The following is a 54,527-nucleotide window of genomic DNA, read 5'->3' as shown; positions in this document are numbered from 1 at the left end:
GCCGGCTCCCCCGGAAACGCAAGCGCCCCCCACGCACCTGCCAGAGCCGACCTACCCTTGCTGCCTTCCGGCCCTGGGGGAGTTCAGTCAGATAGCACCGCGTGAGGGGCTCCGCCCAGCGTACCCGATCCCCAGCACCCCCCGTGCCCCTCCCTCCCTCGGTCCCACCCGCGACCCCACCCGCAATCCCACCCCGACGCCCCTCGTACCGATCACGTTCGCGAGCACCCCTCAACGTCTTGTATTGTTTGCCCCGGAGGATTCGCCTAGTGGCCTAGGGCGCACGCTTGGAAAGCGTGTTGGGGGCAACCCCTCACGAGTTCGAATCTCGTATCCTCCGCCATTGCTCTCACCGGGCAATTCGTTGAAGGGCCCCACCGTTCGCGGTGGGGCCCTTCGACGTTGCCGGGGACGGAGGCAACGCCGTCGCCGCCCAGGCGCAGAGTGACGTGCGTCTCAGTCGCCCGCAGCGCGGAAAGACGAAAGTCCGGCCGGCCTCGACCACCCTCCCCCTCCCCCTCCCCCGCCCCTCAGCCGCTACACAGGACAGGGGCGGTACTCGAGGCTCAACTCGCGGTCGACCGCGTAACTCGTCCGCATCGACGCGTCGATCACCTTCTGCCACGAGCCGTACTTGGCGTACAGCTGATCCGCCGTCGGCCCGAGCGGATTCCCGTACTTCGCGATGTTCCGCTCCTCCAGCACCCGCACCTCCTCCGGACTCATCCCAGCCCTGGTGATCTCCTTCGCCTGGTTCCGCATGTCGACCAGCTCCCGCGCGATCTCCTCATCGGTGAACCCCGCCTCCCGCATCGCCGCCTCGGTGCGGTGCATGTCCTCCAGCAGCCCGTGGTACCGCATCCGCGTCCGCTGGGCCTCCACCTTCTCGTCCATCGGCAACACCCGGATCCTGCACACCACCGGATCCGTACTAGGGCACGGATCATCCGCCGCCACCGGCCGCGCCAGCGGCGCCGTGATCACCGACCCACACGCCTCCACCGCCCCGGCCACGCTCGTCCCCGCCGTACCCAACAAGGCGACGGCAGCCGCAAACGGAACCAACGCGCGCCGCAGCCGCGCGGAAGACAGAGAGGTGAAACCCGAGCCGTAAGAGAAAAACGAAGAGTGCATGCGCGCCACCTTGGCGACGCTCCCCCACCCCTTCACGCAGGCTCACCGACGATCACCCCTACGGGCACCCGACCAGCCGCCCTGCCCACCCCCGACCCCCTCCCCGTCACGCCTGATCCCCCCGTTCACCGGATCGAGGGGTCATGAGAGGGAGGGACGTTACTGCGCGCATCCTTATGTAGTCATGCCGATACTTTCTGTGATGACCAGTCGGCGCTCGACCAAACAGGGGTTATCGATGCGGAAGTTGGCTACAGCGGTGGTGGCTGCGGGGTTGTTCTTCGGGGGGATGGGGGTGGCGGTGGCCGATTCGGCCCACGATTTGGTGATGCGGACGCCGGGGGTCGGTTTCGTCGGCACGTACCAGTGGCAGCCGACGACCAAGATCCCGAGCGGCCTGCATGTGAAGGGCACTCTGCGCGACGAGAACAACGACGACGGCCACAACGTGTACCTCCGTATCAGGGTCGAGGGCTACGCGTGGGGCCACCTCACAGGCGTCCAGAGGAGGCACATCAAGGTCGACAAGGTGTTCTCCGACGGTGCGGTCCTCAAGACCAAGCAGGTGAGGATGCACGCGTGCATCGACCGCGGATCCCTGCGGCCTGATTACTGCTCACCGGAGCGGTTGTTCTCCCGCAAGTAGTCATCGGATCTGGGGAGCCGCTTAGGCGCGGCTCCCCGCCCCCAAGGAGCGCACCACGATGGACGTCATCCTCCGCGCCGAGGGCGTGGATCTCCTCTACGGCACCGAGCAAGCCGTACGGAACGCAGATTTCACACTCGAGCGCGGTGAAGTGGCCGCCATCATGGGAAGTAGCGGATCGGGGAAATCGTCGCTGCTGTACTGCCTCGCAGGAGTTCTGCCGCCGAGCAGCGGAACCGTGACCTTCGACGGCGTGCAACTCTCTTCGCTCCCAGACGGGGAGCTGAGTGCCCTGCGACGTACACGCCTGGGGTTCGTCTTCCAGTACGGGGAGCTCCTGCCCGAGCTGACCGTGGAAGAGAACACGGCCCTTCCCCTCCGGCTCGCTGGAATCAGTAAGACGCATGCCCATGCCATGGCCGCCCAGGTGCTGGGACGGCTCGGGATGGGCGATCTATTGCGACGCAGAACCTCGAAGCTGTCAGGCGGCCAGAGCCAGCGTGTCGCGGTGGCAAGAGCTCTGGTCCATAGGCCTGACGTGGTGTTCGCGGATGAACCGACCGGCGCCCTTGACAGCGTCAATGCATCTGCCGTGCTGGAGGAGTTCCTTCAGCTGGCGCGGAGGCAGAAGACAGCCGTGGTCATCGTCACGCACGATGCCGAGGTCGCGGCGAGGGCCGACACGCAGTACACGATGTCGGACGGCCTTCTGGCCCAGAGGGTGGCGGCGTGAACCCGCTCGTCCTCGGAATGCGGTTGCTGCGCGGCAGCGGGCGTCGGGGACAGGCCCGATTCCTACTGATGACGCTTGGGTCGGCACTCGGAGTGGCGTGCCTGGCCGCCGTCCTCACGATCCCATCGATCCTCACCGCTCATGACGGGCGTACAGCTGCGCGCGAGCCCGCGATGGGAACAAGTAGCTTTCTTTACCAGGAATTCCGGGATCCTTACGGGTCGCAACCGCTCCATCGGGTCTTCGTCGCACGGAGAAGTGCTGGGCCTGCTCCCGTGCCCCCGGGCATTACACAGCTTCCTGACGCCGGCGAAGCGGTGATCTCACCGAAGCTCGCCGAGATTCTGGCTGCCAATCCGAATGCAGCCGGTCTGGTCCCCGGTCGCGTCACTGGCATCATTTCACCAGAAGGATTGGGCGACACCGAAGATCTGTACGCCTATATCGGCACCACCCCTGCTGAGCTGACTGAGGCAGGAGAGCTGGGTAGCTTCGGCACCAGTCGATCGTGGCGTCAGATCGTCGAACCATCGACCCTCAGCATCCTGCGCTTCACCCTCGGGTGCATCGTGCTGCTTCCCCTCGTCATCTTCCTCTCCGTCTGTGCGCGGCTGTCCGGAGAGTCGCGTGCGCGGCGGCTTGCTGCGCTTCGGCTGGTGGGCCTGAGTGTGAAGGACACGCTGCGGGTCAATGCGGGGGAGAACGTGGTGGCGGCCTCAGTTGGTGCCCTGCTTGGGGTCGTGGGGTATCTCGGGGTCAATGAGGTGATGGCACGGGTCGGGCTTCCTGGGTTGCATTGGTATCCGAGTGATGGGCGACCCGAGGCGTCGACGGTGGTCGTGTGTTTGTTTGGGTGTCCGGCGCTTGCGTGGGTGGTGGGGCATTTCGGTGCTCGGCGGGCTGCGTTGTCGCCGATCAGTGTGCGGAGGACGGGGGAGCGGAAGGCGCCGAGGAAGTTCGGGTTGCTGCTATTGGTGCCTGGGCTGGGGGTTGTCGCGGGGTATTGCGTGGCCAGTGCGATGGGGCGGGATCCGTCGGGAGGGACGGCGGCGTCGCTGTTGGTGCCTGGGGCTGTGTTGTTGACCGGTGCTGGGCTTGTTTTCGGGTTGCCGCCGGTGATCGCGTGGATTGCGCGGCGGGTGGCGGGGGTGGCGACGTCGCTGCCGGTGGCGTTGGCGATGCGGCGGACAGAGGTGGATCCGGGGGCGTCGTTGCGGGTGGTGACGGGGCTCGTGCTGCTGGTGTTCGGGGCGTCGCTGACGCAGGGGGTGTTGATCGAGCTGGACCAGGTGAGTCGGCGGAGCGGGCCGCTTCAGGAGTACGACATTCGGCTGAAGGATGTGTCGCCGGCACAACGGGAGGCGCTGGCCGAGGTTCCCGGGGTGCGGGACGCGACTGTGTCGTACAGCTCGTGGGATCCGCTGGACGGGAGCGACGTGGCGCACGCTGACCTGGTGGTCGGCACGTGTGCGCAGCTTGCGGCGTATGCGCGGCAGGCCCGGGGTTGTGTGGACGGCCGCGTCATGCAGTTGCGGGACGAGAGCACGCCGTACTGGTACGACCCGAAGGCGGGAGAGAAGTACCCCTTCGCGTTGGGGGACGGCCGGAAGGTTCTGGTGACCGTGCCGGCCGAGCGAGTCGCCCTGCGGACATGGGGCGTGTCCGCTTTCAAGGCGGGCGCTCTTCTCGTACCTCCTTCGCTCGCTCCGGCAGGCCTGGCGGATTCGCACGGCACCCTCACGCTTCTCAGTGATTCCGATCCCGAGACCGTGCGTTCTGTGCTGGATGGGATTGGGGCGGTGGCGCCTACGGCGGCGGTGGATCCGGTGGGGATTGTGATTGATTCGATGGCGCAGTTGAGGGTGATTCGGAGTTTGTTGGTGGTGGGGATGGTGTTGGGGCTGGTTATCGGGGTGGCGGCGTTTGTGGTGGCGGTGGCGGATAGGGGGATGGAGAGGAGGGGGGAGGTGGCGGCGTTGGTGTTGTTGGGGGCGAGGGCAGGGACGTTGAGGGTGGTGCAGGTGGTGCAGGTGGTGGTGCCGTTGGGAGTTGGGTTGGGGGCGGCGGTGGTGGCGGGGTGGTTGGCGGAGTCGAGCTATCTGATTACGGGGGGTGGGGCGGTGCATTGGGACTGGGAGGGGTTGCCGGTGTTGGTGGGGTGTGCGGTGGTGGTGATGGTCGTGGCGGGGGTGGCGTCGGTGCCGATGGTGCGGAGGCATGTGGAGCCGGAGCAGATTCGGCGGGATTGAGGGGGCGGGGGGCGATGAGTTTGGGGTGGGGTGGCGGTCTGAAGTGGTAGTTGACCGTCTGGGATGAGGAGAGCGTCGTGGCCGAGAACGTGGTGAAGGGGCCTGCCAGCTACTTTCCGTCGATCGAGAAGAAGTACGGGAGGCCGATCGGGGAGTGGAAGGAGCTGATCGGGGCGTCGCCGCTGGGGAAGCACATGGAGTTGGTGGCGTGGCTGAAGGCGGAGTACGGGATGGGCCACGGGCACGCGAACGCGCTCGTGGCCCATACGTTGGCCGAGGGGAAGTAGGGGCGGGGCGGGGTCACGCGGCGAGGGTGTGGGTGGTGCGGCGGGTGACGCGGGAGGTGAGGGCGAGGGTGGCGGCGGCGGTGGTGGTGCCGGCGAGGAGGGCGGTCCACCAGAGGGTGGTGGGGCCGAGGGTGGTGTAGGTGGCGACGCCGAGGGTGAGGGCGGCGAAGCGGGCGAGGCCCCAGGTCCAGCTGAAGGCCCCTTGGTAGCGGCCGCGGGCGTGGGCGGGGGCGAGGTTGGCGACGACGCCGGCGGCGATGCCGGCGACGACGACCTCGCCGAGCGACCAGACGACGACCGAGAGCGTGTAGCCGGCGATGCCGTCGGCGAGGCCGGTGAGGGCGACGCCCAGGGCGATGAGGGCGCTGCCCCCGCTCTGGACCGCGAGCTGCGGGAGGCGGGCCAGGCGGGCGGTGGCGAACGGCTGGAGGGCGACGACCAGGACGGCGTTGACCGCCGCCATCGCTCCGTACACGGCGGGAGAGAGGCCGCTGTCGTGGACGGCGAGCGGCAGGGCGACCTCGGTGAGCGAGTAGACGAAGAGCTGGACGCCGAAGAGCGGGAGCAGCAGCAGGGCGAGGCGGTCGCGGAGGACGACGCCGTAACCGAGGCCGTCCTGAGCCGCCGCGGCGGTGTCCGTCCGCTTCGGTTCCGGCAGGCGGACGGCGACGACCAGGGCGAAGAGGAGCATCGAGCCGGCGTCGACGGCGAAGAGGAGCCAGTAGCCCTGGGCGGCGAGGTAGCCGCCGAGGACGCCGGCGACGGCGCTGCCGATGTTCACGCCCCAGCCGAAGAGGGCGTACGCCCGCTGGCGGCGGTCGGCGTCGACGGCGTCGGCGAGGAGGGCGTACGCGGCGGGGGACACGGCACTGCCGGCCGCGCTGATCAGCAGGACCGCCGCGGCCATCGTCCAGACGCCGGGCGCGAGGAAGAGGGCGCCCTGGGCTGCCGCGGCGCCGATCAGGCCGATGAGCATCGTGGGGCGGCGGCCTAGGCGGTCGGCGAGGATGCCGCCGACGGCCGGGCCGAGGAGGTTGCCCGCGCCGAGGGCGCCGAGGACGTACGAGGTGTCGGTGCCGGTCACTCCGCGCGAGGCGAGGAAGAAGACCAGGAACGGGGTGACGAGGTAGCCGAGGCGGTTGATGATCGTGCCGGCGAAGATCGTCCAGACGACGGGCGGGAGGCCGCGGAAGGAGGAGGGCATGGGAGGAGGCTGCGCCCAGGGGCCGAGCGCCTCCAATGATTAAGCTGGAGCCGAATCCATTCGGGGCAGTAGGCCGGAATGTGTGACTTGGGGGAAGTGGACGTATGGAATCCGGGCTCAGTTTCTCCGCCGCCGACCTCGCCCAGACCCGCTTCGCCGTCTCCCCCATGTGGGAGGTCGTCACCAGTTACCGCATCCTCGTCCGGCAGCCCGACACCGCCCCGCACCGGCGGTGGGTCGCCCAGGTCCGGCCGCGGATCGCACGGGCCGGGCTCGACCGCGGGTGGCTCGACGCGCTCGTCCCCGGCCACGGGTACCTCGCCGACTTCCTCACCCCGACCCCCGCCGGCCCCTTCCCCACCCTGGAGGCCGAGCTCGACGCCATCCGCCGCACCCCGGCCGAGCAGGTGCGCGACGACCTCGACAGGCTGGGGCGGGAGGAACGGGGGGAGAACGGCTCGGGCGGGAACCTCCGGTCGCGCGTGCTTCGGGAGGCTCCGGAGGAGGCGTTGGGGAGGATCGCCGACGAGATCGAGTCGTACTGGGAGATCGCCCTCGCCCCCTACTGGGCCCGGATCCAGAAGGTCCTGGAGGCCGACGTCTTCCACCGGGCCCGGCAGGTCGCCGAGCACGGTTCGGCGCGGGTGCTGAGCGAACTCCACGAGACGGTGCGGTGGGACGACGGCACGCTGCGGCTGGTACGCCGCCACTGCGCGCTCACCCGCGACCAGGCCGGCTCCGGGCTGCTGCTCATCCCGTCCGTCTTCGCCTGGCCGCGGGTCCTCACCCGGTCCGTCCACCCCGACCCGCCCCAACTCGCCTACCCCGCACGAGGAATCGGAACGGTCTGGGAGCCCCGTACCACCGCCGCCACCGACGCCGTCGCCGCCGTCCTCGGGCGCTCGCGGACCCTGCTGCTCACCGAGCTCGACACCCCGTCCTCGACGACCCAGCTCGCCAGCCACTGCGGGCTGTCCGCCGCGGGCGTCTCCCAGCACCTCATCGCCCTGCGGAACGCCGGACTGGTCACCGCCCACCGCAGCGGGCGGTCCGTGCTGTACGCCCGCACCGCCGTGGCCGACCAACTCCTCAACCCTTAGGAGAGGATGCGGGGATGGCTTCCACTTCTTGGTCCGAGCGGGTCGTGGTGCGGGGCGGCGTACGGCTGTCCTGCCGTGACTGGGGAGGCTCCGGGCCCGACGTCCTGATGCTCCACGGGCTCGCCGGGCATGCCGGCGAGTGGGACGCGAGCGCGCGCCTGTTGCGGGATGCCGGCTACCGGGTCGTCGCCCTCGACCAGCGCGGGCACGGGGCGAGCGAGCGGCACCCCGGGGACGCCTCGCGGACCGCGTACGTCGCCGACGTCGTCGCCGTCGTCAACGAACTCGCGCTCGACCGGCCCGTGTTGGTCGGACAGTCACTCGGCGGACACACCGCCTTCCTCACCGCGGCCGCCCACCCCGGGCTGTCGCGCGCGCTCGTCCTCGTCGAGGCCGGACCCGGCCCGTCGGACCCGGGTACGCAGGAGGGGATCGGGGCGTGGCTGCGGTCGTGGCCGGTGCCGTTCACCTCGCGGGAAGCAGCCGTCGCGTACCTCGGCGGCGGGAAGGAAGCCGTGGGGGAAGGATGGGCGAGCGGGCTCGAGGAACGCGACGGAGGGCTGTGGCCGCGCTTCGATCCCGAGTTCATGGTGCGGTCCCTCGACGACAACGCCGCCGGCGGCTTCTGGGACGAGTGGACGGCCGTCGCCTGCCCCACGCTCGCCGTCCTCGGGGAGGGCGCCCAGGGCGGGATCATCGGCGGCGATGAGTACGCGCAGATGGTCGGGATCCGGCCCGGGCTGCACGGCGCGAGCGTGCCCGGCACCGGGCACGACGTCCACCTGGAGAGGGCCGGTGTGCTGCACCGGCTGATCGTCGGGTTCCTGCGGGAGGGCGGGGTGGGGGCGGCCTAGAGAGAGTCTCCAGGGAAAAGGGGAGGGCGCCTCGACGGCCCTTTTCCCTCTTGCCTTGGAGTGCACTCCAGTTCCTAGAGTGCGCGCATGCGCTATCGGGTACTCGGCGGGACCGGGATCGACGTCAGCACGTACTGCCTCGGCACCATGATGTTCGGTGCGGTGGGGAATGCGGATCACCAGGAGTCCGTACGGATCATCCATGCGGCCCTGGACCAGGGCATCAACTTCGTGGACACCGCCGACATGTACTCGGCGGGCGAGTCCGAGGAGATCGTCGGCAAGGCGCTGCGCGATCCGCGGCGGCGGGAGGAGACGGTCCTCGCCACCAAGGTGTACTTCCCGATGGGCGGTGAAGGGCCCAACAAGGGCGGCTCGTCGCGGCGTTGGATCACGCTCGCCGTCGAGAACAGCCTCAAGCGGCTCGGCACCGAGTGGATCGACCTCTATCAGGTGCACCGGCCCGACCACCGTACGGACGTCGAGGAGACCCTCGACGTCCTCGGCGACCTCGTCACCCAGGGGAAGATCCGGGCGTTCGGCTGCTCCACCTTCCCGGCCGAGGAGATCGTCGAGGCGCACGCCGTCGCCGAGCGGCGGGGGCTGCGCCGCTTCCGCTCCGAGCAGCCGCCGTACTCGCTGCTCGCGCGGGGGGTCGAGGCGTCCGTGCTGCCCGTGGCCCAGCGGTACGGGATGGGCGTCCTGACCTGGAGCCCGCTCGCGTCCGGATTCCTCACCGGCCGGTACCGGAAGGGCGCCCCCATCGACCTCACCAGCGGGCGGCCCGCGCTCACCCCGCACCGCTTCGACCCCTCCCTGCCCGTCAACGCCGCCAAGCTGGACGCCGTCGAGCAGTTCGTCGCCCTCGCCGACGAGATCGGTTGCAGCCTGCCCGAACTCGCCATCGCGTTCGTGGCCGCGCACCCGGCGGTCACCTCCGTCATCATCGGGCCGCGGACGATGGACCAGCTGGAGGGGCTGCTCAAGGGCGCGCCCGTCATCCTCACCGACGAGGTCCTGGACCGTATCGACGCGATCGTGCCGCCCGGGACGAACCTCTACCAGCCCGACGGCGCTTGGCGTGCGCCCGTCCTCACCGAACCCGGGCTGCGTCGGCGGCCGTTGGAGGAGCGGGCGGCCGGCTGACGAAAAACAGCGCTACGGGCGGTGAGCCGCTGGTGGGCAGTGGGCGGTGGGCTCTTGGTGGTCGGTGGGCTCTTGGTCGTCGGTGGGCTCTTGGTGGGCGATGGGCTCTTGGTCGTCGGTGGGCTGTTGGGGGCGGTGAGCTGTTACGGGGCCGCCGTGAACTGCTCCGTGCCCACCACCCTCAGGAGGGCCAGGCGCTCCGCCGCGTCGGTGCCCGGCGGCGGGGTGTGGAGGACGAGGCGCTGTTCGCCTTCCGGGGCGAGGAGGACCTGGCAGTCGAGGTCGACGGGGCCGATGACCGGGTGGACGACGCGCATGCGGCTGTGGCGGCGGACGGCGACCTCGTGGAGGGCCCAGAGCGCGGCGAACTCGTCGCTGACGGCGCGCAGTCGGTCCACGAGGCGGGTGGAGGCCGGGTCGTGGGAGCGGCGGCCGGCGGCGGCGCGCAGGTCGGCGACGTGGAGGCGGCTGTAGTACGCGTGCTCCTCGGGCGGGTACGCCGTACGGGCCCGCTCGTCGGCGAACCAGCGCCACACGACGTTGCGGCCGTGCTCCGACACCGTGCAGACGCCGCCGAGGAGGGCGCGGGCCATCGCGTTCTGGGCGAGGACGTCGCCCAGGTCGCTGAGGACCTGCGCGGGGGTCGAGTCCAGCTGGTCGAGGAGGTGCAGCAGGCCGGGCGAGACGTGGTCGCCGGCCGTGGGGCCGGCGGGCGGACGGTGGCCGGCGAGCAGGTGGAGGTGGTCGCGCCCGTCGGTGTCGAGCCGCAGCGCGCGGGCCAGCGCGGCGAGCATCTGCGGCGAGGGCTGCGGGCCGCGGGCCTGCTCCAGGCGGATGTAGTAGTCGGCGGACATCCCGGCGAGCTGGGCGACCTCCTCGCGGCGAAGCCCGGGGGTACGGCGCCTGGGCCCGGCCGGGAGACCCGCGTCCTGCGGGCGGACCCGGTCGCGGGAGCGGCGCAGGAAGTCGGCCAGTTCGCGGCGGTCGATCGTCGTCATGCGGATCATCCTGCCGGAGGCGCGAGGCTCCATCCAGGGACCGGCGATCCCAGGGTCGGAAGGGCTCTCCCGGGTGGTCGCGAGGGTCGGCAGAGTCCTCGGTGTCAGGCACTCACCCCCTCCACCGGGAGCAATGATCATGGCTACTGTCACCGTCGGCACCGCGCACGTCCACTACGACATCGAGGGCGCGGGCGAGGGCCCCGCGCTGGTGCTCGTCCACGGCACCGGGTCGGGCGGGGCGGTCATCAACTGGGGTCGGACCGCGCCGCGTTTCACCGGCGACCGCAGGGTCGTCACGATGGATCTGTCGGGCGCCGACCGGACGGTCGACGACGGTGGTGAGCTGACGGTCGAGACGCTGGCGGCGCAGGTGATCGGGGTGATCGAGGACGCGGGTACGGGTCCGGTGGACCTGCTCGGCTTCTCGATGGGGTCGCCGGTCTCGGCGGCGGTCGCGGCGCTGCGCCCGGACCTGGTCAACCGGCTGGTGCTGGTGGCGGGTTGGGCGTACACCGACGGCGACGAGTACCTGCGGAACCTGTTCACGCTGTGGCAGCGCCTCGGCGCGTCCGACCCGGCGGGGTTCGGGCGGAGCGTGACGATGACCGGGTTCAGCCGCGGCTTCCTCAACGCGATCGGCCGCGAGGGCGTCGAGGCCCTCATCCCCAACATGCCGCCCACCCCGGGCACCCTGCGGCACGTGGCCCTCGACCTGGGGGTCGACATCCGCGCGCTGCTGCCCCGGATCACCGCGGAGACGCTGGTCGTGGGCGCGACGCGGGACGCCACGGTCCCGGTGGAGAACAGCCGGGAGCTGCACGCGGCGATCACCGGGAGCAGGTACGCGGAGATCGACGCCGGTCACGTCGTGCTGTTCGAGAAGGAGGACGAGTTCGTGACGACGGTGACGGAGTTCCTGGACTCCGCCGCCGTAGCCCCCGCCGTAGCCACAGCCGTTGCCACCGCCGTGACCAGCACCGCGACCACCGCCTTGACCGCCACCATGACCGCCGCCGCCTGAAGCCGGGTGCGGACGCCTCTCGCGCGGTGGGCGCGGTGGTCAGTGGCGGAGTTCGAGGCCCGTGACGCCGAGGTCGTAGAGGCCGTCGAGGACGAGGTCGACGCCGACGGCGGCGAGGAGCAGGCCCAGGAGGCGGCCGAGGAGCTCGATGGTGGCGTGGTGGGTGCGGCGCAGGAGGTGGGTGAGGAGCAGGACGCAGACCAGGTCGAGGGCGATGACGGCCACGTACGCGCCGACGACCGTCGAACGCCAGCTGAAGGAATCGCGGGCCGCCGCCTCGATCAGTACGGCGGTCATGGCCAGCGGGCTCACCACGTACGGCATGAGCAGCTCGCGCACGCCGCTGACCAGGTCGGGAGCGTCCTGGTGGGGGCCGTCGGAGCCGAGGTGCATGCCGAGGACGAGCCCGACGGCGTAGAGGAAGAAGATGACGCCGCCGGCGAGCTGGAGCGCGGGCGTGCTGATGTGGAAGAGGTTCAGGATCCAGGGGGCCGTGATGCCGGTGACCAGGCCGACGAGGACGGCCGCGCCCGAGGAGATGAGGGCGATGTTCCGCAGCTGGCGGACGGGGTGGACCTGGGCGAGGCCGGCGAAGGCGAGGAGGACCTTGGGCGGGCCGACGACCGAGAAGAAGGCGATGAAGGCCGCGGAGAAGGTGAATGCGTTCACACGGGAATCATGAGGCGGTCGGGTGATTTCTCCCGTTTTTCGAGCTGACGCCCGCGCGGTGTCGAGAACCCGGATCCGGCTACGACTCTCCTGCGAGAACACGTCCCTGCGGGACGTACACGCCAACGAGGAGGACGTCATGAAGTACCTGGTGATGGTCCAGGGGTCGCAGGCCGACTACGAGGGCATGGTCGGGCGCGGCTCGGCCGGCAGCCCCGCCTGGGACAAGGCGCAGCTCCAGGCCATGTACGACCACATGAACACGATCAACAAGGAACTGGCCTCCACGGGCGAGATGCTCGACGCCCAGGGTCTCGCCGCCCCCTCCACGACCCGCTTCGTCACCGTCGACGCCAACGGCGACCCCGTCGTCACCGACGGCCCCTACGCCGAGACCAAGGAAGTCCTCGCCGGCTACTGGGTCCTCGACTGCCCCAGCCTCGACCGCGTCACCGAGATCGCCGCCCAGGTCGCCCGCTGCCCCGTCCCTCCCGGCTCCCCCGACCACCCCGTCGTCATCCGCCCCATCGACGAGTCGGGCCCGACCCAGGACTGACCCCCCGCCGACCGGCCGCGCGGCCGGTGTGCGTGAGCCCCGCCGCTGTGGTGGGGCTCGCGGGGGGGGTGGGTGGGGCGGTGCGGGTGGGAGGGGTGGGGTGGGGGTGGGGTGGGTGTCATCCTTGGTCTTCGACGGAACCCCGTGCTGGGGAGTAAATTACCCCGTGGGGTATCTGTGGAGGAGTCGCTGTGGAACTCGATCTCGCGGGCGCCGAGCTGAAGGCCGTGCTGAACCGGCTGCGCAGGGCGCAGGGGCAGATCGCCGGCGTGATCCGGATGATCGAGGAGGGGCGGGACTGCGAGGAGGTCGTGACGCAGCTCGCGGCCGCTTCCAGGGCGCTCGACCGGGCCGGGTTCGCGATCATCGCGACCGGGTTGCAGCAGTGCCTGACGGACATCGAGGGCGGCCGCAAGGACGGGGAGGACCCGCATGTGATGCGGGCGCGGCTGGAGAAGCTGTTCCTGTCGCTGGCGTAGGCGGGAAACGGAGCGACGAAGAGCACCCCTGGGGAGGCCCCGGGGGTGCTCTTCGTCGTATCGGCGGGTGAGTGGATCCGGTACGGGGATCCGGTCGGCGGCCCGGTACGGCCGATCGGGGCGGCGGATCCCGTACGGCGGTCCCGGCCGGCCGATCCCGTCCGGGCGGTCAGGCGTCCGCGAGGCCCTTCAGGCGCTTGGCGAAGCGGGTGAGGCGGGTGCCCTGGTAGCGGGCGGCGTGGAGGACGTCGTCGGAGGGGGTGCCGTGGGTGCCGGGGTGGGCGGTGCCGTAGGGGTTGCCGCCGGCGGCGTAGACGGAGGGGTCGGTGAAGCCGGGCGAGACGATGACCGAGCCCCAGTGGTGGAAGGTGTTGTAGAGGGCGAGGAGCGTGGACTCGTTGCCGCCGTGGACGTTGTGCGCGCTGGTGAAGGCGGTCGCGGGCTTGTCGGCCATGACGCCCTGCTGCCAGAGGCCGCCCGAGGTGTCGATGTACTGCTTCAGCTGCGCGGCGATGTTGCCGAAGCGGGTCGGGGAGCCGAAGGCGTACGCGTCGGCCCACTCCAGGTCGTCCAGGGTGGCGATCTCGACGTCACCGGCGGCGTCGACGTGGGCGCGCCAGGCCGGGTTCGCGTCGATGGCGGTGTCGGGGGCGAGCTCGGGCACGCGGCGCAGGCGCACCTCGGCGCCGGCCTTCTCGGCGCCTTCGGCGACGGCCTGGGCGAGCCGGTGGACGGAGCCTGTGGCCGAGTAGTAGATGACGGCGACCTTGACGGACATGGCGAACTCTCCTCGATCCAAGAAAGTGGATTACTTTCCGCTTCGATGTTCCGAGTTAAGCGGATCGCTATCCGGTTTGCAAGGGGGACGGGTATGCTCAACAACGAGCAACGACCTAGGGGGAACACGGGCGAGCCGGAAGAAAGAGCGGGAGTCGACAGATGAGCACGGAGAAACCGCAGGCCGGAGCCGGGACGGCAGCGGGGCCGGAGATCACGCCCCTGTCCGGTCCCGGACTGCTCCCCACCGTCGACTCGCCCGCCCCGGAGCGCGCCGACGCCGCCCGCAACCGGCGCAAGATCCTCGACGCCGCCGCCCGGATCGTCGCCGAGCAGGGCCCCGACGCCGTCACCATGAACCAGGTCGCCCACGCCAGCGGCATCGGCGTCGGCACCGTCTACCGCCGCTTCGGCGACGTCTCCCAGCTCCTGTGGGCCCTCCTCGACGACCGGGAGCGCCAGTTCCAGGAGGCGTACATGAGCGGGCCACCGCCCCTCGGCCCCGGCGCCCCGGCCGCCGAGCGGCTCGACGCCTTCCTCGACGCCCTCGTCGACCGGGTCGGCGAGCAGCGCGAACTACTGCTGGCGGCGCACTCCGCCGCACCCCGCGCCCGCTACCACAGCGGCGCCTACCGGGTGATGCACACGCATGTGGCCCTGCTCATCGGGCAGCTCAAACCGGGCGCCGACAGCACGCTCCTCGCGCACCTGCTGCTCGCGTCCTTCTCCCCGGACGTCATGCACCACCTCACGGTCGAGCAGGACCTCTCGAGCGACCGCCTCAAAGCGGGGGTACGGGCGCTGCTGCCCCTGCGGGACTGACGGACGCACGGGACTGACGGACGCACGGGACCGACGGACGCACGGGACCGACGGACGCACGGGACCGACGGATGCGCGGGACCGACGGACGCACGGGGCTGACAGGCCCCCGGCTGCCGTGATCAGCCCGACGCCGCTGCGCCCGCGCCCAGGGCCGCCAGGCCGTCCAGGACCCTGGCGAGGGCGAAGGCGTAGGCGTGGTCCGCGTCGTAGAGGCCGCCGTAGGCGAGGGCGGCGGCTTCGCCGACGCGGCCGGCGAGGGGGAAGCGGCGGCCGTCGAAGACGCGGGCGAGGAGCGGCTCGTGGGCGGCCCACCATTCGCCGTCGGACAGGGCGCTCTCCCGTTCCACGGCCCGCGCGTCGAGTTCGGCCCGGGCACTGGACTGTACGGAGCCGAGGACGAAGGTGAGGGCGGAGTCGCGGGCGACGTCGTCGAGGCCGAGCCCTTCGAAGGCGCCGAGCTCGTACTCGTACTTGGCCATGACGCCGGGGCCGAGCGGGGCGCGGACGATGCGCAGGTCGACGAGCCAGGGGTGGCGGAGGTGCAGGGCCCGGTTGGCGTCGGCGACGGAGGTGACGCGGGCGCGCCAGGGTTCGCCGGGGTCGAACGGCGGGCGGTCCATGCGGAGGAAGACGGTGTCCAGCATGAGGTCGAGCAGTTCGCTCTTGCCGGGGACGTACGTGTAGAGGGTCATCGGGGTGACGCCGAGGCGCTGGGCGACGGCGCGCATGGTGAGGGCGTCGAGGCCGCCGCCGTCGGCGAGGTCGAGGGCGGCGTCGACGACCGCGTCGACGGTGAGGCCCTGGCGGGGGCCGCGCCGCGCGCCGGGGGCCGGGGCGCTGTCGCGCCAGAGCAGCTCCAGGGTGCGGGCCGGGTCGCCGGCCCCGCTGCGGTTCTTCCCGCCGGTGGTCGCCATGGCACTCATTCTCGCAGGTCAGATGCGTTAAGCCGTAACTTTGTACGCCGTATAGAGTACCCTGTCCGTCCGAGCTTGGGACGACCACCGGAGGGCGCACGCATGAACCACCCCGTCGGAACGAACGAACCCGCCGCGGCGGACGGCCACCACGTCATCCAGGTCCGCGGGGCCCGCGAGAACAACCTCAAGAACGTCGACGTCGACCTGCCCAAGCGCCGCCTCACCGTCTTCACCGGGGTCTCCGGCTCAGGGAAGTCCTCGCTCGTCTTCGGCACCATCGCCGCCGAGTCGCAGCGGCTGATCAACGAGACGTACAGCGCCTTCCTCCAGTCCTTCATGCAGTCCCTGGCCCGCCCGGACGTGGACGGGCTGCACAACCTCAGCGCGGCGATCGTCGTCGACCAGGAGCGGATGGGCGCCAACTCCCGCTCCACGGTGGGCACGGCCACCGACGCGTACACGATGCTGAGGATCGTCTTCAGCCGCCTCGGCACCCCGCACGTCGGCACGTCCGGGGCGTTCAGCTTCAACCTCCCCGAGGGCATGTGCCCGCGCTGCGAGGGCGCCGGCGAGGTCTCGGACATCGACGTCGACGAGCTCGTGGACCGGGAGAAGAGCCTCGCCGAGGGCGCGATCACCGTCCCGAACTTCGCCGTGGACTCCTGGTACTGGCGGATCATGGCCGAATCCGGCTTCTACCCCGCCGACAAGAAGCTCGCGGACTTCACCGAGGAGGAGTGGGAGGCCTTCCTCCACAAGCCGACCTGCAAGGTGAAGGTCGGCAGCAACACCTTCACCTACGAGGGCCTGGTGCCGAAGGTCCAGCGGCTCTTCCTCGCCAAGGACCGGGACGCGCTCCAGGCCCACATCCGGGCCTTCGTCGACCGCGCGGTCGTCTTCCGCACCTGCCCCGAGTGCGAGGGGGCCCGACTCACCCGGGCCGCGCTGGCCTCCCGTATCGACGGGGTCAACATCGCCGAGTGCTCGGCGATGCAGATCAGCGACCTCGCCGCGTTCGTCCGCCGGATCGAGGACCCGTCCGTCGCCCCGCTCCTCGCGGGCCTGCGCGAGCTGCTCGACTCGCTCGTGGAGATCGGACTGGGATATCTGAGCCTCGACCGGTCGTCCGGCACGCTCTCCGGCGGCGAGGCCCAGCGCGTGAAGATGGTGCGCCACCTCGGCTCGCCGCTCACCGACGTCACGTACGTCTTCGACGAGCCGACCACCGGACTGCACCCGCACGACATCCGGCGCATGAACGACCTGCTGCTCCGCCTGCGCGACAAGGGCAACACCGTCCTCGTCGTCGAGCACAAGCCCGAGGTCATCGAGATCGCCGACCACGTCGTGGACCTCGGGCCGCGGGCCGGGACCGCGGGCGGCGAGATCTGCTACAGCGGGAACGTGCCGGGCCTGCGCACCTCCGGCACCCTCACCGGCGAACACCTCTCGCACCGGGCCAAGCTTCGCGAGGAGGTGCGGACCCCGACCGGCGCCCTCTCGATCACCGGCGCCACCCAGCACAACCTCAAGGACGTGAGCGTCGAGATCCCGACCGGGGTGCTGACCGTGGTCACCGGCGTGGCAGGCTCCGGCAAGTCCTCCCTGATCCACGGCAACCTGCCGGGCCGGGAGGGCGTGGTCGTCGCCGACCAGTCCCCGATCCGCGGCTCGCGGCGCTCGAACCCGGCGACGTACACGGGGCTCCTCGGCCCCATCCGCACGGCCTTCGCCAAGGCCAACGGCGTCAAGGCCGCCCTCTTCAGCGCCAACTCGGAGGGCGCCTGCGGGAACTGCAACGGCCTCGGGCTCATCTACACCGACCTGGCCATCGCGGCCGGTGTGGCCTCCGTCTGCGAGAAGTGCGAGGGCAAGCGGTTCACGCCCGAGGTCCTCACGTACCGGCTCGACGGGAAGAACATCCACGAGGTCCTGTCCCTGTCGATCGAGGAGGCGTACGACTTCTTCACGGCGAAGGGCCAGGCCCGCACCATCCTCGGCCGCCTCAAGGACGTCGGCCTCGGCTACCTCCGCCTCGGCCAGCCCCTCAACACCCTCTCCGGCGGCGAACGCCAGCGCCTCAAGCTCGCCATCCACATGGCCGAGAAGGGGGCCGTCTACGTCCTCGACGAACCGACCACCGGGCTCCACCTCGCCGACGTCGACCAGCTGCTCGCGCTCCTCGACCGGCTCGTCGACGCCGGCAACACGGTCGTCGTCATCGAGCACCACCAGGCCGTGATGGCCCACGCCGACTGGCTCGTCGACCTCGGCCCCGGCGCCGGTCACGACGGCGGCCGCGTCGTCTTCGAGGGCACCCCCGCCCAGCTGGTCGAGAAGGGGGACACCCTGACCGCCCGCCACCTGCGGGATTACGTGGGCGGCTGACCGCCCGCCACCTGCGGGAGTACGTCGGCCGCCGACCGTCCCCTCCGACCCCCCTCCGGCCGTCCCCGCCGACCGTCCCCTCCGACCTCCGTCCGCCCCCTCCGGCCGACCGCTCCGTGGACCGCGGTGGACGGAGGCGGGCGGCGGACGCAGGATCGTGCCGTGACCACGTATCTGATCCTCCACGGCTTCCAGAACCACCGTCCGCCCGGCCACTGGCAGCACTGGCTCGCCGGGCAGCTCAGGGAGCGCGGCCACGAGGTCCGCTACCCGCAGCTGCCCGACGCGGACGCGCCCGTCCTCGCGGACTGGCTCGCGGCCCTGGAGGAGCACGGGCGGCGTCCGGCCGAAGGCGAGTTCGTCGTCCTCGCGCACAGTCTGTCGGTCCTGCTCTGGCTGCGGGCGGGCGAGCGGCGGCCCGACGCCGACCAGGTGCTCCTGGTCTCGCCGCCCTCGCCGCGGGTGACCGCCTCGATCCCGGCCATCGCCGCCTTCGCCGACGGACTCGACCTGGCGGAGCGGGGGCTCGCGGCCCGTCTCGTGTACGGCGACGGGGACCCGTACTGCCCCGAGGGCGCCGACGTGCACTACGGCACCCCGCTCGGCCTCGACGTGGACCACGTGCCGGGCGGCGAGCACCTCAACCCGGACTCGGGGTACGGGGACTGGGCCTCGGTCCTGGAGTGGTGCGAGGACCCGGACGTGCGCGTCAAGGGCCGGTAGGGGCCGTCGGCGTGCCGGTGGGCCCGCTCCCCGTGCCCGGCCGGTTCGCGAAGGGGTGAACCCACCGGGCGGGCGGGGGGCTCCGGCCCGATGATCGGGGCATGAGTCCCGTGCCGAAGACGCCCGACATCCATCTCGCCCAGCAGCCGGACGCGGACGCGCTGCTCGGGCGGTCCCCGCTCGCCGCGCTCGTGGGCATGCTGCTCGACCAGCAGGTGCCGATGGAGTGGGCGTTCTCCGGGCCGTACACGATCGCCTCGCGGCTCGGCGCGGACGATCTGGACGCGCACGAGATCGCGGCGCGGGACCCGGAGGAGTTCGCGGCGCTGCTGTCGGAGAAGCCGGCGGTCCACCGGTACCCGGGGTCGATGGCGGGGCGGGTGCAGCAGCTGTGCCGGTTCCTGGTGGAGGAGTACGGGGGTGACGCCTCGGCCGTGTGGGAGGGCGTGGCGACCGGGAAGGAGCTCCTCGCGCGCCTGGAGGCGCTCCCGGGGTTCGGGAAGCAGAAGGCGCAGATCTTCCTGGCGCTGCTCGGCAAGCAGTACGGGGTGCGGCCGAAGGGCTGGCGGGAGGCGGCGGGCGCGTACGGCGAGCAGGGGTCGTACCGCTCGGCCGCGGACATCACGGGGCCGGAGTCACTGGCGAAGGTGCGGGCGCACAAGCAGGAGATGAAGGCGGCGGCGAAGGCGGCGAAAGCCGCCAAGGAGGGTAAAGCGCCGGGGAATTGATAACTCCACATGTCAATCCTGCTCAATCGGACAGGAATTACGCAGAACCTGTTCACAGAATGCCCTGGATATCGCTAACTTCCCCTCAACCTCGTCCGTAACGGGAAGGACTTCTGTGAACGCAACCCAGCGCCGTGCCGCGGCCATCCTGGCCGCCGCCGCACTCGCCACCCCGCTGGTCCTCGCCTCCCCCGCCACCGCGGGGCAGGACCCCACGGCCGCACCCGCCCGCGATGCCGCCAAGCTGGCGAAGAAGCTGGTCCGCGAAACCACCGCACAGGACGCCTACAAGCACCTGCAGAAGTTCCAGGCGATAGCCGACTCGGCCGGCGGCAACCGCGCGGCCGGCACCCTCGGGCACGACGCCTCGGCCGCGTACGTGTACACGCAGCTGAAGAAGGCCGGATACGACGTCCGCTACCAGAAGTTCGACTTCCAGTACACGCAGACGCTCGCCGAGAAGGCCTCCGTCGTCGCCCCCGCGCCCCGCACGCTCGACATCAAGGCGATGACGTACACCAAGTCCACCCCGGTCGGCGGCATCACCGCGGCCCTCGCGGCCGTGCCCGTCGACGCCGACGGCACCACCGGCTGCGAGCCCGGCGACTTCGCCACCGGCACCTTCACCGGGAAGATCGCGCTGATCAAGCGCGGCGGCTGCACCTTCGCCGCCAAGCAGCAGAACGCCGCCGCGGCCGGAGCCGTCGGCGCCGTCATCTACAACAACACCGAGGGCGCGCTCTCCGGCACCCTCGGCGACCCGGCCGCCGGAAAGATCCCGACCGGCGGTCTCACCCAGGCCGAGGGCGTGGCGCTCGCCGCCGACCTCGCGAACGGCCCGGTCTCGCTCTCGCTGGAGATCCGCCAGCTCAGCGAACTCCGCTCCACCAACAACGTCATCGCGGAGACCCGCGGCGGCAACGCCGCGAACACCGTGATGCTCGGCTCCCACCTCGACTCCGTCACCGCCGGACCCGGCATCAACGACAACGGCTCCGGTTCCGCCGGCCTCCTCCAGACGGCCCTGGAGCTCGCCAAGTCGAAGGACAAGGTCCGCAACAAGGTCCGCTTCGCCTGGTGGTCCGCGGAGGAGAACGGCCTCCTCGGCTCCGAGCACTACGTGAACACCCTCACGGCGCTCGACAAGGGCGAGATCAAGCTCTACCTCAACTTCGACATGATCGCCTCGCCGAACTACGGCCTGTTCGTCTACGACGGCGACGACTCGGACGGCGTCGGCGCCGGCGCGGGCCCCGAGGGCTCCGCCCAGCTGGAGCGCGACATCACCGACTTCATGGACAAGCGCGGTCTCCCGCACGAGGGCACCGACTTCAGCGGCCGCTCCGACTACGGCCCGTTCATCGAGGTCGGCATCCCCTCCGGCGGCACCTTCACCGGCGCCGAGGGCATCAAGACCCCGGCCCAGGCCGCCCTGTTCGGCGGCACGGCGGGCGTCGCGTACGACGTGAACTACCACGCCAAGGGCGACGACCTGAAGAACATCGACATGACGGCCTTCGAAGCCAACATCAAGGTCATCGCCAACGCCGTGGGCACCTACGCCCACGACATCTCCTCGCTGCGCAAGCCGGTCGACTCCGTGCCGACCACCGGCTCGGGCACCGGCGGCGGCCTGCACGACGACCACGACGGGGTCACCGAGTAAGCACCGCAGGCGAGTAAGCACCGCAGGCGAGTAGTCACCGTCGGCGAGTAATCACCGCCGACGCGGTCATCGCCTGCGGCGGGCGGTCCCGAAGATCGAACGGCTGATCTCCCGGCCCAGCTGGGTGCCGATCGACCGGGTCAGGGACTTGAAGATCCCACTGCCCACCACCTGTTCGGCCAGCGAGGGCTCCTCCTTCTGTCGGGGGGCCCTCGCTCCGGCCTTCCCGGCCTCCTTCGCTGCCTCCTTCGCGCCCTTCTCCGCGTCCTTCTCCGCGGCCTTCTCCGCCTCCTTGGCGGCCGCCGCCTCCAGGGCCGCCGCCTCCGCCGCCCGCTGCTCGGCCGTCAGCTTCTCGTACGCCGACTCGCGGTCCACCGCCTCCGCGTACCGCCCGTACAGCGGCGAACCCTTCACCGCCGCGTCCAGGGCGGCCGCGTCGATCGGGCCCATCAGCGACTCCGGCGCCCGCAGCCGCGTCGCCGCCACCGGCGTCGGGGCCCCCTTCTCGCTCAGTACGGTGACCACCGCCTCGCCCGTACCGAGGCCGGTGAGCACCTCCTCCAGGTCGTACGGCGACTTCGGGAAGGTCCGCACGGCCGCCTTGAGCGCCTTGGCGTCGTCCGGGGTGAAGGCGCGCAGCGCGTGCTGCACCCGGTTGCCGAGCTGCGCGAGCACGTCCGCGGGGACGTCCTTCGGGGTCTGCGTCACGAAGAAGACGCCGACGCCCTTCGAGCGGATCAGCCGCACCGTCTGGGTGATCGACTCCAGGAACGCCTTCGACGCCCCGCTGAACAGCAGGTGCGCCTCGTCGAAGAAGAAGACCAGCTTCGGCTTCTCCAGGTCGCCGACCTCCGGCAGGTCGTTGAAGAGGTCCGCCAGCATCCACATCAGGAACGTCGGGAAGAGCTGCGGCTTGTCCTGCACGGCCGGCAACTCCAGGACCGAGACGACCCCGCGCCCGTCCGCCGCCGTCCGCAGGAACTCGCCCGTGTCGAACTCCGGCTCCCCGAAGAAGCCGGCCGCCCCCTGCTGCTCGAAGGCCGTGATCGCCCGCAGGATCACCCCGGCCGTGGCCGTGGAGAGCCCGCCGATCCCCTTCAGTTCGGCCTTCCCCGTGTCCGACACCAGGAAGGCCACCACCGCCCGCAGGTCCTTGAGGTCCACCAGCTCAAGGCCCTTGGAGTCGGCGTAGTGGAAGATCAGGCCGAGCGACTGCTCCTGCGTCCGGTTGAGCTGGAGGACCTTCGAGAGCAGTACGGGCCCGAAGCTGGTCACCGTGGCGCGCACCGGAATGCCGGGGCCGATGCCCCCGAGGCCGTAGAACCCGCAGGGGAAGCCGGTCGCCCGCCACTCCTGGCCGACCTCGGCCGCGCGCTGCCTGACCCTCTCGCCGTCCTCGCCGGGGGCGGAGACCCCCGAGACGTCGCCCTTGATGTCGGCGAGGAACACCGGCACCCCGTGCGCGGACAGCTGCTCGGCGATCAGCTGGAGGGTCTTCGTCTTGCCGGTGCCCGTGGCGCCGGCGACCAGGCCGTGGCGGTTGAGGACCGGCAGCGGGATGCGGATCGGCGCGTCCGGGTGACACGCGCCGTCCCAGAGGAGCGCCCCCAGATCGAGTGCCGCGCCGTCGAAGGCGTACCCGGCGGCGATCTCGGCGGCGGGCCCCGTCACGGGGGCCTGGGCCTGTGCTGCCGGGGCCCGGCCGGGTGCCGCCGGGTCCTGGGCAGCCGGGGCGGACCCGGCCGCTTCGGTGGCCGGCGGCTGCTCGCTGACGCTCATGACGGGACCCCGATTTCGGTTTTGTCACGGTTTGCACCAGCATCCCACTGCTCGCGCGTGGCTGCGCCGGAAGCCGCTCGCCCGGTAGGCTTTCCGTGTGATCTTCAAGCGCATCGGTAACGGAAAGCCGTATCCCGACCACGGCCGGGAAAGCACCCGGCAGTGGGCGGACGTCGCCCCGCGCCCGGTCCGCCTCGACCAGCTGGTCACCACCAAGGGCCAGCTGGACCTGGAGACGCTGCTCGCCGAGGACTCCACGTTCTACGGCGACCTCTTCGCGCACGTCGTGAAGTGGCGCGGCGACCTCTATCTGGAAGACGGGCTGCACCGCGCCGTGCGCGCGGCGCTCCAGCAGCGCCAGGTGCTGCACGCCCGCGTCCTCGAGATGGACTGAGACGGAGCCGGCCGGCCCCTCTCCGCTGACCCTTTCGGGGTCAGTTCGCCCCCATCCGGACGCGATCACATGATCATCAAGTAGGCATCGCCGACGGGCGGCACTACGCTGCGTTCATGAGCATGCTCACTCCCCCCGGAATGGGCGGAAAGTACCGCATCACGGGGGACGTCTACCCGCGCATGCGCCGCCCCCACCGCCGGCGCAGGATCGTCCTCGCGTCCGCCGCCGCAGTGGTCGTGCTCGGCGCGGCCGGCTGGGGCACGCTCCAGCTCGTCGACGTCTTCTCCGGCGGCGACGGCACGAAGGCGACCGCCGGCAAGCAGGCCGACTGCAAGCCCGTCGTCAAGGCGACCACCGCGCCCGCCGTCGCCCTCCCCAAGCCCGCGCAGATCACGGTCAACGTCTACAACGCGACCCCGCGCAGCGGCCTCGCGAAGACGACCGCCGACGAGCTCAAGAAACGCGGCTTCAAGATCGGCAAGGTGGGGAACGCGCCCGCCGCCTACGACAAGAAGGTCCCGGGCGCCGGCCTGCTCCTCGGCGCCCCCGCGGCCACCAAGGGCGCCTTCTCGGTCCTCGGCACCCAGCTCGCGGGCGCCACGACCAAGACGGACACCCGGGGGACGGCCGACGTCGACCTGATCATCGGGACCGCGTTCAAGACGCTCTCCCCGAAAACGACGGCGGACGCGGCCCTGGTCGCCCTGACCAAGCCCGCGCCCGTACCGACCGGAAAGTGCTGAGGAGCTACTCGGCCGAGCCGGCCCTGCCTTGTGCGGCAGAGCCGGCCGTGTTGCCCTACTCGGCGGAGCCGGCTGCGTTGCCCTACTCGGCTGAGCCGGCTGCGTTGCCCTACTCGGCTGAGCCGGCCGTGTTGCTCTACTCGGCGGAGCCGGCCGTGTTGCTCTACTCGGCGGAGCCGTACATGCGGTCGCCCGCGTCGCCGAGGCCCGGGACGATGTAGCCGTTCTCGTTGAGGCGCTCGTCGACCGAGGCCGTCACGACGGTGACCGGCGTGCCGGCGAGCTCGCGCTCCATGACCTCGACGCCCTCCGGGGCGGCGAGGAGCACGACCGCGGTGACGTCGTCCGCGCCGCGCTTGATGAGCTCCTGGATCGCCGCGACCAGCGTGCCGCCGGTCGCCAGCATCGGGTCGAGGACGTACACCTGGCGGCCGGAGAGGTCCTCCGGCATGCGCGTGGCGTAGGTCGACGCCTCCAGCGTCTCCTCGTTGCGGATCATGCCGAGGAAGCCGACCTCGGCGGTCGGGAGCAGCCGGACCATGCCGTCGAGCATGCCGAGCCCGGCGCGCAGGATCGGGACCACCAGCGGACGCGGGTACGACAGCTTCACGCCGGTCGTGGGCGTGACGGGGGTCTCGATGTCGACCTGCTCGGTCCGGACGTCCCTGGTGGCCTCGTAGGCGAGCAGGGTGACCAGCTCGTCGGCGAGACGGCGGAAGGTCGCGGAGTCCGTGCGCTTGTCGCGCAGGGTGGTGAGCTTGTGGGCGACCAGGGGGTGGTCGACGACGTGGAGACGCATGGCTCAACAGTAGCCCGCCGCGCACTGGCGTCGACCCACGCCGCTGGGGGAAGGTGGGGGCACAGGGACCCAGCGATGGGGTGGTGTGGCCGATGCCCGACCTGGAAGAACCGGCCGAGGGAACCGCCGAGGGGGCGGCCCGGAAGCCGGTACCGGAGACCGACGCGGAGCGCCGCAGGCGCCGCGCCCAGTTCCTCCGCGAACTCAACGAGGCCAAGGCGCTGCGCGAACGCGTGCAGCCACGGCGCGCCCGGGCCGCCCGGATGCGCCAGGCCATGCGCATGCGGACCTTCCGCTGGTGAGGGCCGTCGGACCCGCCGGCGGCGGAGAACCGGCCGGGGCCGACCGTGCGCCCCCTGAGTGCGCCGGGGTCGCACGCCCGCCCGATGGCGGTGTCGTTCAGACTGATGCACGACGCAAGGACCGAAGACCTCTCCTGCGCGCCCTGTTTCTGTCACGATGCCGATTGGGCGGGGCACCAGGAGCGCGCCGCCGGAACGTCACACCTCTGATCAGTGGGAGAGAGTCAGGTGTACTTCGCCGCACTGCTCGCGCGCACCGAAGACGGGTGGGAAGCGAGCGACACGGAGCTCGACGACGTGGAGACCCTGTCGGATCTGGCCGAGCTGGCTCGTGAGGCCTCGGACGACGACACGGTGATCGTCTACATCGAGCAGGAGGACGCGTGGTTCGGGATCGTACGGATCGAGGGTGAGGAAGACCCTCGGATCTACGTCTCGGACGGCGCCGCCGCCGCCCGTTCCTCGTACGGGGAGATCCTCACCCGGGAGATCCTCGGCGACGACCTCGACGCCGAGCTCGACGAGCTGGCGTCCCTGGACCTGGACGGTACGGAGGACGGGGAGCCACTCGCCGACGAGGCCGACGGGGACGACGAGGACGCGGACGCGGCCGCCGAGGTCGTGCCGTCCGCTCCCGTCGGCGACTCCCAGGTCCTCGCGGACCTCGGCCTCTCGGAGCGCGAGCTCCGCGCCCTCGACAGCGACGCCCTCTCGGTGATCGCGGACGCGCTGGGCGCGTCCGAGGTGCTGGAGGCCGTGCGCTAGTGGCACGAGCGGTACCAGCTCCGAACCCCGGCACCGATCCCGTACGGGACTCCCCCGGGGCCGACCGCGCGGTGAACGCCGCCGGGGCCGACGGTGTCCCGGCGGCCGCTCCCGACCCCGTGCGGGATCCCTGGCGGGACGCCATGCGGCTCGCGCTCGCGGAGGCCGACGCGGCCGGTCCGGCCGGTGACGTGCCGGTCGGCGCGGTCGTGCTCGGCCCTGACGGGGAAGTCCTCGCACGGGCGCACAACGAGCGGGAGGCGGCCGGTGACCCCACCGCGCACGCCGAGGTCCTCGCCCTGCGCCGGGCGGCCGTCGTGACCGGCGAGTGGCGTCTGACGGGGTGCACGCTCGTCGTGACCCTGGAGCCGTGCGTGATGTGCGCGGGCGCCCTCGTCCAGTCCCGGGTCGAGCGGGTGGTGTTCGGCGCGCTCGACGAGAAGGCGGGCGCGGCCGGCTCGCTCTGGGACCTCGTGCGGGACCGGCGTCTCAACCACCGCCCCGAGGTGATCCACGGCGTGCTGGGCGAGGAGTGCGCGGAGCAGTTGACCGCCTTCTTCCGCACCCGCTGACCCCCGCTCCGACCTGGCCTTCGATACGGATTTCATCGCAGCGCCAGTTTCGGCTAAGCTCTCTCTCGGTAGCGTGTCCGAGCGGCCGAAGGAGCTCGCCTCGAAAGCGAGTGTGGGGAAACTCACCGAGGGTTCAAATCCCTCCGCTACCGCTTCGATCGAAGGGCCCGGCGCATCAGCGCCGGGCCCTTCGGCGTGCCCCGGGTCCCCGGGCGCGGACGGGAAAGGCCCCCTGTATGTACGGGAAAGGCCCCCTGCGCGGTAGTGGGCGACCCACGCCTGCGCGCACGGGAAAGGCCCCGGTGCGCGCTCGCGGCGCGGCCGGGGCCTTCTCCGTAGGACGGGGGGAACGGCATCGGGGGGACAAGCCGTTCCCCCCGATGAGAACCGGACCTGCCAGTCCTGCGCCGCGGTCAGGGGGGAAGCTCGCGGCGCGGACCCCGCAGTGCGGGCCGGTTCCAGGAGCCCTTCGGATTCCTGCCAGATCCTCCGGGCTCGACATCCATCCTGCTCGCCCGTCACCCTTCCGGGGGGTGGCAAAAGGCCTCGATCTCCGGGTCCTTGGTCCATAAAGGCTCGGTTAGAGTGGCGCGGTCGTACGGCGGGGGAACAGGGGAGGGCTGGGCAATGGTGCAAGCGAAGAAGGTCGCGCTGTACGCGGTCATGGTCTTTGTGCTGTACACGATCGTCACGTCCCCGGCCCGGGCCGCCGATCTCGTGCAGGTAGGGTTCGAGGGCATTTCCAGCGCCGCCCAGGGTGTCGGCGAGTTCATGACCGAACTCATCAACTAGGAGCCCTTCGTGATCCGCCATCTGGTCCTCTTCAAGCTCAACGACGGAGTCGCACGCGACGAGCCGCGCGTCGTCGCCGGCGTCGAGGCGTTCCGCGCGCTCGGCGGGCAGATCCCCGAGCTGCGGTTCTGGGAGTGCGACTGGAACATCACGGACCGGCCGATCGCGTACGACTTCGCCATCAACTCGGCCGTCGAGGACACCGACGCGCTCCAGCGCTACCTGGACCACCCCGCGCACCAGGCGGGCGTCGCGCAGTGGCGCGAGTTCGCCACCTGGGTGATCGCGGACTACGCCTTCTAGTCCTCGCTCGTCGAGGGGCCCCCTGCCGTCGTGGCGGGGGGCCTTTTCCGTGCGTGACCTCCCCTTTTTCCCTCATCATGCCCTCAACACGGGCTTATGCGGTGCTTGCACACAGTGGACATGTCTTGTGATGCTATGACCGCTTTTGACGGATGAGTTGACCGTAGTTGATTCAGTCGACCAGCAGGACCAGCCGAAGGGGTGGCGTGAACGTGCCGGCCAGTACAGCGCCTCAAGTCCCGCCCCAGCAAGAGGCAGGCGGCGCGGAGACCCCGCGACCCCGCCCCCAGAGCACCCGTGGCGCCGACACCCGCGCGCTCACCCAGGTCCTCTTCGGGCAGCTCAAGAACCTGGAGCCGGGCACCACCGAGCACCACCGCGTGCGCGGGGCCCTGATCGAGGCCAACCTCCCCCTCGTGCGCTACGCGGCGGCCCGCTTCCGCTCCCGCAACGAACCGATGGAGGACGTCGTCCAGGTCGGCACCATCGGCCTCATCAACGCCATCGACCGCTTCGACCCCGACCGGGGCGTGCAGTTCCCGACCTTCGCCATGCCGACCGTCGTCGGCGAGATCAAGCGGTACTTCCGCGACAACGTCCGGACCGTGCACGTGCCGCGCCGGCTGCACGAGCTCTGGGTCCAGGTGAACGGCGCCACCGAGGACCTGACGACCGCTCACGGCCGCTCCCCCACGACCGCCGAGATCGCCGAGCGGCTGCGCATCGGCGAGGACGAGGTGCTCGCCTGCATCGAGGCCGGACGCTCGTACCACGCCACCTCCCTGGAGGCCGCACAGGAGGGCGACGGACTGCCCGGACTGCTCGACCGGCTCGGTTACGAGGACCCCGCCCTGGCCGGTGTGGAGCACCGCGACCTCGTCCGCCACCTGCTCGTGCAACTGCCCGAGCGGGAGCAGCGGATCCTGATGCTGCGCTACTACAGCAATCTGACGCAGTCCCAGATCAGCCAGGAACTCGGCGTCTCCCAGATGCACGTGTCAAGGCTCCTCGCCCGCAGCTTCGCGCGTTTGAGATCCGCAAACAGAATCGAGGCGTAACCGAAACGGGTAGACCGGTTCGGAGCAGTTCCGCGCCGCCCCAAATGCCTTACACCCCTTGTTTCCTGCGGATATGCACCCTCGCCTTGTCGACAAGTCACTACAGCGCGTTGCCGACATGTGACATTCTGCTGGAACCGAGTTTGCCGCAGCCCCGCCGCCGGTATTCAGGTGGAAGCTGCGTTCCTCAGATGGTCGCGGCCACCGCGACCGTCCGCGACCTCAAGGGGGTGGCATGTCCACAGAACTGGGCAGCTCGAAGGTGCTCACGCTCACGCCCGTTCCCGTGCCCACGCAGACGACGGCGCCGACCGCACCGGAAAGCGCCGAGGCCACGCCTCCGCCGCCCGTGGTCGTGCCGTCGGGAGCCCTCGACACCCGCACCCTCTCCCGCTCCCTGTTCCTGAGGCTGCGCGCACTCGACACCGAGGGCGCCGCCGCCGACAGCCCGGAGCGGACCTACGTCCGCGACACCCTCATCGAGCTCAACCTCCCCCTCGTGCGCTACGCGGCGGCCCGCTTCCGCTCCCGCAACGAGCCGATGGAGGACATCGTCCAGGTCGGCACCATCGGCCTCATCAAGGCGATCGACCGCTTCGACTGCGAACGGGGCGTGGAGTTCCCGACCTTCGCCATGCCGACCGTCGTCGGCGAGATCAAGCGGTTCTTCCGCGACACGTCGTGGTCGGTGCGGGTCCCGCGCCGCCTCCAGGAGCTGCGCCTCGCCCTGACCAAGGCCAGCGACGAGCTCGCGCAGAAGCTCGACCGCTCCCCCACCGTCCCCGAACTCGCCGCCGTGCTCGGGGTGTCGGAGGAGGACGTGGTCGACGGCCTCGCCGTGGGCAACGCGTACACCGCCTCCTCGCTCGACTCCCCCTCCCCCGAGGACGACGGCGGCGAGGGCTCGCTCGCCGACCGCCTCGGCTACGAGGACACCGCCCTCGAAGGCGTCGAGTACCGCGAGTCGCTCAAGCCGCTGCTCGCCAAACTCCCGCCCAGGGAGCGGCAGATCATCATGCTGCGCTTCTTCGCCAACATGACCCAGTCGCAGATCGGCGAGGAGGTCGGCATCTCCCAGATGCACGTCTCGCGCCTGCTCACCCGCACCCTCGCCCAGCTGCGCGAGGGCCTCATCTCCGACTGAGCCCCTCCCCCGGCGGTCGACTTCCGCGAAACACGGGCTTATTGACGGACCGTCAGCCACACTGGGGCCCATGAGGCCAAGGAAGCCAGGACCGGGGCCCGGACTCGTGGCGATGGCGCTCTGCCTCGGCGGAGCGCTGACCGCGTGCGGCGGCGGAGACGGCGAGGGGTACGCGGCGGTGGGCGCCGGCCCCTCGCCCAAGGGCGCGGTCGCCCCCTCGGGCGCCGTCACCCTGGTCCCCCTGGACGGCCCCTCCCCACCCGGCCTGACCTCCAGCACGTCGTCCCCCTCCCCCGCGCCTCCCGGCACACCGCCCACGGCCGGGAGCGGCACCTCCGCCGGCCCCTCGGACGCCCCGGGCACCCCCGGCGGCTCCGGGCCCTCCCGTACGGACACGGGCTCGGGCACCGGATCGGGTACGGGCACGGGATCGGGGACGGGAACGGGCTCCGGATCGCATACGGGCTCCGGCGGCCCTGCGACGCCACCACCCGGGACCGGCACGGCTCCGGGCACCACCTCGCCCCCCGCCCCCTCCGCGACGCCGCGGCCCACCGGGCCCGGCGTGCCCGCCCCCTCGCCCACGCCGAGTCCCGCGCCCGGGCCCGCCGTGCTCACCGTCTCCGCGCCCGTCCTCGCGGACGGCGACCGGCGCTGGTGCGAGCGGGTGACCGTGACCGTCCGCAACACCGGCGGTTCGGCCGCCGTCTCGGGCACCGTCACCTTCGCCACGCACGTCATCGGTGCCCTCGGCGTCGACTGGGCGACGGTCACCACCAGCCAGCCGCTGCCCGGCCCCCTCGCGGCCGGGGCGGCGCTGACCCGGACGTACACGGTGTGCGTGGACTCCTGGCGGGTGCCGCTCGGGATGCGGATCGACACCCTCGGCGTCACCGTCGCAGGGCGGTGACCAGCACCTCCGCGAACTCCGCCGGGCGCTCCACACAGCCGATGTGCCCGCCGGGGAACTCCACTCCGCGCGCTCCGGTCAGCTCGGCGAGCCGCCGGGCGGGCCCGACGAGCGCCTCCTGACCGGCGGACTCCTCGCCGACGCCCAGGACCAGACGCCCAGCGGCGGCCTTCAGTCCTTCGACCTCCGGCTCCGCGGAGGAGAAGGGGCACAGGACGCGCTCCAGGAAGAACGGGGTGTTGGCCGCCATCCGACCCGCCATCTCCCGGATGCTCGGCGGGAGTTCGGCCGGGTCGTGCCGGGCTCCGTCCCCCTGCTCCGCGCCTCCGCCTCCCAGGCCCTCGGCGAACCGGGCCATCGCCGGGCCGGTGCCGGCCGTCCGGGACAGCTCACGGACCTCGGCGAAGAGTTCCCGGTGCGGGGCGGGCTCGGCGAGCAGCGCGAGGAGCGGCGGCTCGTGGGCGACGACCCGCCGCAGCCGCTCCGGGTGGCGGGCGAGCAGGTCGAGGGCCACGATCGCGCCGGAGCTGCTGCCGAAGACGTACGCCTCCTCGTCCGGCGCCAGGTGGTCGAGGAGCCGGGCGGCGTCCTCGCTCCACTCCCGGACCAGCTGGTCGGCGGGCGGCCCGTCGAGCGGGCTGCGGGAGAGGCCGCGCGGGTCGTACGAGACCACGGTGTGGCCGGCCGCCGCGAGCAGGTCCGCCATCCCCTCGAAGACCCCGGCGTCCCCTGCCCCGCCGGGGATCAGCAGCAGGACGGGACCGCTGCCGCGCGTCTCGTACCGCAGGGTGGCGCCGGGGACCTTCAGGGTGCCGGCGGCCGGCTTCCCGGTGGTGGGTGCCGTGGTGGTCATGATGTCTTCCCCCAGTTCTCCAGCAGGCTGTGGAGGGCGTCGAGCGAGCGCGCCCAGGAGGCGGCGACGGGGCGGGAGTGCGCGAAGCCGCCGCTCAGTTCGATGTGGACGTAGCCGTGGAAGGAGCTGCGGAGCAGCCGTCCGGCGTCGGTGAGGTCGGGCTCTTCGAGGCCGTAGCCGCGCAGCATGCCGTAGGTGAGCTCGACGGCGCGCACGAACACGGCCGTGTCGGAGACCTCCTCGAGCTCGACGCGCTGCTGGGTGGCCGCGTACCGCCCGGGGTGCGCGAGGGCGTAGTCGCGGTAGGCGTCGGCGAAGGCGACGAGCGCGTCCTTGCCGGACCGGCCGGCCACGGCCGCCCCGATGGCCTCGTTCATCTCGCCCGAGGCGAGGAGCGCCAGCCGCACCCGCAGGTCACGCAGGTTCCTGACGTGCGAGTAGAGACTCGCGTCCTTGACCCCGAAGTGCCGGGCCAGCGCCGAGAGCGTGACCTGGTCGAGGCCGTCCTCGTCCGCCATCTCGGCGGCGGCCCGCACCAGCCGGTCGACGGTGATTCCCGCACGCACCACGGACTTTCCCCTTCCTAGGACTCCTAGGAGAGAACCTAACTGCTCTAGGCTCGGTCGGCCACCGCTTTACGCGCCTGGGTAGCGCACCTCGGTCAGGCGCTCCGAGAGCTCCCACAGCCGCCGGCCCGCCCCGGGGTCGGCCGCCGCGTCGGAGAGGCGCACGCGGGTCGGGGTGCCGCGCAGCTCCGCGAGGCCGTCCGGGCCGATGAACTCGCCGCCCTCGACGGACGGGTCGGTCGCCGCGTACAGCTGGGGCAGCGCGCCGCGCTCCGGGCGCTGGGCGAGCAGCGGGTTGCCGATGCGCCCGAAGACCAGCCGGGCAAGGCCGCTCGTGTCCTTGGTCTGGAGACGGGTGGCGGTGTAGCCCGGGTGGGCGAGGACGCTGCGGACCGGGCTGGCGGTCGCGGTCAGACGGCGGTGCAGCTCGCGGCCGTGGACGGCGTTGGCGAACTTGGACCGGTTGTAGAAGGCCATGGGCGCGTAGCCGCGCTCGCCGTCGAGGTCGTCGACGCCGCCGTGGCCGTCGAAGCGGAGGCCGCCCTGCCGGTGGTTGATCGAGCTGACCGTGACCACGCGGGGGTCGCGGCCTGCGGCGAGCAGGTCGAGCAGCAGCCCGGTGAGCGCGAAGTGCCCGAGGTGGTTGACCGCGAACTGGAGCTCGTGGCCCTGGGGGCTGAGCGTGCGGGGCGGGGCCATCACGCCCGCGTTGTTGACGAGCACGTCGAGGCGCGGGTGCTCGGCGCGGATCCGGGCGGCGAAGGCCCGTACCGAGTCGAGGTCGGCGAGATCCAGTCGCCGCACGTCGAGGAGGCCCGCCTCCACCCCGTCCGCCGCCAGGCCCGAGGCGGCGGCGCGGCCCTTCTCCTCGTCCCGTACGGCGAGGACGACGCGACCGCCCCGGCGGGCGAGCGCCCGGGTGGTGGCCAGGCCGAGGCCGCTGTTGGCCCCGGTGACGACGAAGACCCGCCCGGTCTGGTCCGGGATGAGGTCGGCGGTCCAGCGCTGCTTCTTCTCGGTCATGTGCCCCACGCTGCCGTTTGTGTCACCGGGTGTCAAGCGTGGCCCTGGATGTCATGGAGGGCACCGGGGTACCATCGGGCCGTGACCACCCGCCCCGAGATCAGCCTCGCCCAGCGCAAACGCCAGCTCGTCGCGTCCGAGCTCACCGAGGCCGCGCTCCAGCTGTTCGCCCGCAGGGGCTTCGACGCGGTGACCGTCGACGAGATCGCGACCGCGGTCGGGGTCTCCAAGCGGACCTTCTTCCGCTACTTCGCGTCCAAGGACGACGTGGTCGTCCAGTTCCTGGCCGGCATGGGCGCCGACATGCGCGCGGGGCTCGCCGCCCGGCCCGCCGGCGAGTCGCCGTCCGAGGCGCTGCTGCACGCCGTCTCCGTACCCCTGGCCGCCTGCGGCGACCACGCCGAGCGGGTCCTGCCGGTGGTCCGGCTCATCCTGCGGACCACCTCCCTCCTCGCGCGCTTCCTGGAGCACCAGGCGCAGTGGCGCGAGGACCTGGCGGTCGAGCTGGGGACCCGCCTCGGCCGCGACCCCGACTCCGACCTCTACCCCCGACTCGCCGCGGGCATGGCGCTCACCGCCTACGACGCCGTACTGCGCCGGTGGAGCGCCGGCACGGACCCCCGGGTCGCCGCGGACCCGACCGCGCTCATCGGAGAGGCCTTCGCGGTCCTCGCGCCGGCCCTGGACGCACCGGCACCCTCGGCGCCGTAAAGGCCCGGGGAGTCGTGAAGCCCGGGGAGCCTTAGCCCGGGGATTGGGCCGGAGAGGCCCGGGAGCAGTAGGAAGAGGAGCGGCAAAAAGAAGGTGGGCCGGGTCCGCGTGATGCGGAGCCGGCCCACCCGGGCGTGGGGACGGTACGGAGGCGTCAGCCGAGCGCCAGCCAGGCGACGGCCGCGAGGACGACGATCACCGCGACGACGCCCACGATCACGCCGACCTTCGGGCCGCCGCCCGACGTGGCGACGGTCTGGGGCTGCCGCTGTTGCGGGGTGCCCTCGTCGACGAAGGCGCGGAACATCTGCGTGCTGCCGGCGGGGTCGTAACCCTCGGGGCCCTGAGGGGGCTGGCCCTGGCCGTACGGTGCTTGGGGGTTGTGTGCCATGGGCCAGGACCCTAGCGAAAGGGGGCCGGTGGCCCCAACCCTCCGGCCCGTCCCCCTCCTTTGCCGATTCTTTAGCGCCGTTTGACCGATTTAGTTTGCCTGAAGCAACCATCCATCTCTATGGTTGCCCTAAGCAACAAGATGGACGGGGGTGCCCGATGGCGACACCGAACCGGTACGAGGAACTCGCCCGCTCGGTGAGCGCGATCGGGGCCGTGAAGCGCGGGCTCGCCCGCGTCCTGCCCGTCGAATGCCAGGGCGGCTCGGCGGCCGTGCTCGCCCTGGTCAACCACCACGGTGACATGCGGACGAGCCGGCTCGCCGAACTCATGGCGGTCGACATGTCCGTATGCAGCCGCCATGTGGCCCACACCGTGGAACACGGCTGGATCGAGCGACTGCCCGACCCGGACGACAAGCGCTCCCGCATCCTGCGGCTCACGGAAGCGGGCCACGCGATGCTCGGCGAGCTCGACCGCCGGGTCACCGAGGCCTTCTCCCGTCACCTCGCGGAGTGGTCCGACGAAGACGTCGAACTCCTCAGCCACCTGCTTGCCCGCCTCCGCGACTCCTTCGGGGACTGCCGGGCCCACCACGCCTGAGAAAAAAGGAAGTTCATGGCTACGACCACGCCCGACACCGGTGTGCGGGACGGTGTCACCGGCAGCGGCGGCGACGCCGCCCCGATGACGCACCGGCAGATCATGGAAGCGCTGTCCGGGCTGCTGCTCGGCATGTTCGTCGCCATCCTGTCCTCGACGATCGTCTCCAACGCCCTCCCCCAGATCATCACCGACCTCGACGGCGGCCAGTCCGCGTACACCTGGGTGGTCACCGCCGCCCTCCTGGCGATGACCGCGACCACCCCGCTCTGGGGCAAGCTCGCCGACCTCTTCTCCAAGAAGCTGCTCGTCCAGATGGCCCTGGTCATCTACGTGGCGGGCTCGGTCGTCGCCGGCCTCTCGCAGAGCACCGGCATGCTCATAGCCTGCCGGGTCGTCCAGGGCATCGGCGTCGGCGGTCTGACCGCCCTCTCGCAGATCATCCTGGCCGCGATGATCGCCCCGCGTGAGCGCGGCCGCTACAGCGGCTACCTCGGTGCGACCTTCGCCGTCGCCACCGTCGGCGGCCCCCTGCTCGGCGGCGTCATCACCGACACCGACTGGCTCGGCTGGCGCTGGTGCTTCTACGTCGGCGTGCCCTTCGCGATCATCGCGCTGATCGTCCTGCAGAAGACCCTCAACCTCCCCGTCGTGAAGCGTCAGGTCAAGGTCGACTGGGCCGGCGCCGTCTTCATCAGCGCCGCCGTCTCGTTGCTCCTGATCTGGGTCACCTTCGCGGGCGACAAGTACGACTGGATGTCCTGGCAGACGGCCGTCATGGTCCTCGGCGCGGTCGCGCTCGGCGGACTCTTCGTCCTCGTCGAGTCGAGGGCGAGCGAGCCGATCATCCCGCTCCGCCTCTTCCGCAACCGCACGATCACCCTGGCCTCGCTCGCGTCGCTCTTCGTGGGTGTCGCGATGTTCGCCGGCACGGTCTTCTTCAGCCAGTACTTCCAGCTGGCCCGGAACGAGTCGCCGACGATGTCCGGCGTCCTCACCATCCCGATGATCGCGGGCCTGTTCGTCTCCTCCACCGTCTCCGGCCTGATCATCACCAAGACCGGAAAGTGGAAGGCGTGGCTGGTCAGCGGCGGCGCCCTGGCGGCCGGCGGCCTCGGTCTGCTCGGCACCATCCGCTACGACACGACGTACTGGCACATCGCCGTCTTCATGGCGGTCCTGGGCCTCGGCCTCGGCATGATGATGCAGAACCTGGTGCTCTGCACCCAGAACCAGGTGGCCCCCGCCGACCTCGGCGCCGCCTCCTCCGTCGTCACCTTCTTCCGCTCCCTCGGCGGTGCGATCGGCGTCTCGGCGCTGGGCGCGGTCATGGCCCACCGGGTCACGGACTACGTCAAGGACGGTCTGGCCGAGCTCGGCCCGAAGGCCGCGGGCGCCATGGGCCAGGGCGGCTCGGGCGGCGGCATCCCCGACATGGACAAGCTGCCGGCCCCGATCCGCACGGTCATGGAGAGCGCGTACGGACACGGTGTCGCGGACGTCTTCCTCTACTCGGCGCCGTTCGCGCTGCTCGCCTTCGTGGTGACCCTGTTCATCAAGGAAGTCGCGCTGAAGAGCAACACCGTGAAGGGCGACGCCGAGTAGCAGAGCTCCCGGGCGCGCTTCGAGCGGAGGCGCGGCCGGGTCGAGTACGGAGCGGCGGGCAGGGGACGGCCCGCCGCTCCGTCATGTCCGGCGTCAGGTCCGCCGTCATGTCCGGCGTCAGGTCCGCCGTCAGCTGCCTGGGGCCTCGCGCGCGACCATGACCTCGATGCCGGCGATCAGGACGTCCAGCGCGTAGTCGAAGTCGCGGTCCCAGATGACGCTGAGGCTGTCGTGCGAGGTCCGTTCGTCCAGGATCTCCTTCAGGCCCTCGACCCGCTTCGTGAGGTCCGGGTCGTTCCGGAAGGCGTTCACCGAGTCCACGTAGAACTCGTCCTGCGACATGCCGGCCTCCGCGGCCCGCCGGCCGAACTGGGACTCGACCGTCCCGTAGCCGTACACGAACTGGAAGACCGCCGACATCGCGCTCGGCCGGCGGTCCAGCGACAGGCCGGTCTCCGCGACCGTGTCGTGGATCTTCTGGCCGACGGCGATCGAGTTCGGGCCGATGTTCAGGTACTGGCCGACGCTCGGCGACATCCAGGCGTGGCGGACCAGCATCCGCCGGTAGTCCAGGGCGAGCAGACGGATCCGGTCCCGCCAGTCGCCGGCGGCGTCGACCGCCGCGAGGTCGATCTCCCCGTACACGCTGTCCATGGCGTACTCGAGGATGTCGTCCTTGGTGTCCACGTACCAGTACAGGGACATCGCGGTGACGTTCAGCTCGGTGGCGAGCTTGCGCATCGACAGCTTGGCCAGGCCCTCCTCGTCGAGCATCCGGATCGAGGCGGCGACGATCCGGTCCCGGTCGAGCCCGGCGGGGCCGCCGCCGCCGCGGGCGGCCCTGTTCTCCAGCCAGACGCTGGAACGCGCCGGGTTCTTGGCCCGATCGGCTGCCTTGACCATCGCGTTCCTCCGTCTGTCAGCGGTCCGTCACCATGCTAGGCAGCGACCGGCTTCTCGGCGCCCGCGGCCTTCTCCGCGCGCTCGGCCGCGGCCTTCTCCACGCGCTCGGCCCGGTGGAGGAGGGCACCGGCGACCAGGCCGCCGACGAAGACGGCGACGGCGCCGACCAGCTGGCTGGTCTGGAGGCCGGAGGCGAACGCGTCGGAGATCTCCCGGCGCTCGGCCTCGCCGCCGGCGGCGGCCAGGGCGGCCGGGAGCGAGGTCGCGGTGACGGCGACGAGCGCGGCGAAGCGGGCGTTGAGCACGGCTCCGAGGACGGCGACGCCGAGGCCGTTGCCGAACTCGGCGAGGGTGCCGTTGATCCCGGCCCCCACACCGGCCTTCTCCGGCGGGATCGAGCTCATGATCGCGTTGGCCATGGCCGGGGAGGAGACGGCGATGCCGCCGCCCATCAGGACCAGACCGAGGAGCATGCCCGCGTAACCGCCGTCCGTGCCGCCGCCGAGCAGCGAGATCGAGGTGAGGCCGGCGGCCACCAGGGTCATGCCGACGACGACGGTGGGCGGGGTGCCGAGCTTCATGACGATCCGCGGGCCGACGCCGGTCAGGTTGAGGCCGACGATCGTCAGCGCCAGCGGCGCCATCCGCAGCCCCGCCTCCAGGGGTTCGTACCCGAGCACGAACTGGAGGTGCTGGGTCAGCAGGAAGAGCGAGCCGCCCATGCCGAAGACGACCAGGATCGAGCCGCCGATGGCGCCGACGAACTTCTGGTTGCGGAAGAAGTGCATGTCGAGCATCGGGTACGGGGTGCGCAGCTCCCACAGGGCGAAGGCGCCGAGGCCGGCGACGCCGACGGCGGCCGGGACCAGGACCTCGGTGGAGAGCCAGCCGTGCTCGGGGCCGCTGATGATCGCGTACACGACGGCGGTCATGCCGACGGTGGAGAGCAGCGCGCCGAGCAGGTCGGGGCGCTCGCCCTGGGGGTTCTTGGACTCGGGGACCAGCTTGAGGACGGCGACGAGCGCGACGACGGCGACCGGGATGTTGATCAGGAAGATCATTCCCCACCAGAAGTGGTTCAGGATCACCCCGCCGATCAGCGGGCCGCCGGCGAAGCCGAGCGAGGCGACGGTCGACCAGAGCGCGATGGCCTTGACCCGCTCGGAGTCGTCGAAGATCTGCATGACGACGGCGAGCGTGGTGGTCATGAGGAGCGCGCCGCCGACGCCCATGCCCGCGCGGGCGGCGATCAGCTGCGTGGTGGAGTCGGCGAGGCCGGCGGCGAGCGAGCCGAGGCCGAAGAGCGCCAGGCCGATGGCGAGCATCTTCTTGCGGCCGTAGCGGTCGGCGGCGTTGCCCGCGCTGAGCAGCAGGCCGGACTGGACGAGCGAGTAGGCGTTGATCATCCACTGGATGTCGGTGGTGGACGCGTGGAGTTCGGAGGTCAGCGAGGGGATGGCGACGCTGAGCACGGTGTTGTCGAGCAGCACGGTGAGCTGGGCGAGGCAGATGACGCCGAGGATCAGCCAGCGCTGCGGATGTCCGCCGGTAGCTGTCATGGGACGGGGCTCCTATACGGTGTACGGGGGTGAGTCTCGTACACCGTACAAGGAGTCTCGTACGGTGTATAGGAGTTATGTCCCGGGGCTACTTCTCCTGCGTCAGGTCGTAGAAGGTGGCGCCGCCGATCGTGGTCTGCTCGAACGTCTCCGCGACCCACGCGGAGATCTCGGAGTTGCCCCCACCGGGACCGCCGCCCATGCGGCCGCCGTCCTCACCGCCTTGACCGCCGCCCTCACCGCTTCCGATGAAGTAGTGGATCCGGCCCTCGGCGACGTACTGCTTGAACTGGGCGAGCGTCGGGGACGGGTCGCTGCCGTTGAAGCCGCCGATCGCCATGACCGGCTTCTCCGTGGCGAGCTGGTAACTGGCGGCGTTCTGCGCGCCGACCGTGGCCGCGACCCAGGTGTACGCGTCGGCGTCCGCGAGGAGGGCGGTCTTCGCCTCCGTGCCGACACTGGCGCCGTTGAGGAGGCCGCCCATGCCGCCGCCGGGGCCGGGGCGCTCGCCCTGGGCCATCCCCTGGGGCGGGGTTCCTGCGGGCATCCCCCGCCCCTGCCCCTGACCACCGGGGGTCTGACGACCGGGGATCTGACCACCAGGCATCTGGCCGCCGGGCATCTGGCCGCCGGGCATCTGACCGTCCTGACCACCAGGCATCTGACCGGCCTGGCCGCCCGGCGGGATCATCCCGCCGTCCTCGAACATCCGGCCGCCGCCCGGGCCGCGACCGCCCATCGCCGCACCCGCGGGGCCCGCCGTGACGATCGAGCCCTGGTGTCCGGCGTTCACCGTCTCCAGCGTGTACGCGAAGGGGCCCGCGAGCCCGGAGACCAGGCCGAGGCCCGCCACCGCGAGCCCGAGGCGGCGGTCGGTGCGGCCCGCGCACAGCAGCCCGAGCGCGGCCACCGCGCCCGAGACCAGGACCGTCCACCGCAGCCACGGCAGCCAGTCCGGGGTGCGGCCGAGGAGCGTCCAGCCCCACCAGGCCGTGGCCGCCACCGTCACGGAGAGCGCCGCCGAGGCGAACCACCGGGTGCGCTCCTCCCACAGCACGGCCGCGCCCATGCCGACGAGCGCGGCGACGTACGGGGCCAGGGCCACCGTGTAGTACTCGTGGAAGATGCCGGCCATGAAGCTGAAGACGGCGAGGGTGATCAGGAGCGAGCCGCCCCACGCCAGGAACGCCGAGCGGGCCGTGTCGGTCCGGGGCGCCCGCCAAGTGACGACGAGGCCCGCGACCAGCAGGATCAGCGCGGCCGGGAGCAGCCAGGAGATCTGACCGCCGATCGAGTCGCCGAACATCCGGCCGATCCCGGTCTCGCCCCATCCGCCGCCCTGCCCGCCGCCGCGGCCACCACCGCCGACGCTGCCGGTCTCGTTGCCGTTGATGCGGCCGAGGCCGTTGTAGCCGAAGGTCAGCTCAAGGAAGCTGTTGTTCTGCGAGCCTCCGACGTACGGGCGCGAGGACGCAGGCCACAGCTCGACCAGCGCCACCCACCAGCCCGCCGAGACGAGCACCGCGAGCCCGGCGAGGGCCAGTCGGCCGATCCGGCGGCCGAGCGCGCCCGGCGCGCACACCCCGTACACGAGGGCGAGCGGCGGCAGGATCAGGAAGGCCTGGAGGGTCTTCGCGAGGAACGCGAACCCGAAGGCCACCCCCGCCCACACCAGCCACTTCGCGCCCTTCTCCTGCTCCAGGGCGCGCAGCACGCAGTACACGGCGACCGTCATGAGCAGCGCGAGCAGCGCGTCCGGGTTGTTGAAGCGGAACATCAGCGCGGCGACCGGCGTCAGCGCGAGGACCGCCCCCGCGATCAGACCCGCACCGGCACCGAAGCGGCGCCGGACGGCCGCGTAGAGCACCGCGACCGTCCCCACGCCCATGAGCACCTCGGGCACGAGGATCTGCCAGGAGCCGAGCCCGAAGAGGCGGACGGAGAGCGCCATCGGCCACAGCGCGGCCGGCGGCTTGTCGACGGTGATGGCGTTGGCCGCGTCGAGGGAGCCGAAGAAGAACGCCTTCCAGCTCTCGCCACCCGCCTGGACGGCCGCGGAGTAGAAGGAGTTGGCGTACCCGGAGGCGCTCAGGTTCCACAGGTACAGCAGCGTGGTGGCGACGAGCAGGCCGAGGAAGGCGGGTCGGACCCAGGGGGCGTCCTCGGCGCGCCCGCGCCACAGGCGGGCGAGCCGGCCGCTCCCGGTCGCGGCACGGGCCGCCGGGGCCGTCGGGGACAGGGTGGTCATCGTTCGTTCCTTGCCGAGGTCGTCGAGGTCTGCGAGGTGGGCCGGTCGGGGAAGACCCAGAGCCGGAAGAGGAGGAAGCGCAGGACGGTCGCCGCGAGGTTGGCGACGATCAGGACGGCGAGCTCCGTGGAGTGCGCCGGATCGCCCGTCGCCGCGCCGAGCGCCGCGAGCGAACCGCTGGTCAGGGCCAGTCCGATGGCGAAGACCACGAGCCCCTGAGCCTGGTGGCGCACCGCCCGGTCCCGGCCCCGCACCCCGAAGGTGAGGCGCCGGTTGGCCGCCGTGTTGGCGACGGCCGAGACGAGGAGCGCGCCGGCGTTGGCGAGTTGCGGGCCCAGGCCCAGCCGGAAGGCCGAGTACAGCGCCAGGTAGAACAGCGTGGACAGCACGCCGACCACGCAGAAGCCGACCAGCTGGCGCGCGAGCCCGCCCGGCACACCGCTCAGGTCGCGGTCCCGGGGGTCGTCGCCGAAGGGCCGGGCGAGCCGGTCCAACGGCAGCGAACCGGTCGCGAGCGCCCGCCCGACCCGCAGCACGCCCTTCAGGTCGTCGGTCGCCGTCTTCACGATGTGCACGGTCGAGTCGGGGTCGTCGACCCAGTCGACCGGCACCTCGTGGATGCGCAGCCCGGCCCGCTCGGCGAGGACCAGCATCTCGGTGTCGAAGAACCAGCCGGTGTCCTCGACCATCGGGAGGAGCCGCTCGGCGACCTCCCGCCGGATCGCCTTGAATCCGCACTGCGCGTCGGAGAACCGGGCGGCGAGCGAGCCGCGCAGGATCAGGTTGTACGCCCGCGAGACGAATTCGCGCTTCGGCCCGCGCACCACCCGCGAGGAGCGGGCGAGCCGGGAGCCGATCGCCAGGTCGGAGTGGCCCGAGATGAGCGGCGCGACCAGCGGGAGCAGCGCGTTCAGGTCCGTCGACAGGTCGACGTCCATGTAGGCGAGGACGGGCGCGTCCGAGCCCGACCACACCGTCCGCAGCGCCCGGCCGCGCCCCTTCTGCTCAAGCCGTACGGAGCGCACCTCGGGCACCTCCGCGGCGAGGGCCGCGGCGACCTCGGGGGTCGTGTCGGTGGAGGCGTTGTCGGCGACGGTGATGCGGAAGCCGTACGGGAAGGTCCTGAGGAGGTGCTCGTGGAGCCGGCGGACGCACGGCTCCAGGTCCTTCTCCTCGTTGTAGACGGGGATCACCACGTCCAGGACGGGCCGTCCGGCGGCGCTCACCGGCAGGTGCTCCCTGGCGGGCAGGGCGTCGGCCCTTCCGCCGGACGTTCCGCCGGGCCTTTCCTCGGACCGTCCGTCAGGCCTTCCGGAGGCCGCGGACCCGGGTACCGCGATCGTTGTGGTTCGCATGGCACCGACATTCGCCGGGGCCGCTGTCACGCCTGTGTGATGAGCCTGTGCCCCGCCTGTGAGTCCTCGGCCGCGGGCAGGCGCACCGCGAACACGGTGCGCCCCGGGAGGCTTTCGACGCCCACGTCGCCGCCGTGCGCGTGGACGACCGCGCGCACGATGGCGAGCCCGAGACCGGTGGATCCGGCGTGCCGGGAACGGGAGGCGTCGCCGCGCGCGAAACGCTCGAAGACCGTGGGCAGCAGGTCCGGCGGGATGCCGGGGCCGTCGTCCTCGATCTCGACCAACACCGCCGAGCCACCCGTACGAACCCGGGCGGTGACCTTCGTACCGGGCGGGGTGTGGGTACGGGCGTTGGCGAGGAGGTTGACCAGGACCTGCTGGAGCCGGGCGCCGTCGGCCCGTACGGCCGCGGTGTCCCCTGCGTCCGTGGGCAGTTCGAGGCGCCAGTGGTGCTCGGACCCGGCGGCACGGGCGTCGCTCACCGCGTCCACGACGAGCGGGACGAGGTCGGTCGTCTCGTACGAGAGCGGGCGCCCGGCGTCGAGCCGGGCGAGCAGCAGCAGGTCCTCCACCAGGCCCGTCATCCGGGTCGCCTCGGACTCGATCCTGCCCAGCGCGTGCCGGGTGTCGGGCCCGCACTCCTCCCGGCCGCGCCGGGTGAGCTCGGCGTACCCCCGGATCGAGGCGAGCGGGGTGCGCAGTTCGTGGCTGGCGTCGGCGACGAACTGCCGCACCCTGGTCTCGCTCTGCTGGCGGGCGTCGAGGGCCGAGTGGACGTGGTCGAGCATCCGGTTCAGGGCCGCGCCGACCTGCCCGACCTCGGTCCGCGGATCGGCCTCCGCGTCCGGGACGCGCTGGTGCAGCGCCACCTCGCCGCTGTGCAGCGGCAGCCGGGCGACCTGACGGGCCGTGATGGCGACCCGCCGCAGCGGGCGCAGCGCCACCCGCACGAGCACCGTCCCGGCGAGCGAGGCCGCGACGAGCCCGGCGCCGGTGACGCTCAGCTCGACGAGCACGAGGGTGGACAGGGCGTCCTCCACCTCCGCGAGCGGTATGCCGGTGAGGAACTCGCCGTGGGCCCCCGCGGCGTATTCGACGCGGTACGAGCCGAGGCCGCCGGGCAGCTCGACGGTGTGCGGCCGGCTGTCCCGGGGGACGGCGGCGAGCGCGGCCCGCTGGGCCGCGTCGAGCTCCTTGACGCGGAACTTGGGGCCGTACACGCCGCTGTCGTCGGCCTCCGCCTGGTATCCGGCGGAGGAGACCACTCCGCCCGTGAGCACGGCGCCGAGCGTGCCGCTCGGCACGCCCGGCCCGACGACGAAGGCGAGCGGCTCGCGGTCCCGCGCCGGATCGGGCGCGGGCATGGCGGCCGGCGGCCCGGCGGCCCGGTTCGAGACGGCCCGCACCTGCTCATCGGCCTGGTCGTACAGGTACGACCGGAACGCGATCGTCGTCACCGTCCCGATCACCGCCGCGACGACCGCGATCAGCGCGACCGCCGACACGACGAGCCGGGTCCGCAGCGACCAGGGCCGCCCACGTCGTCCGCGCACGGGGGCTACTCCCCCGGCTTGATGAGATAACCGGCCCCGCGCCGGGTGTGGATCATCGGGGACCGGCCCAGGTCGATCTTCCGGCGGAGGTAGGAGATGTAGAGCTCGACGACGTTGGCCTGGCCGCCGAAGTCGTACGACCAGACCCGGTCCAGGATCTGCGCCTTGCTGAGGACCCGGCGCGGATTGCGCATGAGGTAGCGCAGCAGCTCGAACTCGGTGGCGGTGAGATGGATCGAGTCCCCACCCCGGGTGACCTCGTGGCTGTCCTCGTCGAGGGTGAGGTCCCCGACGGTGAGCAGCGACTCGCTGCGCGCCTGCGCGGCCCCCGACCTGCGGATGAGTCCGCGCAGCCGGGCCACCACCTCCTCCAGGCTGAAGGGCTTGGTGACGTAGTCGTCGCCGCCCGCCGTGAGCCCGGCGATCCGGTCCTCGACGGCGTCCTTCGCCGTCAGGAACAGCACCGGTACGTCGGGCAGTTCACGCCGGATCCGGCCGAGCAGGCTCAGCCCGTCGACGTCGGGCAGCATGATGTCGAGGATCACCACATCGGGCCGGAACGCGCGCGCGGTCCGCAGGGCCGCGGCCCCGTCCCCCGCGCTGCGGACCTGCCAGCCCTCGTAGCGCAGGGCCATGGAGAGCAGCTCGGAGAGCGAGGCCTCGTCGTCGACGACGAGGACGCGGACGGCGGTGCCGTCGGCACGGAGCATGTCGGCACGGGTGCCGACGCCGGCGCTGGTGCTTCGCGTGGTCACGGTCATGGCACCCACGCTGTCCGGCGCCGCTGAGATCCCCCTTTCCCTTTCCTGTGAATTCCCTGAGAAAGGCCTCAGACGACGGGCGACGGGGGTTTCACGTGAAACAACGCGGCCCCGTTCTCGTACAGGACCCGCCGGAGCCAGTCGTCCCCGAGCCCGAGCCGTTCCAGGGCGTCGAGCTGGTGGACGTACGGATACGGGATGTTCGGGAAGTCCGAGCCGAGGAGGATACGGTCGCCGAGGTCGAGCAGCCGCTTGTGCTCGGCCACCGGGAACGGCGCGAGCCGCTCGCTGAAGTCGGTGAAGGCCATGGTGGTGTCCAGACGGACGCCCTCGTACCGCTGCGCCAGGTTCAGGAAGTCGCCGTACTCCGGCATCCCCATGTGCGCGACGATCACCCGCAGCCTCGGGTGCCGGGCGAGCAGCCGCCACATCGGCCCCGGCCCGGTGAAGTTCCCCGGGGTCGGCCCGGAGCCGCAGTGCACGACGACGGGGGTGCCGCTGTCGGCGAGGGCTCCCCACGAACTGTCGAGCGCGATGTCCGTCGGGTCGAACCCGCCCACCTGGAGGTGCACCTTGAAGACCCGCGCCCCGGCGTCGAGCGCCTGGTGGACGTACTTGTTCACCCCCGGCTCGGGAAAGAGGGTCGCGGTGTGCAGGCAGTCGGGGGTGCGGGCGGCGAAGTCGGCGGCCCAGGAGTTCAGCCAGGCGGCCATGCCGGGCTTGTGCGGGTAGAGCATCGCCGTGAAGGCGATCGCGCCGAACCCGCGCAGGAGCGCGAGCCGCCGTTCCTCCTCCTCGCGGTAGGTGATGGGCCACTCCATGCCGGTCAGCGGACCGACGGCGTCGAAGTACGCCCACACCTTGTCGAGGACGTTCTGCGGCATGAAGTGCGTGTGCACGTCCACGAGCCCGGGGATCCCGAGCCGCCGCAGCAACGCCTCCGTCTCACTCGCGCTCAAAGCCGTAGCTCCGCTCGACCTTGCCGATGTGGACGCTGTAGCTCTCGTACCAGTGCTCCCGCCCGTGTGCCTTGGCCGCCTGGTGCTCGGTGTCGAGGCGCCAGGCGTCGAGCGCCTCCAGATCGCGGAAGTAGGCCACGGTGATGCCGATGCCGCCGGGGGTACGGGCCGACTCGTAGCCGAGGAAACCGGGGACCTCCCGGACGATCTCCTGCATCCGGACGGCGGTCTCGGCGTAGCCCTCGGGGGCGTCGGGACGGACGGAAGTGAACACAGCGGTGTAGTAGGGCGGTTCGAGGCCCGCCACCAGTTTCGGGGTCATGTGATCACCCTCGCCGGGGTGGCCGCGGGATGTCCACGGCACCCGGCGAAAGGGATCCAAGACTTTACGAAGGGCGCCACGGGGCTCAGAACAGCCCCTCCTGGGCGTTCCCGAGCACCGGAACCGCCGCCGCCGTCACCGGCACCGAGAAGCCCTCCCCCGCCCCGGCGGCCTCCAGGACCCAGCCGCCCATGACCCGGGTGTCGAGGGCGAGGCAGCGCCCGTCCGGGGCCAGGAGGTGCAGGTCGGGGCCGGCGGCGGCGAGCAACCGGCCGGTGACGACGCCGCCGTCGACCAGTTCGGCGACCGTGCCGGCGAGCGGCGGCAGCCCGTCCAGGTGGAACGCACCGGCATGGTCGCGCGGAGCGAACTCCAGCGGCTCCAGGGTCTCCGCCCACCCGCCGACGCCCCCGGCCCGCCGGTGCAGTTCCCCCACCTCGCGGGCGCGCTCACCGGCGAGCGGCAGCGCGTGCCGCACGGCCCGCTTCCGCTCGTACGCCACCCGGTCCGGCACCCCGAGGGCCTGCCGCAGCACCTCCTCGGTGCGCCGTGCCGCCATCAGCGGGCCGCGGCCGAGCCAGCTGAACGTGACGGCCCCCTGCTCCAGGAGCCGCGCCTCACCCCGGGCCTCCGCCGTGATGCCGACCTTGGTCATCCCGGGCCCGAACCACGCCAGGTAGACGCGGTACGGCTGCGGATCGTCGGCGACGGTGTCCGCGGCGACCGAATGGGCCCGGTCGAGCCGCGCGCACTCCGGGCACCGCCCACCCGTGGCCCGCCCCGGCACCACGGCCTCCAGCGGGCACGGGTTCCCCCGCGCCCCCGGGCACCGCCGCACACCCACGGCCCGGAACGCGAGCTCCTGCCCGTATCCGAGCGCGCTCACCTTCCCGCCCCGCCACCGCAGCCCCGGCACCCCACCGGCCCAGCCCAGCCCCCGACACCGCCACTCCACGGCCCGCACCTCCTCACACCCTCCCCGGTCGCCCGATCATCGGGGCGCGGCACCCGGGCCCTCGTCCCGGTATCCAGTCTCGGGCAACGCTCCCCCGGCCCCTCCCGGCCCCTCTCTTCCCTTCTCTTCGCCTCCCCCTCCCCTCCCGGGCGGTTCACGGCAGGACGTAGATCCGGGCCCCGTCCGGGTCGGGGCCGCCGACCTCCCGCATGCAGCCGCGCTCGATGAGGAGCCGTACGCAGTCCCGTACGCGCTCTCCGGAGAGGCCGGTGCTGCGGGTGACGTCCTGGGCCCGGTAGCGGACTCCGCCCCGGACGAGCGCGGGCGCGAGGCAGGTGGCGACGGTCAGCACGTCCCCTGTGATCGCCCAGGACTCGACGAGCTCCTGAGGGGTGAGCTCGACGACGGAGTCCGAGGTGCGCTGGCGCGGAACGGCGAGCCGCTCAAGGGAGTCGGCGACCCTTGAGAGGCTGCACCGGGTCGCGCGCAGCAGCTCCGCGTACTCGGCGAACTCGGCGAACTCGGCACAGGCGGCCGCCCGTTCGTCGAACCGCCCTTCCAGTCGTACGAGGACGTCGACGAGGTCCGGCGGCAGCACGAACCCGGCGTCCACCGGCGAGTGTTCGAGCCGGTAGCCGCCGTCCCGCTGGACCGCCGCCACCATCTCCGCCGCCCACGCCCGGAACGGCCCGGCCTCGGGTCTCCGGCAGCCCCCGACGAGCTGGACGAGCCCCTGGAGGCTCACCATCCGGGCCGAGGCCCGGATGCCGCACCGGGCGAGTATCCCGGTGCCGCCGGCCAGCTCCCGCGCGGAAGCCAGGCACGTCGCCGGCAGCACCGCGCTTCGCAGCGCCTCCCGGGACCCGGCGTACCCCAGCCGCTTCGCCACGTCCGCGACGGGGAACCAGTACGAACCGTCCGGCGCGGTCAGCCGCCGCAGCCGGGCCCCGGTGGCCACCCGTACCAAGTCATCGATGTCGATCGCGTCCATCGATCATCACCTCCGCCTCGCAAGCTAGGCCGACGGCATATTCAACTGACATGCAAATCAGACAGGTTCACCCAAAAGGGGAACCTTGCCGAGCGGGGCACTCGGACTAAAATCCGAACCATGCCTCTGACCATGAACGACGTCGACCGGTTCGAGGCCTCCCGGCCCCGGCTGGAGGCCATCGCCTACCGCCTCCTCGGCTCCGCGAGCGAGGCCGAGGACGCCGTGCAGGACACCTTCCTGCGCTGGCAGGCCACCGAAGTCGACCGCATCGAGGTACCCGAGGCCTGGCTGACGAAAGTCCTCACCAACCTGTGCCTCAACCAGCTCACCTCGGCCCGCGCCCGGCGCGAGACCTACGTGGGCGAGTGGCTGCCCGAGCCACTGCTCTCCGGCGACCCGATGCTCGGTCCCGCCGACACCGCCGAGCAGCGCGAATCGGTGTCGTACGCGGTCCTCGCCGTCATGGAGCGCCTGTCCCCCAACGAGCGCGCGGTGTACGTGCTGCGGGAGGCGTTCGACTACCCGCACCGGGAGATCGCCGAGATCCTCGACATCACCGAGACCTCCTGCCAGCAGATCTTCCACCGCGCCAAGAAGCACGTCGCCGCCGGCAAGACCCGCACCGAGATCAGCGACGACGAGGCCCGGCGGATCGTCGAGGAGTTCCTCGCGGCCGCCACCACCGGCAAGACCGAGCCGCTCGTCCGGCTGCTCACCGCGGACGCCGTCGCGATCGGCGACGGCGGCGGCAAGGTCCCGGCCCGCGCCAGGGCGTTCGAGGGCGCCCTCGCGGTCGCGACGTTCCTGCGCGGCCTGTTCAAGCCGAGCACCGCCAAGCGCACCATCATCGGCGGCTCGCCCGACGTCTACGCCACGACGGCCAACGGCGCCCCCGCCGTCGTCGCGGTCCTCGACGGCCGGGTCGTCGGCATCATGTGCCTGGAGGTCGGCCCCGACGGCATCATCGCCTTCCGCAACCAGGTCAACCCCGACAAGCTCGACCGCGCGACGAGGATCTGGGCGGCCTCCGACCACGGCGCGCCCCTGATGGAAGCCGCCTTCTGACACCCCTCACCGCTATGTGACCTGCTTCACACTCGCCACCTGTCAGGAATCGACGGGCTGCCCGGTTCAAGGGTCGAAACAGCGAGCGAGACAGGAGCAGTCACATGCAGCAGCACCGCATCATCGTCCTCGGAGCCGGCTACACCGGAGCCATCGCCGCCGGGCGCCTCGCCAAGCAGCTGCACCGCGAGGACGTCGCCATCACCCTGGTGAACCCCGAGCCCGACTTCGTCGAGCGCGTCCGGCTGCACCAGCTGGCGGTCGGCCAGGACCTCAAGCCCCGGCCGTTCGGCGAGATGTTCGCGGGCACCGGCGTCGAACTGAAGCTCGCGACGGTGACCGCCGTCGACGCCGAGCGCCGCACCGTCACCGTCACCGCCCCGGGCGGCGCCGAGGAGCTGGAGTACGACACCCTCGTCTACGCCCTCGGCAGCGGCTGGGACACCCAGGGCGCCCCCGGCACCGCCGAGCACGCCCACGAGATCTCCAGCCGCCCCGGAGCGCTCCGGCTGCGCGACCGCCTGGCCGCCCTGGAGGCCGGACAGTCCGTGGTCGTCGTCGGCGGCGGCCTCACCGGCCTGGAGGCCGCGACCGAGATCGCCGAGGCCCGCCCCGACCTCGACGTCGCCCTCGCCGCCCGCGGCGGCCTCGGCGACTGGCTCTCACCCAAGGGCCGGCAGCACGTGCGGAAGGTCTTCGACCGCCTCGGCATCACCGCGCACGAGAACACCTCCGTCACCGGTGTCGAGGCCGACCGGGTCACCACCACCGACGGCCCCGTGCCCGCCGCCGTCACCGTCTGGACCACCGGCTTCGCGGTCCACCCCATCGCCCGCGCCACCACCCTCGACGTCACCGAGACCGGCCGCATCATCGTCGACGAGACCATGCGCTCGGTCTCCCACCCCGACGTGTACGCCGTCGGCGACGCCGCCCACGCCATGGGCCCCGGCGGCAAGCCGCTGCGCATGTCCTGCGCGTCGGGCTCCCCCATGGCCTGGCAGGCGGCCGACGCCATCGCCGCCCGCCTCACCGGCGGCAAGCTCCCGAAGACCGCCCCGCGCTACTTCAACCAGTGCATCTCGCTCGGCCGCCGCGAAGGCCTCATCCAGTACGTCACCGCCGACGACCGCGCGGTCAGCGCCGCCCTCACCGGCCGCCTCGCCGCCCGCTACAAGGAATTCATCTGCAAGTCCGCCGCCTGGAGCGTCGCCAACCCCACCCTCGGCGTCCCCACCCGCCGCCGCCACGCCCTGCGCCACCCGTCCACCCCCACCAAGACCCCCGCCTGACCCCGCCCACCGCCCCCCTCCACGGGGCCTCCCTCCCCCACCCCACCCGAACAACGCAAAAGGCCCGGACTCTCGTCCGGGCCTCTTGTCACTGTGCACTCGGCAGGATTCGAACCTGCTGAGGCCCTGGAGAGGCACTATCGGGCGGGGCCGGTTGCTGGGGTTGCGGTACGGAGTTGCTGTACCGCAGGATCCCGGCGGGGGTGACATTGGAACAGCATCGGTTGGTACGGCTGCTGGCTGGTAACGACGCCGCGCTACCCATGTCGTGTGGGACGGGACCGTTCCCGCAGAGCGGCTAGCCCTGATCTATGCGCGCCGACTTCGGCTCACACGGCGGAAGGGCACTGAGACTCTGGGGCTGGAACGAGCGGTGCAGCTCCTCGGCCAGCACGACCAGCCGGCGCGCCTCGGGCAGATCACAGCCGCCGATCGAGCATGGGTCTTCATGCTCTTCCTCACCGAAGACGCCAGCGCACTGGTCGTCTGCACTGGCGTACGGCCACGTGCTCGGTGACCGTAGACAACGACTCGCCGAAGACGGCCACCGCTTCAGGGCCATCGGCGGCAGCTACCTGCAGCGGCTTCTGAGTCGATCCCCGTACGAGCGGCAGGACGTTGATGTCACCTGCCGATGACAGAGGCCCCCTGGACGATGTCCAGGGGGCCTCTGATCTGTGTGCACTCGGCAGGATTCGAACCTGCAACCTTCTGATCCGTAGTCAGATGCTCTATCCGTTAAGCTACGAGTGCTTGTTTTTAGTTTTTGTCTTTGCTCCCCGGTCTTTCGACCCGCTCGCGGCGACAGGAAGAACATTACATGACTGCCGCCGCCATGTGAAATCCATTCCCCGCACCCGTTGTGACCTGCGAAAACGTGGGGATGGGGCGGGGTGGGGTGGAGGGGGGAGTGGGGGTGGTGAGGGGGGTTGGGGGGCGGGAATGGGGCGGAAAGAGACCGGGGTCACATGGGGGGAGTGGGTGGGGTGGAAACGGCCGAAGCCCCGGCCTTGGGGGCCGGGGCTTCGGTGGGGGCGGAGGCGGAGGGATTTGAACCCTCGATGGGCTTGAAGGCCCAAACCGCATTAGCAGTGCGGCGCCATAGACCGGACTAGGCGACGCCTCCTCGCACACCGCGCATGCGCGGTGGTGCGTGCAGATGATGACACAGACGAACCGGGTGTCACCAATCGATTCTCACCGTACTAGGCACGGGGGGTTCAGGGCAAAGCCCCGGGGTGGGTCGTGGCGTGGGTCCGCGGGGAGAGCCCGGGTTGCGTCCGCACGGAGCAACCCGGTTGCGCAACGCGGCGGCGGCGGGAGCGTTAGAGGGGGTGGGCGCGCGTGCGTCCGCGTGTGTCGTCACCTCGTTTCCGGGAGATCCGAATGCTGCGCAGCCTCGTCCTCGCGACCCTCGCCACCGCCGCCGGGACGGCCGGGTGGGGGCCGCTGCCGCCGCTGCCGCTGCTTTCGGGGCCGGAAACGCTGACGGTGACGGTCGAGAAGAGCGGGTATCCGGCGGCGGACGGCACGTTCGAGCTGACGTGCGACGGGCGGGCCGAGGGGAACCATCCGGCGGCGGAGGACGCCTGCAAGCGGCTGGAGCAGCTGGCGAAGGAGGGGGCGGACCCGTTCAAGTCGGTGCCGCAGGACGCGCTCTGTACGCAGGTGTACGGCGGGTCCGCGCTCGCGCACGTCACGGGCACCTGGCAGGGCCGAAAAGTCGACGCCCGGTTCTCCCGCGCGAACGGCTGCGAGATCGACCGCTGGGCGAACCTGGAGCCGGTCCTTCCGATCGTCCGGGGATGACGCCCGGAGGCTCCCTTAGACTCCCCTCAGTGACAGGCTGCGGCCCGAGGGGCAAGATGGGGCCGCGGTCGATGGGCAAGCACGTGCAGTGGGTCTGGGAGGAAGCGTCGTCGTGAGCAGCAGGCCATCCCGAGGCGCTGCTCGCCTCGCAGCGATACTCGACGCCCTTCCCGACGGCCTCGTGCTCGTCAACTGCAACGGCACGGTCGTCAACGCCAACACGATCGCCCTCGGCATGTTCGAGACGCCCGGTACCGCGCTCGTCGGCCGCGGCCTGCTCGATCTGCTGCCCGGCTTCGACTCGCGCCTCATCCCCGGCTCCATGCGCCGCCCCGAGGGCACCGACGAGCGGGGCCGTACCAAGCCGACCCGGATGATCGCCCGCCGCACCGACGGCAGCGAGTTCGCCGTCGAGGTGACCAGCGCCAGCCTGGAGGACGGCCGCGAGGCCTACGACTCGTACGGCGGCTACACCGGCGACGAGCTGCTCATGCTCGTCGTGCGGGACCTCACCGGCACCCTCGACACCGAGGCCGAACTCGCCCGCTCGCAGCGCCAGACCGAGATGATCCTGCGCGCCGCGGCCGAGGGCGTGGTCGGCACGGACACCGACGGCCGGGTCGTCCTGGTCAACCCCGCCGCCGCGCAGATCCTCGGCTACCGCGCCGGCGAGCTCGGCGGCCGGGAGCTGCACCCGCTGATCCTCGCGAAGCGCGCGGACGGCGAGCCGTTCCCGTACGAGGAGTCGCCGCTCGCCGACACGCTCAAGTCCGGCCGGAAGCACCGGGTCCGCGGGCAGGTCCTGTGGGCGAAGAAGGGCGACCGGGTGCCGGTCGACCTGACGACCGCTCCGGTGCGGGACGGGGACCAGCTCGTCGGCGCGGTGATGACCTTCACCGACCGCAGGCCGTACGAGGAGCTCGCCGAGCAGCACGCCGCCGAGCTCGCCGACCGTGCCGAGCGGCACGCGGCCGAGCGGGAGGCGCAGCAGGAGCTGTACGCCTCGCTGGCCGCCCGGCACGAGCAGCTGACGGCGGTCCTCGCCGAGTCGCTGCGCGGCCCCCTGGAGGAGCTGCGGACCCAGCTCGGCACCCTCGCCGCCGACGACGCCGGGCAGCTGTGGCCCGAGGCCAACCAGGTGCTGCACCACCTCGCCGCCGGGTACGCCCGGATGACGGCGCTCGTGGACAACGTCCTGGGCTACCAGCGCCTCGACGCGGGTGCGGAGGAGCTGGAGAAGCGGGTCGCGCTCCTCGACGGGGTCGTCACCGCCGGCATCGACGGGGCCGTCGAGCTGATCGGGCCCGGCCGCGCGCAGTTCGCGGTGCACGCGCCGCCGATCGAGGCCGAGATCGACCCGGTCCGGCTCGCGACCGCGCTCTCGCACCTCGTCGCGGACGTCGCCGGCGTCGACGCCACCGGCAAGAACCGGACCAACGCCCAGGGCACCGTGGCCGCCGACTCGACGATCGTCGTCGCGGCCGCACAGCGCGGTGACGTCGTACGCATCGAGGTCCGCGGCCCGTACGCGGGCGGCGACCCGGTCCACGGGCCCGTCGTGCGCGGCATCGTGGCGGCCCACGGCGGTGTCGTGCAGACCCACGAGGTGCCGGGCACGAGCGGCGGCGCGTACGTCCTCGAAGTGCCGCTCGGCGCCGGGCGCGGCACCGTCCCGGCCCCGCCGCGGAACGACGCGCCGGAGGGCGGTGGCGGCGGCCGTGAGGCCCTCGCCCTGCCCGCCCAGGCCACCTCGTCCGGCACGGGGACGAGCACGAGCCCGGGTACGGGTACAGGTGTGGGTGCGGGTGTGGGCTCCGGGGTCGGCGCGCGTGCCGATTCCAGCGCCGTCGCTGGTGCCGGTGCCGTCGCCGGTGCGGACGCCGTCCCGGTGCCGGCCTCCGGATCGGACACCTCCGGTGGTGGGCGGCGGCGGGCCCGGCGCGGTTCCACCGACGCCTTCCTGGAGAGCGCGGTCGCGCCCCAGGGTGAAAGCCGGGCGGGCGTCGAGCCCAGTGGGCGCCGCCGTGCGCGTACGGGAGAGGCCCCCGCTCCGGCCGAGATGATCCCGGCCCAGCAGAACGCGGCCGCCGACGCCGTCGTCGTCGCAACGGCCGGTGCCGCCGGGGTCCTCGACCCCGCGGGACGTGTGGAGCCCACCGGGCGCCGCCGTGGCCGGCCCGCCGAGGGTGCCGTGGTGACCGCCGCCGAGGGGGCGCAGAGTCGCGCCGCGCTGGGCGCCGCCGTGCCGCCGCAGGGAGTCGCCGTCGAGCCCGCGGGAGCGCCCGGCCTCGCCCGGGCCCTGCCGGCCGTCGCGTCCGGCGACGACACGCC

54 protein-coding genes, 4 tRNA genes and 1 other RNA gene are annotated in these 54,527 nt (G+C 71.8%); 34 read left to right on the top strand and 25 right to left on the bottom strand.

Translation table 11 applies throughout. The annotated features are described in order from the left end of the window. Positions 1 to 15 precede the first annotated feature (15 nt). Positions 16 to 114, bottom strand: an RNA gene (gene ffs, locus MRBLMG1_RS26070) — signal recognition particle sRNA small type. 141 nt (positions 115 to 255) lie between these two features. On the opposite strand from ffs, the gene MRBLMG1_RS26065 reads away from it, so the two are divergent. Beyond that, positions 256 to 343, top strand: a tRNA-Ser gene (locus tag MRBLMG1_RS26065). Between the two features lie 194 nt (positions 344 to 537). Here MRBLMG1_RS26065 and MRBLMG1_RS26060 read toward each other — a convergent pair. Then, positions 538 to 1,134 (bottom strand): hypothetical protein, encoded by a 597-nt coding sequence (locus MRBLMG1_RS26060; RefSeq protein ID WP_367826549.1) that lies wholly within the window; start codon positions 1,132 to 1,134, stop codon positions 538 to 540. 328 nt (positions 1,135 to 1,462) lie between these two features. Here MRBLMG1_RS26060 and MRBLMG1_RS26055 point away from each other — a divergent pair, with 328 nt between their 5' ends. From MRBLMG1_RS26055 to MRBLMG1_RS26040, 4 genes are all read left to right on the top strand, one after another. Then, the gene (locus MRBLMG1_RS26055; RefSeq protein WP_367826548.1) at positions 1,463 to 1,780 is read left to right on the top strand and encodes a hypothetical protein; all 318 of its coding nucleotides are present in this window, start codon (positions 1,463 to 1,465) and stop codon (positions 1,778 to 1,780) included. Between the two features lie 58 nt (positions 1,781 to 1,838). Next, positions 1,839 to 2,513 carry an ABC transporter ATP-binding protein gene (locus MRBLMG1_RS26050; RefSeq protein WP_367826547.1) on the top strand — a complete coding sequence of 225 codons (675 nt, stop codon included), beginning with the start codon at positions 1,839 to 1,841 and terminating at the stop codon, positions 2,511 to 2,513. Beyond that, positions 2,510 to 4,762, top strand: coding sequence for an FtsX-like permease family protein (locus MRBLMG1_RS26045; protein WP_367826546.1), 2,253 nt, complete (start codon positions 2,510 to 2,512; stop codon positions 4,760 to 4,762). Before MRBLMG1_RS26050 ends, MRBLMG1_RS26045 begins: the two co-directional genes overlap by 4 nt. Positions 4,763 to 4,839: 77 nt before the next feature. Next, complete coding sequence (locus MRBLMG1_RS26040) at positions 4,840 to 5,049, top strand: DUF4287 domain-containing protein (protein ID WP_367826545.1); 210 nt, start codon at positions 4,840 to 4,842, stop codon at positions 5,047 to 5,049. Positions 5,050 to 5,062: 13 nt separating this feature from the next. Here MRBLMG1_RS26040 and MRBLMG1_RS26035 read toward each other — a convergent pair whose 3' ends face one another. Continuing rightward, positions 5,063 to 6,253 carry an MFS transporter gene (locus tag MRBLMG1_RS26035; protein ID WP_367826544.1) on the bottom strand — a complete coding sequence of 397 codons (1,191 nt, stop codon included), beginning with the start codon at positions 6,251 to 6,253 and terminating at the stop codon, positions 5,063 to 5,065. A 104-nt stretch (positions 6,254 to 6,357) separates the two neighbouring features. On the opposite strand from MRBLMG1_RS26035, the gene MRBLMG1_RS26030 reads away from it, so the two are divergent. The 3 genes from MRBLMG1_RS26030 (at position 6,358) to MRBLMG1_RS26020 (ending at position 9,353) form a co-directional block, all read left to right on the top strand. After that, positions 6,358 to 7,353, top strand: coding sequence for an ArsR/SmtB family transcription factor (locus MRBLMG1_RS26030; RefSeq protein ID WP_367826543.1), 996 nt, complete (start codon positions 6,358 to 6,360; stop codon positions 7,351 to 7,353). A gap of 14 nt (positions 7,354 to 7,367) precedes the next feature. Next, complete coding sequence (locus MRBLMG1_RS26025) at positions 7,368 to 8,207, top strand: alpha/beta fold hydrolase (protein ID WP_367826542.1); 840 nt, start codon at positions 7,368 to 7,370, stop codon at positions 8,205 to 8,207. A gap of 87 nt (positions 8,208 to 8,294) precedes the next feature. Continuing rightward, entirely contained in the window at positions 8,295 to 9,353 is a 1,059-nt protein-coding gene (locus MRBLMG1_RS26020) for an aldo/keto reductase (protein ID WP_367826541.1), read from the top strand. A 143-nt stretch (positions 9,354 to 9,496) separates the two neighbouring features. On the opposite strand, the gene MRBLMG1_RS26015 is transcribed toward MRBLMG1_RS26020, so the two are convergent. Further along, entirely contained in the window at positions 9,497 to 10,351 is an 855-nt protein-coding gene (locus MRBLMG1_RS26015) for a helix-turn-helix transcriptional regulator (protein ID WP_367826540.1), read from the bottom strand. Positions 10,352 to 10,490: 139 nt separating this feature from the next. On the opposite strand from MRBLMG1_RS26015, the gene MRBLMG1_RS26010 reads away from it, so the two are divergent. Beyond that, positions 10,491 to 11,375, top strand: coding sequence for an alpha/beta fold hydrolase (locus MRBLMG1_RS26010; protein ID WP_367826539.1), 885 nt, complete (start codon positions 10,491 to 10,493; stop codon positions 11,373 to 11,375). Positions 11,376 to 11,414: 39 nt separating this feature from the next. On the opposite strand, the gene MRBLMG1_RS26005 is transcribed toward MRBLMG1_RS26010, so the two are convergent. Further along, a complete protein-coding gene (locus MRBLMG1_RS26005; RefSeq protein WP_367826538.1) occupies positions 11,415 to 12,044 on the bottom strand; it encodes a MarC family protein in 630 nt (209 codons plus the stop codon). Positions 12,045 to 12,183: 139 nt separating this feature from the next. On the opposite strand from MRBLMG1_RS26005, the gene MRBLMG1_RS26000 reads away from it, so the two are divergent. Together MRBLMG1_RS26000 and MRBLMG1_RS25995 are read left to right on the top strand one after the other, a co-directional pair. Beyond that, positions 12,184 to 12,600, top strand: coding sequence for a YciI family protein (locus tag MRBLMG1_RS26000; protein ID WP_367826553.1), 417 nt, complete (start codon positions 12,184 to 12,186; stop codon positions 12,598 to 12,600). A 191-nt stretch (positions 12,601 to 12,791) separates the two neighbouring features. Next, complete coding sequence (locus MRBLMG1_RS25995) at positions 12,792 to 13,079, top strand: metal-sensitive transcriptional regulator (protein ID WP_367826537.1); 288 nt, start codon at positions 12,792 to 12,794, stop codon at positions 13,077 to 13,079. Positions 13,080 to 13,248: 169 nt separating this feature from the next. On the opposite strand, the gene wrbA is transcribed toward MRBLMG1_RS25995, so the two are convergent. After that, positions 13,249 to 13,857 (bottom strand): NAD(P)H:quinone oxidoreductase, encoded by a 609-nt coding sequence (wrbA, locus tag MRBLMG1_RS25990; RefSeq protein ID WP_367826536.1) that lies wholly within the window; start codon positions 13,855 to 13,857, stop codon positions 13,249 to 13,251. 161 nt (positions 13,858 to 14,018) lie between these two features. Between wrbA and MRBLMG1_RS25985 the strand changes: the two genes are divergently transcribed. Further along, positions 14,019 to 14,678: a TetR/AcrR family transcriptional regulator gene (locus MRBLMG1_RS25985; RefSeq protein WP_367826535.1), complete on the top strand. Its 660-nt coding sequence runs from the start codon at positions 14,019 to 14,021 to the stop codon at positions 14,676 to 14,678. A gap of 122 nt (positions 14,679 to 14,800) precedes the next feature. On the opposite strand, the gene MRBLMG1_RS25980 is transcribed toward MRBLMG1_RS25985, so the two are convergent. Then, entirely contained in the window at positions 14,801 to 15,595 is a 795-nt protein-coding gene (locus MRBLMG1_RS25980) for a TetR/AcrR family transcriptional regulator (RefSeq protein ID WP_367826534.1), read from the bottom strand. A gap of 102 nt (positions 15,596 to 15,697) precedes the next feature. Between MRBLMG1_RS25980 and MRBLMG1_RS25975 the strand changes: the two genes are divergently transcribed. The 4 genes from MRBLMG1_RS25975 (at position 15,698) to MRBLMG1_RS25960 (ending at position 21,103) form a co-directional block, all read left to right on the top strand. Continuing rightward, a complete protein-coding gene (locus MRBLMG1_RS25975) occupies positions 15,698 to 17,986 on the top strand; it encodes an ATP-binding cassette domain-containing protein (protein ID WP_367826533.1) in 2,289 nt (762 codons plus the stop codon). Between the two features lie 162 nt (positions 17,987 to 18,148). Next, complete coding sequence (locus tag MRBLMG1_RS25970) at positions 18,149 to 18,709, top strand: RBBP9/YdeN family alpha/beta hydrolase (RefSeq protein WP_367826532.1); 561 nt, start codon at positions 18,149 to 18,151, stop codon at positions 18,707 to 18,709. Between the two features lie 101 nt (positions 18,710 to 18,810). Next, a complete protein-coding gene (locus MRBLMG1_RS25965) occupies positions 18,811 to 19,437 on the top strand; it encodes an HhH-GPD-type base excision DNA repair protein (RefSeq protein WP_367826531.1) in 627 nt (208 codons plus the stop codon). 115 nt (positions 19,438 to 19,552) lie between these two features. Further along, the gene (locus tag MRBLMG1_RS25960; protein WP_367826530.1) at positions 19,553 to 21,103 is read left to right on the top strand and encodes a M28 family metallopeptidase; all 1,551 of its coding nucleotides are present in this window, start codon (positions 19,553 to 19,555) and stop codon (positions 21,101 to 21,103) included. 66 nt (positions 21,104 to 21,169) lie between these two features. Here MRBLMG1_RS25960 and MRBLMG1_RS25955 read toward each other — a convergent pair whose 3' ends face one another. After that, positions 21,170 to 22,882, bottom strand: a complete 1,713-nt coding sequence (locus tag MRBLMG1_RS25955) for a helicase HerA-like domain-containing protein (protein ID WP_367826529.1) — start codon at positions 22,880 to 22,882, stop codon at positions 21,170 to 21,172. A 97-nt stretch (positions 22,883 to 22,979) separates the two neighbouring features. On the opposite strand from MRBLMG1_RS25955, the gene MRBLMG1_RS25950 reads away from it, so the two are divergent. Then, entirely contained in the window at positions 22,980 to 23,276 is a 297-nt protein-coding gene (locus tag MRBLMG1_RS25950) for a type II toxin-antitoxin system VapB family antitoxin (RefSeq protein WP_017240525.1), read from the top strand. 116 nt (positions 23,277 to 23,392) lie between these two features. Continuing rightward, complete coding sequence (locus tag MRBLMG1_RS25945; RefSeq protein WP_367826528.1) at positions 23,393 to 24,022, top strand: LytR C-terminal domain-containing protein; 630 nt, start codon at positions 23,393 to 23,395, stop codon at positions 24,020 to 24,022. A 163-nt stretch (positions 24,023 to 24,185) separates the two neighbouring features. Here the strand turns inward: MRBLMG1_RS25945 and upp are convergent, their stop codons facing one another. Then, positions 24,186 to 24,821, bottom strand: coding sequence for a uracil phosphoribosyltransferase (gene upp / locus MRBLMG1_RS25940; protein WP_015034991.1), 636 nt, complete (start codon positions 24,819 to 24,821; stop codon positions 24,186 to 24,188). Between the two features lie 92 nt (positions 24,822 to 24,913). Between upp and MRBLMG1_RS25935 the strand changes: the two genes are divergently transcribed. The 9 genes from MRBLMG1_RS25935 to MRBLMG1_RS25895 all read left to right on the top strand — a co-directional run bounded on the left by MRBLMG1_RS25935 (position 24,914) and on the right by MRBLMG1_RS25895 (position 30,667). Then, entirely contained in the window at positions 24,914 to 25,123 is a 210-nt protein-coding gene (locus MRBLMG1_RS25935) for a hypothetical protein (RefSeq protein ID WP_367826527.1), read from the top strand. 228 nt (positions 25,124 to 25,351) lie between these two features. After that, positions 25,352 to 25,888, top strand: a complete 537-nt coding sequence (locus MRBLMG1_RS25930) for a hypothetical protein (RefSeq protein WP_367826552.1) — start codon at positions 25,352 to 25,354, stop codon at positions 25,886 to 25,888. A 143-nt stretch (positions 25,889 to 26,031) separates the two neighbouring features. Then, positions 26,032 to 26,460, top strand: coding sequence for a tRNA adenosine(34) deaminase TadA (tadA, locus tag MRBLMG1_RS25925; RefSeq protein ID WP_367826551.1), 429 nt, complete (start codon positions 26,032 to 26,034; stop codon positions 26,458 to 26,460). A gap of 67 nt (positions 26,461 to 26,527) precedes the next feature. Continuing rightward, positions 26,528 to 26,612, top strand: a tRNA-Ser gene (locus MRBLMG1_RS25920). A gap of 475 nt (positions 26,613 to 27,087) precedes the next feature. Continuing rightward, positions 27,088 to 27,252: a hypothetical protein gene (locus MRBLMG1_RS25915; RefSeq protein WP_017240520.1), complete on the top strand. Its 165-nt coding sequence runs from the start codon at positions 27,088 to 27,090 to the stop codon at positions 27,250 to 27,252. 9 nt (positions 27,253 to 27,261) lie between these two features. Further along, positions 27,262 to 27,555, top strand: coding sequence for a Dabb family protein (locus tag MRBLMG1_RS25910; protein WP_093875008.1), 294 nt, complete (start codon positions 27,262 to 27,264; stop codon positions 27,553 to 27,555). Between the two features lie 212 nt (positions 27,556 to 27,767). Further along, positions 27,768 to 28,613, top strand: coding sequence for an RNA polymerase sigma factor SigF (locus tag MRBLMG1_RS25905; protein ID WP_367826526.1), 846 nt, complete (start codon positions 27,768 to 27,770; stop codon positions 28,611 to 28,613). Positions 28,614 to 28,848: 235 nt separating this feature from the next. Further along, complete coding sequence (locus MRBLMG1_RS25900; RefSeq protein ID WP_367826525.1) at positions 28,849 to 29,757, top strand: RNA polymerase sigma factor SigF; 909 nt, start codon at positions 28,849 to 28,851, stop codon at positions 29,755 to 29,757. 70 nt (positions 29,758 to 29,827) lie between these two features. Next, the gene (locus MRBLMG1_RS25895; protein ID WP_367826524.1) at positions 29,828 to 30,667 is read left to right on the top strand and encodes a hypothetical protein; all 840 of its coding nucleotides are present in this window, start codon (positions 29,828 to 29,830) and stop codon (positions 30,665 to 30,667) included. On the opposite strand, the gene MRBLMG1_RS25890 is transcribed toward MRBLMG1_RS25895, so the two are convergent. From MRBLMG1_RS25890 to MRBLMG1_RS25880, 3 genes are all read right to left on the bottom strand, one after another. After that, complete coding sequence (locus tag MRBLMG1_RS25890) at positions 30,648 to 31,520, bottom strand: alpha/beta fold hydrolase (RefSeq protein ID WP_367826523.1); 873 nt, start codon at positions 31,518 to 31,520, stop codon at positions 30,648 to 30,650. The genes MRBLMG1_RS25895 and MRBLMG1_RS25890 overlap by 20 nt on opposite strands. After that, positions 31,517 to 32,089, bottom strand: coding sequence for a TetR/AcrR family transcriptional regulator (locus tag MRBLMG1_RS25885; protein ID WP_367826522.1), 573 nt, complete (start codon positions 32,087 to 32,089; stop codon positions 31,517 to 31,519). The genes MRBLMG1_RS25890 and MRBLMG1_RS25885 overlap by 4 nt, the downstream gene beginning before the upstream one ends. Positions 32,090 to 32,155: 66 nt before the next feature. Next, positions 32,156 to 33,109 (bottom strand): oxidoreductase, encoded by a 954-nt coding sequence (locus tag MRBLMG1_RS25880; protein ID WP_367826521.1) that lies wholly within the window; start codon positions 33,107 to 33,109, stop codon positions 32,156 to 32,158. Between the two features lie 81 nt (positions 33,110 to 33,190). Here MRBLMG1_RS25880 and MRBLMG1_RS25875 point away from each other — a divergent pair, with 81 nt between their 5' ends. Next, positions 33,191 to 33,820 (top strand): TetR family transcriptional regulator, encoded by a 630-nt coding sequence (locus MRBLMG1_RS25875; RefSeq protein WP_367826520.1) that lies wholly within the window; start codon positions 33,191 to 33,193, stop codon positions 33,818 to 33,820. A gap of 154 nt (positions 33,821 to 33,974) precedes the next feature. Here the strand turns inward: MRBLMG1_RS25875 and MRBLMG1_RS25870 are convergent, their stop codons facing one another. Next, positions 33,975 to 34,211 (bottom strand): hypothetical protein, encoded by a 237-nt coding sequence (locus MRBLMG1_RS25870; RefSeq protein ID WP_367826519.1) that lies wholly within the window; start codon positions 34,209 to 34,211, stop codon positions 33,975 to 33,977. Positions 34,212 to 34,369: 158 nt separating this feature from the next. Between MRBLMG1_RS25870 and MRBLMG1_RS25865 the strand changes: the two genes are divergently transcribed. Both MRBLMG1_RS25865 and MRBLMG1_RS25860 read left to right on the top strand, forming a co-directional pair. Continuing rightward, on the top strand, positions 34,370 to 34,813 hold the full coding sequence (locus MRBLMG1_RS25865) for a MarR family winged helix-turn-helix transcriptional regulator (protein ID WP_367826518.1): 444 nt from the start codon (positions 34,370 to 34,372) through the stop codon (positions 34,811 to 34,813). Between the two features lie 15 nt (positions 34,814 to 34,828). Further along, positions 34,829 to 36,418, top strand: a complete 1,590-nt coding sequence (locus tag MRBLMG1_RS25860) for an MDR family MFS transporter (RefSeq protein WP_367826517.1) — start codon at positions 34,829 to 34,831, stop codon at positions 36,416 to 36,418. Positions 36,419 to 36,547: 129 nt separating this feature from the next. Here the strand turns inward: MRBLMG1_RS25860 and MRBLMG1_RS25855 are convergent, their stop codons facing one another. From MRBLMG1_RS25855 to MRBLMG1_RS25810, 10 genes are all read right to left on the bottom strand, one after another. Beyond that, entirely contained in the window at positions 36,548 to 37,321 is a 774-nt protein-coding gene (locus MRBLMG1_RS25855) for a TetR/AcrR family transcriptional regulator (protein WP_367826516.1), read from the bottom strand. Between the two features lie 35 nt (positions 37,322 to 37,356). After that, a complete protein-coding gene (locus MRBLMG1_RS25850; RefSeq protein WP_367826515.1) occupies positions 37,357 to 38,880 on the bottom strand; it encodes an MFS transporter in 1,524 nt (507 codons plus the stop codon). An 88-nt stretch (positions 38,881 to 38,968) separates the two neighbouring features. After that, on the bottom strand, positions 38,969 to 41,128 hold the full coding sequence (locus tag MRBLMG1_RS25845) for a glycosyltransferase family 39 protein (RefSeq protein ID WP_367826514.1): 2,160 nt from the start codon (positions 41,126 to 41,128) through the stop codon (positions 38,969 to 38,971). Further along, positions 41,125 to 42,513, bottom strand: coding sequence for a glycosyltransferase (locus MRBLMG1_RS25840; protein ID WP_367826513.1), 1,389 nt, complete (start codon positions 42,511 to 42,513; stop codon positions 41,125 to 41,127). Before MRBLMG1_RS25840 ends, MRBLMG1_RS25845 begins: the two co-directional genes overlap by 4 nt. Further along, positions 42,510 to 44,039 (bottom strand): sensor histidine kinase, encoded by a 1,530-nt coding sequence (locus MRBLMG1_RS25835; RefSeq protein WP_367826512.1) that lies wholly within the window; start codon positions 44,037 to 44,039, stop codon positions 42,510 to 42,512. The genes MRBLMG1_RS25840 and MRBLMG1_RS25835 overlap by 4 nt, the downstream gene beginning before the upstream one ends. Positions 44,040 to 44,044: 5 nt before the next feature. Beyond that, positions 44,045 to 44,800, bottom strand: coding sequence for a response regulator transcription factor (locus MRBLMG1_RS25830; RefSeq protein WP_367826511.1), 756 nt, complete (start codon positions 44,798 to 44,800; stop codon positions 44,045 to 44,047). A 68-nt stretch (positions 44,801 to 44,868) separates the two neighbouring features. Beyond that, positions 44,869 to 45,759 (bottom strand): amidohydrolase family protein, encoded by an 891-nt coding sequence (locus MRBLMG1_RS25825; RefSeq protein WP_367826510.1) that lies wholly within the window; start codon positions 45,757 to 45,759, stop codon positions 44,869 to 44,871. Further along, complete coding sequence (locus MRBLMG1_RS25820) at positions 45,746 to 46,081, bottom strand: antibiotic biosynthesis monooxygenase family protein (protein WP_367826509.1); 336 nt, start codon at positions 46,079 to 46,081, stop codon at positions 45,746 to 45,748. Before MRBLMG1_RS25820 ends, MRBLMG1_RS25825 begins: the two co-directional genes overlap by 14 nt. Positions 46,082 to 46,166: 85 nt before the next feature. Then, positions 46,167 to 47,036: a DUF2797 domain-containing protein gene (locus tag MRBLMG1_RS25815; RefSeq protein ID WP_367826508.1), complete on the bottom strand. Its 870-nt coding sequence runs from the start codon at positions 47,034 to 47,036 to the stop codon at positions 46,167 to 46,169. Between the two features lie 154 nt (positions 47,037 to 47,190). After that, positions 47,191 to 48,027, bottom strand: a complete 837-nt coding sequence (locus MRBLMG1_RS25810; protein WP_367826507.1) for a BRO family protein — start codon at positions 48,025 to 48,027, stop codon at positions 47,191 to 47,193. 120 nt (positions 48,028 to 48,147) lie between these two features. Between MRBLMG1_RS25810 and sigJ the strand changes: the two genes are divergently transcribed. Next, positions 48,148 to 49,095, top strand: a complete 948-nt coding sequence (gene sigJ / locus MRBLMG1_RS25805; protein ID WP_367826506.1) for an RNA polymerase sigma factor SigJ — start codon at positions 48,148 to 48,150, stop codon at positions 49,093 to 49,095. Positions 49,096 to 49,199: 104 nt separating this feature from the next. Continuing rightward, positions 49,200 to 50,387 (top strand): NAD(P)/FAD-dependent oxidoreductase, encoded by a 1,188-nt coding sequence (locus MRBLMG1_RS25800; protein ID WP_367826505.1) that lies wholly within the window; start codon positions 49,200 to 49,202, stop codon positions 50,385 to 50,387. A 680-nt stretch (positions 50,388 to 51,067) separates the two neighbouring features. Here MRBLMG1_RS25800 and MRBLMG1_RS25795 read toward each other — a convergent pair. Together MRBLMG1_RS25795 and MRBLMG1_RS25790 are read right to left on the bottom strand one after the other, a co-directional pair. Next, positions 51,068 to 51,140, bottom strand: a tRNA-Arg gene (locus MRBLMG1_RS25795). 282 nt (positions 51,141 to 51,422) lie between these two features. Beyond that, positions 51,423 to 51,513: transfer RNA gene (locus MRBLMG1_RS25790), tRNA-Ser, on the bottom strand. Positions 51,514 to 51,773: 260 nt separating this feature from the next. On the opposite strand from MRBLMG1_RS25790, the gene MRBLMG1_RS25785 reads away from it, so the two are divergent. Both MRBLMG1_RS25785 and MRBLMG1_RS25780 read left to right on the top strand, forming a co-directional pair. Next, a complete protein-coding gene (locus MRBLMG1_RS25785) occupies positions 51,774 to 52,196 on the top strand; it encodes an SSI family serine proteinase inhibitor (protein ID WP_367826504.1) in 423 nt (140 codons plus the stop codon). A gap of 112 nt (positions 52,197 to 52,308) precedes the next feature. Further along, positions 52,309 to 54,527 (top strand): PAS domain-containing protein (locus tag MRBLMG1_RS25780; RefSeq protein WP_367826503.1); only part of this gene is annotated, 2,219 nt, incomplete at its 3' end.

Origin of the sequence: Streptomyces sp. LMG1-1-1.1 (assembly GCF_040815545.1) — a bacterium.
Taxonomy (GTDB): Bacteria; Actinomycetota; Actinomycetes; order Streptomycetales; family Streptomycetaceae; genus Streptomyces.
The sequence above is the reverse complement of the archived record's forward strand: the minus strand, read 5'-3'. Positions and strand labels throughout refer to the sequence as shown.

What these genes read in the sequence shown, in the direction of transcription:
- wrbA (WP_367826536.1), bottom strand. Translation starts at nt 13,857, where the DNA reads ATGTCCGTCAAGGTCGCCGTCATCTACTACTCGGCCACAGGCTCCGTC.
- MRBLMG1_RS26035 (WP_367826544.1), bottom strand. Translation starts at nt 6,253, where the DNA reads ATGCCCTCCTCCTTCCGCGGCCTCCCGCCCGTCGTCTGGACGATCTTC.
- MRBLMG1_RS25845 (WP_367826514.1), bottom strand. Translation starts at nt 41,128, where the DNA reads ATGACCACCCTGTCCCCGACGGCCCCGGCGGCCCGTGCCGCGACCGGG.
- MRBLMG1_RS25820 (WP_367826509.1), bottom strand. Translation starts at nt 46,081, where the DNA reads ATGACCCCGAAACTGGTGGCGGGCCTCGAACCGCCCTACTACACCGCT.
- MRBLMG1_RS25865 (WP_367826518.1), top strand. Translation starts at nt 34,370, where the DNA reads ATGGCGACACCGAACCGGTACGAGGAACTCGCCCGCTCGGTGAGCGCG.
- MRBLMG1_RS25880 (WP_367826521.1), bottom strand. Translation starts at nt 33,109, where the DNA reads ATGACCGAGAAGAAGCAGCGCTGGACCGCCGACCTCATCCCGGACCAG.
- MRBLMG1_RS25945 (WP_367826528.1), top strand. Translation starts at nt 23,393, where the DNA reads ATGAGCATGCTCACTCCCCCCGGAATGGGCGGAAAGTACCGCATCACG.
- upp (WP_015034991.1), bottom strand. Translation starts at nt 24,821, where the DNA reads ATGCGTCTCCACGTCGTCGACCACCCCCTGGTCGCCCACAAGCTCACC.
- MRBLMG1_RS25860 (WP_367826517.1), top strand. Translation starts at nt 34,829, where the DNA reads ATGGCTACGACCACGCCCGACACCGGTGTGCGGGACGGTGTCACCGGC.
- MRBLMG1_RS26030 (WP_367826543.1), top strand. Translation starts at nt 6,358, where the DNA reads ATGGAATCCGGGCTCAGTTTCTCCGCCGCCGACCTCGCCCAGACCCGC.
- MRBLMG1_RS26010 (WP_367826539.1), top strand. Translation starts at nt 10,491, where the DNA reads ATGGCTACTGTCACCGTCGGCACCGCGCACGTCCACTACGACATCGAG.
- MRBLMG1_RS25975 (WP_367826533.1), top strand. Translation starts at nt 15,698, where the DNA reads ATGAACCACCCCGTCGGAACGAACGAACCCGCCGCGGCGGACGGCCAC.
- MRBLMG1_RS25915 (WP_017240520.1), top strand. Translation starts at nt 27,088, where the DNA reads ATGGTGCAAGCGAAGAAGGTCGCGCTGTACGCGGTCATGGTCTTTGTG.
- MRBLMG1_RS25935 (WP_367826527.1), top strand. Translation starts at nt 24,914, where the DNA reads ATGCCCGACCTGGAAGAACCGGCCGAGGGAACCGCCGAGGGGGCGGCC.
- MRBLMG1_RS26000 (WP_367826553.1), top strand. Translation starts at nt 12,184, where the DNA reads ATGAAGTACCTGGTGATGGTCCAGGGGTCGCAGGCCGACTACGAGGGC.
- MRBLMG1_RS25985 (WP_367826535.1), top strand. Translation starts at nt 14,019, where the DNA reads ATGAGCACGGAGAAACCGCAGGCCGGAGCCGGGACGGCAGCGGGGCCG.
- MRBLMG1_RS25965 (WP_367826531.1), top strand. Translation starts at nt 18,811, where the DNA reads ATGAGTCCCGTGCCGAAGACGCCCGACATCCATCTCGCCCAGCAGCCG.
- MRBLMG1_RS26015 (WP_367826540.1), bottom strand. Translation starts at nt 10,351, where the DNA reads ATGACGACGATCGACCGCCGCGAACTGGCCGACTTCCTGCGCCGCTCC.
- MRBLMG1_RS25900 (WP_367826525.1), top strand. Translation starts at nt 28,849, where the DNA reads ATGTCCACAGAACTGGGCAGCTCGAAGGTGCTCACGCTCACGCCCGTT.
- MRBLMG1_RS25955 (WP_367826529.1), bottom strand. Translation starts at nt 22,882, where the DNA reads ATGAGCGTCAGCGAGCAGCCGCCGGCCACCGAAGCGGCCGGGTCCGCC.
- MRBLMG1_RS25855 (WP_367826516.1), bottom strand. Translation starts at nt 37,321, where the DNA reads ATGGTCAAGGCAGCCGATCGGGCCAAGAACCCGGCGCGTTCCAGCGTC.
- tadA (WP_367826551.1), top strand. Translation starts at nt 26,032, where the DNA reads ATGCGGCTCGCGCTCGCGGAGGCCGACGCGGCCGGTCCGGCCGGTGAC.
- MRBLMG1_RS26020 (WP_367826541.1), top strand. Translation starts at nt 8,295, where the DNA reads ATGCGCTATCGGGTACTCGGCGGGACCGGGATCGACGTCAGCACGTAC.
- MRBLMG1_RS26055 (WP_367826548.1), top strand. Translation starts at nt 1,463, where the DNA reads ATGCGGACGCCGGGGGTCGGTTTCGTCGGCACGTACCAGTGGCAGCCG.
- MRBLMG1_RS25870 (WP_367826519.1), bottom strand. Translation starts at nt 34,211, where the DNA reads ATGGCACACAACCCCCAAGCACCGTACGGCCAGGGCCAGCCCCCTCAG.
- MRBLMG1_RS25890 (WP_367826523.1), bottom strand. Translation starts at nt 31,520, where the DNA reads ATGACCACCACGGCACCCACCACCGGGAAGCCGGCCGCCGGCACCCTG.
- MRBLMG1_RS25850 (WP_367826515.1), bottom strand. Translation starts at nt 38,880, where the DNA reads ATGACAGCTACCGGCGGACATCCGCAGCGCTGGCTGATCCTCGGCGTC.
- MRBLMG1_RS26050 (WP_367826547.1), top strand. Translation starts at nt 1,839, where the DNA reads ATGGACGTCATCCTCCGCGCCGAGGGCGTGGATCTCCTCTACGGCACC.
- MRBLMG1_RS25810 (WP_367826507.1), bottom strand. Translation starts at nt 48,027, where the DNA reads ATGGACGCGATCGACATCGATGACTTGGTACGGGTGGCCACCGGGGCC.
- MRBLMG1_RS26060 (WP_367826549.1), bottom strand. Translation starts at nt 1,134, where the DNA reads ATGCACTCTTCGTTTTTCTCTTACGGCTCGGGTTTCACCTCTCTGTCT.
- MRBLMG1_RS25785 (WP_367826504.1), top strand. Translation starts at nt 51,774, where the DNA reads ATGCTGCGCAGCCTCGTCCTCGCGACCCTCGCCACCGCCGCCGGGACG.
- MRBLMG1_RS25895 (WP_367826524.1), top strand. Translation starts at nt 29,828, where the DNA reads ATGAGGCCAAGGAAGCCAGGACCGGGGCCCGGACTCGTGGCGATGGCG.
- MRBLMG1_RS25800 (WP_367826505.1), top strand. Translation starts at nt 49,200, where the DNA reads ATGCAGCAGCACCGCATCATCGTCCTCGGAGCCGGCTACACCGGAGCC.
- MRBLMG1_RS26025 (WP_367826542.1), top strand. Translation starts at nt 7,368, where the DNA reads ATGGCTTCCACTTCTTGGTCCGAGCGGGTCGTGGTGCGGGGCGGCGTA.
- sigJ (WP_367826506.1), top strand. Translation starts at nt 48,148, where the DNA reads ATGCCTCTGACCATGAACGACGTCGACCGGTTCGAGGCCTCCCGGCCC.
- MRBLMG1_RS25830 (WP_367826511.1), bottom strand. Translation starts at nt 44,800, where the DNA reads ATGACCGTGACCACGCGAAGCACCAGCGCCGGCGTCGGCACCCGTGCC.
- MRBLMG1_RS25980 (WP_367826534.1), bottom strand. Translation starts at nt 15,595, where the DNA reads ATGGCGACCACCGGCGGGAAGAACCGCAGCGGGGCCGGCGACCCGGCC.